This window comes from Blautia sp. DFI.6.71 (assembly GCF_020593585.1).
GTDB classification, from domain to species: domain Bacteria; phylum Bacillota; class Clostridia; order Lachnospirales; family Lachnospiraceae; genus Blautia_A; species Blautia_A wexlerae.
This window is the reverse complement of the sequence record NZ_JAJDMJ010000003.1, coordinates 1-57,671: the sequence shown is the minus strand read 5'-3', so window position 1 is coordinate 57,671 and position 57,671 is coordinate 1. Positions and strand designations below refer to the sequence as shown.

Sequence of the window (57,671 nt, the reverse complement as noted above, 5' to 3'; positions counted from 1 at the left end):
ATACTGAAAAATGCAGTTCCGATGGAATCAGAGTTTGTATCAGATCTTCATCTGTTTCAGATTCAGGCAGAAATTATCCGTGATCTTGCCATGACACAATCCTGCATAATTGTTGGAAAATGTGCGGATCATGTCCTGAGAAATTTCAATAATGTGATCAGTGTTTACATTGAAGCACCACGTCATGCCTGTGTGGACAGAATTTGTAAAAGACTGAATGTAACTCCGAAACGAGCAGAAGAACTGATCAAAAAAACAGATAAATACAGGTATGAATATTATAAATGCTATGCAGGTGGGGACTGGAGAAATCCAATCAATTATGACTTTACATTAAACAGTGACAGAATTGGATGGGAGCGTTGTGTAGAGCTGATCAAGCAGTATGTAACTATCCGTTTTGGCATAGATACAGAACATTCTGAAGATGAGAGTGAAGAGTAAAATCAGTAAATAATAAGTAAAAAAGTATATTATTAAAGAATATAAGATGTTTATAAGAAATAACAAAATAATGATAAAATTATAAAAAAGTGCTTGACAATAAAAAACACTTGTGATAATTTATCATCAATAAAAAAATTGAATACGGCAAATATTTAAGGTCTCCGTGATTAATTTATAAATTGGAATAAATTGATTGTACATCCTGTCCTGCGTGAAGGGAGTGACACCGGTGTGTCAGAATTCACATAGAATATGGCATGTGCTTTTTTTGTACAATTTTTGATTAAAACAAGGGCGTTTTGATAGAAATGAATATCAAAACGCCCTTCTTTTTTTGCACAGAGTTTGCCGGGAATCTGAAGAAAAGCAAAGATATCGAGGAGGAAGAACAATGAACATCAAGAAAATTTTGAAACCTGTATTGTCGATTGTGCTTGCTCTGGTGCTTGGGGCAGTCGTGATCGCATTGGTAGGAGAGAATCCGCTGAGCGTTTACAAATCTATGCTGCTTGGAGCATTTGGAAGCAAAAATGCGACAGCAGGAACTTTTGTGAAAACGACGACCATGATTTTTGTAGGTCTGAGTTATGGATTTGCTTATAAGTGCGGGCTGATCAATATTGGAATTGAAGGTCAGCTTTATATGGGCGGACTGTTCAGCGCCATAGCCGGTATTTATCTGAAACTTCCTATGGCACTTCACATTCTGGTCTGTCTGGCAGCAGGATTTATCGGCGGAGCATTCTGGGGTGGGATCGTAGGATGGCTCAAGAACAGATTTAAGGCCAGTGAGATGATCACAACCGTTATGATGAACTACATCGCAATCTATATTGTACAGTACATGGTAAATGGTCCGATCAAAGAAGAGAAAGGTACTTATCCACAGAGCGAAAACATTCTGGAAAGTGCACAGCTTCCACTTCTGGTTCCAAAGACACAGCTTACCATTGGAATCCTGATCGCTGTTGCAGCAATTATCTTCTACATTATTTACTGGAAAAGAACTTCCGCGGGATTTGAAATGTCTGTAGTCGGAGCCAACGAACAGGTTGCAGCATATGCAGGAATGCCGGTGAAAAAAATGGTTATGGTGGCAATGCTTGTGTCCGGTGGCCTTGGAGGACTTGCAGGAAGCATGGAAGTTCTTGGTGTACAGCATAAGATTATGGATGGTCTGTCAGCAGGATACGGATTTGATGGAATTGCCGTTTTCTTACTTGGAAATAATAGTGGAATCGGAATTTTCTTTTCCTCCCTGTTATTCGGAGCTTTGAGAGCCGGTGGAAATGCGATCCAGATGTTTACCAGCCTTCCGATCGCAGTTATCTATATTCTTCAGGCACTTGTTATTTTGTTTGTAGTCGTTGACTTCTTCAGACTGGAAAGGAAGTGATCCCGGATGGGCAGTATCATTAGTTTTGGAACAGTTTTATTAAATTCATCTACCTCGATTTTATTTGCATCACTTGGAGTCCTGCTTATGCACCTGTCAGGCGTTATGAATATCGGTGCAGAAGGAATGATGCTCATCGGAGCATTTTCCGGAGTGGCAGGTTCGGCAATGACCGGCAATGTATGGCTGGGAGCTTTGTTTGCAATGGTTATGACCGGAATCAGCGGTCTGGTCTATGCATACTGCACAGTAACTATGAAAGCCAATCAGGTTGTCGTCGGTATCGCGCTTAATATATTTGCAGATGGAATTACCACAACACTTTATCGAATGATTTTTGGCATGGGTTCCAGTTCTACAAAGGTAGATTCTTTTACAAAAATGGGACCACTGAATGTACCTGTTTATATTGGAATCCTGTTGGTTATTCTGCTGACTGTATTCCTGTATAAAACCAAATATGGTCTTCAGGTCAGGGGCGCAGGTGAGTATCCGCTGGCAATTGATTCAGCAGGAATGAGCGTAAATAAGATCCGTTATATCAGTGTAATTGCAGGCTCTATGATCATAGGACTTGGAGGTGCGTATCTCTCACTTGGAGAACTTTCTTTCTTTACTGAAGATATGGTGACAGGGCGAGGATACATTGCACTGGCGGCAGTTATATTCGGAAGATATACACCGGTAGGAACATGGCTTGCAGTTCTTGTTTTCGGAGCTGGAGAAGTTATGGTTTACCGTCTTCAGGCAGCAAGCGTGGGCATTCCTACACAGTTGATCCTTATGATCCCATATCTGCTGACAGTGATTGTAGTAGCAGTATTCGGACAGAAAGGAAGCGGACCTGCAGCACTTGGAATTCCATTTTCCAAGAACCAGAAGCAGTGATAACAACAGGAAACAGTAAACAAAGCATATAAAAAGGAGAAAACGATTATGAAAAACAGAGTAATGAAAACAATGATGGCACTGACAATGACAGCAGCATTAACCGTTTCCATGGCAGCAGGTGCTGTAAGCGTAATGGCAGCAGACGAAAAAGATCCCAAAGATGTAAAAGTTGCTCTGGTACTTCCGGGCAGTGCAAATGACAAAGGATGGAATCAAGAAGCATATGACGGACTGGAAAAGATCAAAGATCTGGGATGCGAGACAGCATATTCCGAGAACGTACAGGCTTCTGATTATGAAACAATCTTCCGTGGATACGCAGATCAGGGATTCAATGTTGTATTCGGACATGGAACAGAATTTGAAGATGCAGCAGAAAAAGTTGCAGAGGATTATCCGGACACAATTTTCTGTATCACAAGCTCCGATATTTCCCAGGACCCGAATGTATGCTCCCTTCAGAATCTGAACAATGAGCAGGGCTTTATCGCAGGCGTGGTAGCTGCCCTTGCGACAGAAAGCAAAAAAGTCGCAGCCATCGGTGGTATGGAAATCCCGTCCATTCAGAGTTACATCATGGGATTTGAACAGGGTGTCGAGTATGTAGATAACGGAACAGAAGCACTTACTGCATATACCGGTGATTTCAGCGATGCTACAAAAGTAAAAGAACAGGCAAATGCATTTATCGAACAGGGTGCAGATATTGTTTCCCAGGATGCTGATGAAGCAGGTCTTGGATTATTTGAAGCGATCAAAGATGCACCGGATGGAGTGTATGCGATTGGTGCAGTTAAAGACCAGTATGATGAATGCCCGGGCAAAGTTCTTACAAGTGCGACCAACCAGATCAGTGATGGAATGAAAGTTGCAATCGAGGATTATATCAAAGAAGGTCTGGAAGCAAAATGCTATAAATTTGGTATTAAAGAAGGCGTTATCGGACTGGCAGATTATCATGACTGTGCAGATGTTCTTACAGATGATGAGAAACAGTTTGTGACAGATACCATGGACAAAATTGCCAATGGTGAGATTGAAGTTAAAAGTGCTCAGAACTGACAGATGAGTCAGGCAGATAAATGTCTGATCTGATGAAAGGTCAGTTACTATAAAGGGTTTGAAAACAGCGGGCTGTCTGCACTGACAGCCCGGCTGAAGATAGGAGATTTTTATGGCGAACATGTTGGAGTTAAGAAATATATCAAAAATATACGGCAGATCCTATGCCAACAAAAACATTAATCTGAATGTGGAAGCAGGAAAAGTCTACTGTCTTCTTGGTGAAAACGGAGCAGGAAAAAGCACATTGATGAATGTTTTGTATGGTCTGACACAGCCGGACGGCGGTGAGATTTATATAGATGGAAAAGAAGTATCTGTTTCCTCTCCGAAAGATGCGATTTCTTATGGAATTGGAATGGTGCATCAGCATTTTATGCTGATCCCGGCACTGACAGTTGTTGAAAATATTATCCTTGCAATGGATGAAAAAAAAGGCCTTTTTGTAGATAAAAAAGGTGTTGCAGAGAAAATAAAACAGATTTCTGATAAATATGGATTTCAGATCGATCCCTATGCAAAAGTTTCAGATCTTTCTGTAGGACAGCAGCAGAAAGTTGAGATCGTGAAAGCGATTTACAGAGACTGCAGACTTCTGATTCTGGATGAGCCCACAGCAGTGCTTACCCCGAAAGAAACAGAAGAATTATATGTGATTATTGATCAGTTTAAAAAAGAAAATAAGTCTGTAATTTTTATTTCCCATAAGCTTCATGAAGTTATGCATGTGAGTGATATTATCAGTGTTCTGAGAAACGGGGAAAACGTTGCGACATTAAATAAATGTGATACCAATGAGAATGAGCTTGCTGCTCATATGGTAGGAAAGAAAGTAAATTTCGTGGTAGAAAAAGAACAGGCACATACAGGAGACACTGTTCTTGAGATCAGTGACCTGAAAGTAAAAGGAAAGAAAGGAAATATGGCAGTAGACGGATTGTCCCTGAAAGTCCGGGCAGGTGAGATTTATGGAATTGCAGGCGTAGATGGAAATGGTCAGTCAGAACTGATTGAAGCTATTGCAGGACTGACAAAGAGTCAGGGTGGAAACATCCGGATTCTGGGGCAGGATATGACAAACCAGACCCCGGGAAAGATTTTGAAACAGGGAGTTTCTCATATCCCGGCTGACAGACAGCACATGGGAATCCTGATGCAGCAGAGTCTGTTCAGAAATCTGATCCTGTACGATTACAACGACCCGAAATTTAAAAAGGGAATCTTTATGGACTGGAAAAAAGAATCTGAACATGCGAAAGGAATGGTGGAGAAATACAATGTGAAAACGCCAAGCCTTTCTTTAAATATCGGATATCTTTCCGGTGGTAATCAGCAGAAAGCAGTAGTAGCCAGAGAACTGGAAAAAGAACCGAAACTTCTTCTGGCAGTTCATCCGACAAGAGGAGTGGATATCGGAGCCATTGAATTTATCCATAAAGAAATTGTAAAAGCCAGAGATAAGGGCTGCGCGGTTCTTCTTGTTTCCACAGAGCTTGATGAAGTTATGGCTCTTGGAGACAGAATCGGGGTCATTTATGAAGGAAAAATTCTCGGAGAGATGGAAAGGAAAGATGCTACTGTTGATAAGATTGGCATGTATATGGCAGGAATGTCAGATGCTTCCGAAAAACAGGCAGTCTGAAATGTGAAGAGTATGAAAAAAGCAGATTTATTATTGATGGATGCAGTGATTGTTACCGTAGATAAAGACAGGAGAATTCTCTATCATGGGGCAATGGCAGTGACAGATGGAAGAATTACAGAAGTAGGAAAAACCGGAGAACTGGAAATAAAATATGCAGATGCAAAAGAAAAGATCGATTGTGAAGGCAAGATTATTTTTCCGGGATTTATCAATACCCACAATCATTTATTCCAGACATTGTTAAAAGGTCTGGGAGATGACATGGTCTTAAAGGACTGGCTGGCAACTATGACATTTCCGGCAGCGGGACATCTGGAACCGGAAGATTGTTACTATGGTGCCATGCTTGGAATCCTGGAGGGAATCCACAGCGGAATGACAACAGAAGTGGATTATATGTATCCGCATGCCAGAGAAGGACTGAGTGATGGAGTCCTGAGAGCTTATCAGGATCTGGGAATCCGTGGAATCTTCGGAAGAGGATGCATGAATACAGGTACAGATTTTGGCGTTGTTCCGGAAATCATGCAGACCAGAGACCAGGTTGAAAAAGATCTGATCCGTATTTATGATACTTATCATAATTCAGAAAACGGAAAGATTAAAATCTGGACAGCACCGGCTGCTCTGTGGTCCAACACAGAAGATATGCTTCAGATGCTTTATGAAATTGCTTCTTCTTATAAAGCAGGCATGACCGTACATGTATCAGAAACTCCATTTGACAGAATGGCAACCGAAGCACTTCACGGATGCGCAGGTGTGGATTGTCTGGAGAAGATTCATGCGGCAGCAGATAATGTTCTCATGGTTCATTGTGTATACCTGACAGAATCAGATATTGAAAAAGCGGCACATTATGATCTGAAAGTATCTCACAATCCGGTCAGCAATATGTATCTTGCTTCCGGAGTCGCACCGGTTCCGCAGATGCTGGAAAAAGGAATCACAGTAAGTCTGGGAGTTGACGGAGCTGCAAGTAACAATGGTCAGGATATGATTGAATTGATGAAAACGACTTCTCTTCTTCAGAAAGTAAATACTTTAAATCCTACTGTGATTACAGCAGAAAAAGTTCTGGAAATGGCAACCATTGACGGAGCAAGAGCAATTGGAATGGAAGATGAGATCGGCTCACTGGAAGCAGGAAAAAAAGCAGACTTTGTGATTTTTAATCCACATCTTTCACCGAAGGCAGTTCCTGTACATAATCCGGTTTCCACACTGGTATATTCTTCTTCTATGCAGAATATCGAGAGCGTGGCGGTAGATGGAAAATTCCTGATGAAAGACGGAAAAGTAACCGTGATCCCAAATGAAACAGAAGTCCTGAAAAAAGGACAGCAGATCGCAGAAAGTTTATGTGAAAGAGGAAATATCACAAACCGCAGAGAGGGACATCCATGGAAGAGATAAAGAATGACATAGCAAAGGGAAAAAATTCTCTGTGAAAGACAGAAAAATTACGATAGAAAATTAGAAATCGGAGGTTATTATGCAGGAGGAAAGATTTCAGACGATAGGAAAATCTCAGATTCGTGTGGACGCATTTGATAAAGTTACAGGACGTGCCAGATATGCAGATGATCTTTCCATGCCCCGTATGCTTTATGCCGGGTGCATTCACAGTATACATCCTCATGCAAAAGTAACCATCGACAAAAGTAAGGCGCTGGCATTAAACGGAGTGGCAGCAGTACTGACCAGAGAAGATTTTCCCAAATCGCAGAGCAATCTGGATTTCTATTACTGTACAGATGAACCGAAATTTATCGGGGATGTGATTGCAGTGGCAGCTGCGGATTCACCGGAACTTCTGGAACAGGCAAAGGCGCTTGTAAAGATTACTTATCAGGATCTTCCGGGAGTTTATACAGTGCAGGAAGCACTGAAAGAAGACAGTCCTCAGGTCAGAGAAAAAGGAGTTGGACTGACAGACGGCATTCCGGATGCATCCAGAAAAGGAAATGTATTTCTGGAGTCTTATAAACCTCTTCGCAAAGGAAATCCAGAAGAAGGATTTGCAAAGTCAGAAGTCATTCTGGAGAGAACTTATGATACACAGCTTGTGGAACATGCCTACATAGAACCGGAATCAGTACTCACCTATTATGATGATGTGAATGGACTTCTTACCATTCGTTCCTGTTCCCAGCAGGGGCATATGCCGAGAGAATTTGTGGCAGATGCACTGAAACTTCCGATGAATAAAGTAAGAGCGATTCAATGTACAGTAGGAGGGTCTTTTGGCGGCAAGTTTGAAATGACGGGTCTGATGTGTGCAAGAGCTGCCTTAGTGACATCCAAAACAGGACGTCCCTGCAAAATAACATATTCCAGAGAAGATTCCATTCTGGAAAGTGCCAAGAGACACCCTTTCCACACAACCATCAAGATTGGTGCAGACAAAAGTGGAAAAATCCTTGCCTATCAGTCCTCTCAGGTGGAAAACTGCGGAGCCTATAACAATCAGGCTCCATGGATGAATATCAGAGCTATGGTTCATTCGGCAGGACCATATAAGATTGACAATATCCGAACGGATACTTATGGAGTTTATACCAATAATCCGACTCCATGTGCGTTTCGCGGATACAGTTCACCTCAGGTGATATTTGGAAATGAGATGATCATGGATGAACTTGCCAGAGAACTGGGGATCAGTATCGTAGAATTAAAGAGAAAAAATCTTCTGGAAAAAGGTTCCCGGACAGCAACCGGGCAGACTTTGATCCATGAAACACTTCTGAAAGATATGATGGAAGACATCATAAAAAATACCGATTACTGTAAAAAAGAACAGGAATATAAAAATCAGACAGGTATCTGGAAAAAAGGAATTTCCCTGGTAACCAGTTACCGGGGAGCCGCATTAGGAGGTGAAGGAGTGGATTCCTCAGGTGCCATGCTGACAGCGCTGCCGGATGGAAGTTTCATTCTGAATGCAGCACTGATGGAAATCGGACAGGGACTCAAAACAGTATATGCACAGATCGCAGCAGAAGCAGCAGGAATTGCTTTTGAAGATATCATGGTAGAATCTGTGGACACCAACAGTATCCCGGACAGTGGACTGACTGTTGCATCCAGAGGAACTGCGCAGGGTGGTCAGTCCGTAAGACTGGCAGGAGAGAAGATGAAGGAAATGCTTCTTGAATCCGGAAGAGTTCTTCTGAAAGCAGGAGATAACGAAGAAGTTATTTTACGAAACAGCAAATGTTATATCAAAGAGCATCCGGAAAAATCCATACCAGTAGCTGACATCTGTATTTACCGGAAATATGCAGGACTTCCACTTGCTACCTATCAGTGGTATATTCCAAGACCGCTGGTCAATAATGAAGCAACCGGTCAGGGCGAAGCTTTTACCACTTATGCTTATGGAGTCAGTGTTGCAGAAGTTGCAGTAAATACAGGAACCGGACAGGTAAAAGTGGAGAAGATCAGTGCTTATCATGATGTGGGAAAGGCACTGAATCCGGAGCTGATCCGCGGACAGATCTATGGCGGGATCATGATGGGAATGGGATTTGGTCTCTGGGAAGAAGTCAAAATGAAAAAAGGAAAAACAGCAGATACCAATTTTGATTCTTACCATATTGCAACAGCAATGGATGTGCCGGATATCAACATCCGTATTTATGAATGCAGCGATCCGGAGGGAACATACGGAGCCAAATGTATTGCGGAAGCTGCAACAGAAATGATCGGAACTGCCGTTTCACTGGCAGTACAGCATGCCATCGGAAAAGTAATTCCCAGTCTTCCGGTTACGATGGAAAAAGTGCTAGAAGCTTTACAGAAATAAACAGATATCTGTCCGTCAGGATTCACTTAAATGTTTCAGCAAAAGAAACGAAAAAAGAGAAAAATACAGGAGGTGAAACAGATGCCAAAGAAAATCATTCATATAATCATAAATGGGACAGAAACAGAAACGATTGCAGATACAGGCCAGAGACTTATTGATCTGCTCCGTGATACCCTGGGACTTACCGGGACGAAAGAAGGCTGTGGAATAGGTGCCTGTGGTGCCTGCACAGTGATCATGGACAATAGAGCAGTAAATTCCTGTCTTGTACCTGCGATAGCAGCAGATGGACATGAGATTCTGACCATAGAGGGGATGATGAAGGATGGAAATCTTCATCCGATACAGGAGGCATTTGTGAAACACCATGCGATCCAATGTGGATTCTGTACCCCGGGCCTGGTCATGAGTGCAAGAGCACTTCTGGATCGAAATCCATCTCCTGACAGAGAAGAAATTAAGAAAGCCATAGAAGGAAACCTGTGCAGATGCACCGGATATGAACAAGTCATAGAAGCAATCCAGGATGTGGCGTCCAAAGGAGGAAACCTATGCAGATAAAAGATTATATCAAAGCAGGATCTCTGACGGAGGCTTATCAGGAATACAAAAAAGGTGACCGCATCCTTTTCGCAGGAGGCACAGACCTGATGGTAAAAGCATCCGGAAAAAAATCCTATAAGGATCTGGCTTTTCTGGATATCAGCGGAATTAAAGAGCTGAAAAAAATAAAAAATGAACCGGCGGAAACCGAAAAAGCGAAAAAATCTGGAGAACCGAATCAGACGGAAATGATAAAAATCGGTTCTGCAGTCACTCTGACAGAGCTTCTGGAAGAACCACAGATCCGAAAAAAGCTGCCTCTTTTATGGAACGCCATTTCTCATGTGGCAAATACGCAGGTGAGAAACCGTGCAACACTGGCCGGCAATCTGGCAAATGCCTGTCCTGCTTCGGACTGTATTCCGGCACTGATGATGCTTCAGGCAAAAGTCAGGATTGGAAACGGGACAGAAGCAAGAACAGTCGAAATCCAGGATATGTTTCAGGACTGTAAAGCCTGCCTTCGACATGAAGGAATGCTGGTTCGGACCTGCTTTTATGCAAATCCGTCAGTAAAGAAACTGACTTTGCAGCCTGGGGAAATCATAGAAGAAATAGAAATTCCGGTACAGACTCCCGGTCAGCAGTCATATTTTTTCAAACTGACGCCGAACAGATCCAGCGATATGGCAACTCTGAATCTGGCAATGACAGGAGAACTGGATGAGCAGGGAAGAATAAAAGAAGTTGATTTCTGTATGGGAGGAGCCTTTCCCAGACCGACCTGTCATAAGGATCTGGAAAAGATTCTTCTTGGAAAAGTACCAGATGAGAAAGATTTTTATAAATATGCAGAAGCGGCCGGAAAACTTCTGGAAGGAGAAGAAAAGCTGCTGGCAGATTATTCTTATAAACGTCAGGCAGTGCCGGGACTGATCAGAGAGGGACTGATGACAATGTTTTTACAAGTGTGCTGACAGAAGCGAAAATGCTTCAGGATATTAATCTGACGTCATATCGGAAGGGAGAATGCTATGAAGATCATAAAGACGGGATGGCTGATCTGTTCATGGAATCATGTCATTAAAAATGGAATTCTTGTGATAAAAGAAAATAAAGTACTGGCAGTACTGTCAGAAGATCAGTGGGAAACAGAGAAAGAGAAATGGACATGTGCAGAAGGGACAGAAATTCTGAATAAACGAAACAGCATTGTATTCCCGGGATTTGTGAATGCGCATATGCATCAATATGGAGTACTTTCTCACGGAATTCCGCAGGCAGGGAAAGTTACAGATTTCAAAACCTTTCTGGAAAATTACTGGTGGCCGTTTATCGAAAACAGAATCAGAAAAAAAGAAGTTCTGATCACGGCGAAGTCTACAATGGCAGAAATGATCCGAAGTGGAATTACTTCTTTCTGTGATATTCTGGAAGCTCCATATACAGAAGAAGATACCCTGATCGCGCAGGGAGAAGTGATCCAGAAAGCAGGAATGAGGGCAATCGTTTCACTGGAAAGCTCCCAGAGAGTCAGCGAGGAAAACGGACAGAACTGTCTGAAACAGAACGTGCAGGCAGTCAGGCATTTTCAGAAAGAACCAGGTTTAGTCAGAGGCGCGATATGCACCCATACAACCTTTACCTGTACAGAAAAATTTATAGAAAAAGCAGCAGAATATGCCAGAGAGAATGACGCAATTTTGCAGTTTCATTTAAATGAAAGCAAATATGAGCCAGAATGGTTAAGAGAACATAAAAGAGAACTCCCGGTCAATATTTATAAAAAGGCAGATGCACTGGGAAGAAATACCATTGCTACTCAGTGTGTTAAAATGAAAGAAGAGGAAATAAAATACCTGAAAGAAACAGAGACACAGGTAGTACATATGCCGGTAAGCAACTGCGAAGTTGGTGGAGGAATTGCTCCGGTTCCATATATGATCGAAAAGGGAATGAAACCTGCGCTTGGAACAGACGGATACGTAAACGACTTTTTTCAGGTGATGCGTCAGGCATTTCTGATTCATAAAGCAGCACTGGAATCAACCGAGACCATGCCGGCAGCACTGGTTTTCCGAATGGCTACGGAGTACGGAGCACAGGTCATGGGACTGAATGATTGTGGAACACTGGAACCGGGAAAGATGGCAGATTTTGTGGTTTACGAAGACCGACAGCCAACTCCGGTAACTTTAGGAAACATTTATGATCAGTTAGTTGTATATGGAGACAGCAGAAGCGTTACAGATGTTATGATCGACGGGAAATGGATCATGAAGGATTCCAGGATCCTTACAATGAAAGAAGAAAAAGTCAGAGAAGAAGTCAGACTGTGTGCTGAAGAGTTCTGGCAGACGATCATACAGGAAGAACGACAGGATAGCGGAAAGGAGAACATATCATGAAAACAGATTTTTTCGGAACGCAACTTCAGTCGCCGGTCATTATTGGTTCCGGTCCATTAAGCTACAGTGCAGACGGTATGATCCGGCTTCATCAGGCGGGAGCAGGAGCAGTTGTAACGAAGACTATTACCAGATATGCGGCAGACAATCCTTACAGACACATGGTTCAATGCGATACCAACACATTGATCAATTGCGAAAAATGGTCAGATTATCCTATGGAACAATGGCTTGATACAGAGATTCCCAAAGCAGTACAGGCAGGTGTAAAATGTATTGCAAGTGTGGGACATACAGTACAGGATTCCAGCCTGTGTGTAGAGAAACTGGAAGAGCTGGGATGTACGGCAATTGAGCTGGTTTCCTACAGGGATGAGACTGTTCTTCCAATGCTGGAGGATACAAAAAAGCGTGTAAAGATTCCTGTAATCGTAAAACTTTCTCCCAACTCTTCTGATCTGATGGGACATGCCAGAAGATGTGAAGAGGCAGGTGCAAATGCATTTACAGCCTGTGATTCTATGGGGCCGACTTTGAAAATTGATATAGAGACAGGACATCCTGTTCTTGGCGGAGCAGATGGTTACGGATGGCTTTCCGGTGCAATGATCCGTCCATTTACATTACAGAAGATATGTGAACTGCGGAAACAGACCAGACTTCCGATCATCGGACTTGGCGGCGTTGCCAAATGGCAGGATGCCATAGAAATGATCATGGCAGGAGCCAATTACATAGGTATATGCAGCGCAGTAATTTTGAAAGGATCGGAATTTATTGGGAAACTTGATAAACAGATAGATACTTATCTGGCGGAACATGGTTATCATAGTCTTGAAGAAATTTCCGGAGTTGTACAGAAATTTCTTCCGGGAAAAGATGAGAAGAAACCTTACCAGATGGGATATGATCTGGAGAAATGTAATCACTGCGGCAGATGCATAAAGGTCTGTCCTTATCATGCAAGGACATTCGGTCCGGACAAGACAATGGTGATCGATGAAAAAGAATGCCGTAAATGCGGCTTATGCGTTTCCATTTGCGGAGGTTTGTCCGTCTGAACAGAACTTCACAGCAGATTGCTGAACAGTTATACAAAAAGATACAAAAAACGAGGTGCAGATTATGTTAGAAAAAGAGAAAGAACAGGAAGTTATTTCATTATGTCAGTCAATGATACAGGCACAGAGTTATTCAGGACATGAAGATCAGGCAGCAAAGATTCTGACAGAATATTTTAAATCCCACGGTTACGATGAAGTCATCACAGATGATTATGGAAATGTAATCGGACATATCAGAGGAAAACAGCCAGGACCGAAAGTTCTTTTTGACGGACATATGGATACTGTACCTGTAACAAATGAAGCAGAATGGCCATATCCGCCATTTGGTGCAGAAATCCATGATGGTAAAATCTACGGCAGAGGAACCAGTGACATGAAGGGTGCGCTCTCTGCCATGGCGTGTGCAGGTGCCACTTTTGCAGAAAAAACAGATAAAAATTTTGCAGGAGACATTTATGTGGCAGGCGTGGTTCATGAAGAATGCTTCGAAGGCGTAGCTGCCAGAAGTATCAGTAAACTGGTAAAACCGGATTACGTTATTATCGGAGAGGCTTCCAATCTGAACATCAAGATCGGACAGAGAGGAAGAGCGGAGATCGTAGTGGAAACATTCGGAAAACCTGCACATTCTGCAAACCCGGAAAAGGGAATCAATGCCGTTTACAAAATGGCAAAGGTCATTGAAGAAATCCGTAAACTGGAGCCGACTTTCCATCCTGTACTTGGCAAAGGAATCCTGGAGCTGACAGACATCAAATCCAGTCCTTATCCTGGAGCATCTGTAGTGCCGGAATACTGCCGTGCTACTTATGACAGACGTCTTCTGACCGGTGAAACAAAAGAAAGTGTGTTGAAACCATTACAGGAACTCTGTGAAAGAATGGAAGCAGAAGATCCACAGCTGAAAGTAAAAGTCAGCTATGCAACAGGAAAAGAAACCTGCTATACAGGAAATAAGATCACAGGAGAACGATTCTTCCCTGGATGGTTATATGATGAGAAAGAAAGCTTTGTACAGGATGTTTATCAGGAGCTTACTGCCAACGGATACCAGCCGGAGATCACACAGTATAACTTCTGTACAAATGGAAGCCATTACGCAGGAGAAGCAGGGATCAAAACACTGGGAATCGGACCGTCCAGAGAGAATCTTGCACATACAGTAGGCGAATACATCGAAATCGATCAGCTTACCAAAGTAACAGACTGCTATGGATATGTAATGAAAGCATTATTAAAATAACAATAAAAAGAATGGATGAGAATTATGGAGCAGAAACAGAACTTTACAGTCATAGGCAAAGGAAAGCCCATTGACGATGCACAACTGAAAGTAACAGGAAGAAAGCAGTATGTAGCGGATATGAAGCTGCCGCAGATGCTCTATGGCAAAATTCTGTTCAGCTCCGTGGCTCATGGAAAGATCAAAAGTATCGATACTTCTCAGGCAGAGAAATATCCGGGTGTCCATGCAGTCGCAACTTACCTGAATACCACAGATAAAACCTATAACAGTGCCAAGCGCTTCATCGAGCAGCAGGTATTGTGCAATGAGAAAATCTTCTCAGATACGGTACGTTTTGTAGGTGACAGGATTGCAGCAGTTGCAGCAGAATCAGAAAGTATTGCAGAGGCAGCCCTGAAGCTGATCAAGGTGGAATACGAACCACTTCCGGTGATCACAGATATAGAAAGTGCCATAAAAGAAGATGCTTATCCGATTCATCCCGGAGGAAATATTGCAGCCAGAATGGAAGTCAAATGCGGAGATGTGGAAACAGCATTCGAAAATTCTGATTATGTGATCGAAGGAAAATATACAACTCCGGCAATCCATCATACAGCAATCGAGCCACATGCAGTGATCGCAGACTGGGATGCACAGGATAAACTTACCGTATACAGCTGCAATCAGAACTGCTTTGCATTTCGTGTGATCCTGTCAGATATTTTTGGACTTTCCTATAATAAGATCCGGGTGGTTTCTCCTGCGATAGGCGGTGCTTTTGGAGGAAAGCTGGAAGTTACCATTGAGCCTGTAGCAGCAGTATTAAGTCAGATGTGCGGACGTCCTGTAAAAATAGTGCTGACAAGAAAAGAGACCATGATGGCTACCAGGGTGAGACATGGATCTCTGAACCTTGTAAGAACCGGATTTGATAAAGACGGCAGGATACGTGCCATGGAATTTACGATTTATACCAACACCGGGGCATATGCATCCAGTGCCATGAATGTGGCAGGGGCGCTTACACACAAGGTATTTATGGCATACAAAATTCCGGATATGAAGATCACGGCAATTCCGGTATACACAAACACAGAGATTTCCGGTGCCATGAGAGGTTATGGATCACCGCAGGTTTACTTCGGAATGCAGAGACAGATTAATGAGATCGCAAGGATTTTAAAGAAAGATCCGGCAGAGATTCAGCGATTAAATATGGTAGATCCGGACAGCCTGAATCCGGTATCAAACACACCGCTGGGAAATCCCAGAGCAAAGGACTGTCTGGAAAAAGCTTTGAAACTGGCTTCCTATCCAGAAGCTTTACAGCGACAGCAGGAAAGCAAAAAGCAGAACGGACGTTACGTCAGAGGTGTTGGAATTGCACTTGGGGTACATGGAAATAACTGCTTTGGAGCGCACAGAGACAACACCAGCCCAATGCTGAGAATGAACGAAGACGGTTCCTGCCTGCTGTATACAGGTTCTCATGATATGGGGACAGATACCGTAGGAATGCAGAAACAGATCATTTCAGAAATTCTTGGAATCACCTGGGATAAGATCGGTGTGATCACATCCGATACCGATGCCTGTCTCTGGCACATTGGAGATTACTCCAGCCGAGGTACTTTTGTAGTAGGAGCCGCAGCCAGACTGGTAGCGGAAAAAATGAAAAAAGAACTGCAAAAAGAAGTGGCAGGACTGTTAAATGCAAGTCCGGAAGATATTTCATTTGGAGAGAATCTGGCATGGAGCGAGAAACAACCTGAGCAAAAAGTTTCCCTCAAAGAAGTGATGATCTATTGCCAGAGTGTAAGCCACCGGGAGCTGTGCATTCACGAAACTTATGAGGCTGTCCGTGGAGCCTGCTCTTACGGGGTACATATTGCAGAAATCGAGGCAGATAAAGAGACAGGTCAGGTAAAGATTTTGGAATACACAGCCGTCCATGATGTGGGATTTATCATTAATCCACTGATGATCGAGGCACAGCTTGAAGGTGCAATTCAGATGGGTCTTGGTTATGCCATATCAGAAGAAATGACATGGGATAAAAATGGAAACCCTTTTCCACTGGTCTTGAAAAAATATGGTGTTCTCAGAGCTGACCAGATGCCACCGAAGATCAATACAGGATTTATCGCTGACAAAGGAGGCGAACCGGGAGGACCTTACGGGGCAAAGGCCCTCGGGGAATGTCCGATCGTTCCAGCAGGACCGGCAGTGGTAAACGCCATCTGCAATGCGCTGGATATTGACCTTCGTGATCTTCCGGCAACACCGGACAGAGTACTGGAAGCACTGAAAAATAAACGATGACAGAAAAGAAAGGGGAGAAGATATTATGATCAAAATACTTGGAATCTGCGGAAGCCCCCGCAGAAAATCAGCCTATACAGCATTAAAAACAGCACTGGAGGCAGCAGAAAAATCCGGAGAAGAAGTACAGACAGAACTGGTAGAACTCCGTGGAAAAAAGATGAATTTATGTATTCACTGTAATCAGTGTCTGCGAAAAAAAGCGGATCACTGCACGGTATTTGAAGATGATATGACACCTTTATATGAGAAATTTTATAATGCAGACGGTATCATTATTGCTTCTCCTGTTTATGAAATGAATGTAACAGCACAGACAGCAGTATTTATGGACAGATTCCGCTCTGCCTGGTTAAAAGGCGTGGAATATCCGGAGTTTTTTATCCGCAAAGTAGGCGCCGGAATTACAGTGGGAGGAACCAGAAATGGCGGTCAGGAAATGACAATGAATGCTATTAATAACTTCTTTATTACACAGGGAATGACCCTCTGCCCGGCAGGAAATGGAATGTATACCGGAGCAATGCTGTGGAATCCGGGAGACGGATCTACACCGATGGATGATCCTCACGGGATGGAAAACGCAGCGGTAATTGGAAAAAAAGTGGCAATTATGGCCAGGATTATGAAGGAAGCAAACTTATGGAATCTGTAGAATTAAAAATAAACGGAAGGATATATCCTTTACAGATAGAGAAAAACTGGACTTTACTTTTTGTACTGCGGGAAGTGCTTGGACTTACAGGAACAAAATGCGGATGTGGAACCAATGACTGTGGAGCCTGTCGTGTGATCGTAGACGGTACGGCAAAAAACAGCTGTTGTCTCATAGCGAGAAAACTGGAAGGATGCGAGATAGAAACAATCGAAGGTCTGGCAAGAGGAAATGAACTACACCCGATCCAGAAGGCTTATATTGAAGCGGGTGCTGTACAATGTGGCTTCTGTACTCCGGGAATGATCATGTCTACGAAAGCACTGCTGGATGCAAATCCTGATCCGACAGAAGCAGAGATCCGCGAGGCATTGTCTCATAATCTTTGTCGTTGCACTGGTTATGTAAAAATTGTGGAAGCTGTAAAACTGGCAGCAAAGTGGATGAGAGAGGAGGCATTAAAACAGGTATGACAGAGAAAGAAAATAAAGTACTTGGACATGGAACACCTGTTGCAGATGCTGTGTTGAAAGTGACAGGAAAGCTGCGTTATGTAGGGGATATGAAACTTCCGGGAATGCTGTACGGAAAGATTCTTTTCAGTCCTTATCCTCATGCCCGTATCGTATCCATTGACCTGTCAGAGGCAGAGAAACTTCCGGGTGTTTATGCGGCTGTCTGTTATAAAGATGCACCCGAACAACGCTATAATGGAAACGGAGAAGATTCTGATATCCTCTCAAGTGAGCGTGTTTTTGATAATAAGGTGCGCTATGTGGGAGATAAAGTAGCAGCAGTTGCTGCAATCAGTGAAGAAATTGCTGCAAAGGCATTGAAGCTGATCCATGTGGAATACGAAGAACTGCCTTTTTATCTGGATCCGGAAGAAGCGGCGAAAGAAGAGGCCTGTCCCATTCATGAACATGGAAATATCCTGGAAGAAGTAGACTTAAGCTGTGGAAATCTGGAAGAAGGATTTGCACAGGCAGATGAAATTTATGAAGATGTATTTGAAGTTCCGGCAATTCATCATGCGCCTATGGAACCACATGTATCTTTATGTGATTATGATATGGACGGAAAACTTACTGTCTATACACCATCTCAGGATGTATTTGGACAGAGAAAAAATCTGGCAAAGATTTTTCATATGCCAATGAATAAGGTACGGGTATTAAGTCCTGCAATGGGAGGTGGATTTGGCGGAAAGATTGACCTGGTGACAGAGCCGGTATGCGCGCTCCTTGCTATGAAAACCGGACATCCCGTGAAGATCGTTTATACCAGAAGAGAGGATATCCAGTCAGGAACTACCCGACATGCAGAAAGGATTTATGTCCGGACAGGAGTAAAAAAAGACGGACATATTACAGCCTGTGATTATAAAGTTTATCTCAGTGCAGGGGCACAGACAGGAGCTACCATGAGCGTTGCCTGGGCGGCGGGTGGAAAATTTTTCAAGATATTTTCTATCCCGAATATGCATTATCATGCAATTCCTGTTTACACCAATCGTTCCATTGCGGGAGCTATGAGAGGGTTCGGATCTCCACAGCTCTTTTTTGCGTTAAATAACCAGTTTAACCAGATTGCCAATAGACTTGGAATGGATTTCTGTACATTTGAAAAGATGAATATGCATGATCCAAAGACCTGCGATCAGAATGGAGAAAAGCTTGGAAATCTGCGGATCAAAGACTGTGTGGAAGAAGGAAAACGCCTGTTTGAATGGGAAGAAGCTGTGCAGGAACAGAAAAGATCAGCAAAAGAAAACGGAAGATACCGGATCGGTGTGGGGATGGCAGCAGCTCCTCACGGAAGCAGCCTTTTTGGAATCATGCCGGATACCTGTGGTGTCATGCTGAAAATGAATGAGGACGGTTCCGCTACCATGTTTACCGGAGTCAGCGATATGGGAAACGGCTCCAACACCACTCAGCTTATGCTGGTTTCAGAGATAACAGGAATCTCCATGGACCGCATAGCATGTGTAAAAACAGATACAGAGACCACATTGTTTGACGTAGGTGCCTATGCAAGCCGTGGCACTTATGTAGGTGGAAATGCAGCGTTAAAAGCAGCCGTAGAAATGCAGAAAAAGATCATGACAGAGGCAAAAGAGCTTCTGGAAATTCCGGAGGACAGAATAGAACTGGGTGATAATAAAGCCTGGGAATCAGGAAACGAAGAACATTTTGTAACCATGGAACAGATCGCACAGCATGCTCATGAAAAGGAAAGAGACATAGCAGTTACTTCTGTTTTTGGAACAAAGGCAGCACCAATCTCAGGCGGGGTTCATTTTGCAAAAGTAAGAGTAGATATGGAAACCGGAGAGGTAAAAGTTCTTAACTATACGGCTGTGCATGATGTAGGAGCTGTGCTGAATCCCTTGAGTCTGGAAGGTCAGGTACATGGTGGAATCATGATGGGACTTGGATATGCACTGTCAGAAGGAATTCAGCTGAATGAAAAAGGAGAAGTAAAAGGAAAAAATCTAAGAGACTGTCATCTGTTTCATGCAGACCAGATGCCGGAAATACAGGTAAAATTTCTGGACAGTTATGAGAAAACAGGTCCCTGTGGAGCCAAGAGTGTGGGAGAATGTGCCACAGTTCCAAGTGCAGCAGCTGTGTGCAATGCAGTAAGCAATGCTACAGGAATATATTTTCACAAACTGCCGATAAGAAAGGAAGATATTTTATGTCAGAACAGGCAATTATAAATGCAAAGATCGTAACCCCGGATGAAATATTCCGGGGCTGTGTTATTTATGATGATCATACTGGAAAAATTAAAGCAGTACAGAAAGAACTGCCGTCAGATTTTCCACAGGAAAATGTCACGGACGCCGAAGAGTCCTGGGTAGTTCCGGGAGGGTTTGACGCGCATGTACATTTGGGAGGATTTGGAGAAATCCTGATAGAAGACGATTTTTATACGGGTTCTCTTGGGGCACTTGCAGGAGGAACAACTACAGTTATTGATTTCTGCGAATCAGAGAAAGGTGAATCACCGTCACATTGCATAGAAAAAAGAATGCAGGAAGCTAAAGCTTCGGCAGTGGACTATGCGTTTCATTTTGTGATCACCAGGGACTATGAAAGACAGTTAGAAGAATTACAGAAAATCCTGGATTACGGGATCACAGATTTCAAACTGTTCACAGTATATGACAATACAGACCTTACCATGAAGGAAATAGAGTATGTGATAAAAGAACTATACGGGAAGATTCCGGATAAAAACAAAATCACTTTTCTGGTACATGCAGAAGAAAAAGATATTATAGAGAAGCAGAAGAAACAGGTAAAAAATCCTTCAGATATGTCCATGCTGGCGTTTACCAGACCGGATATTTCTGAAAGAAAAGCAGTAGAACAATTGCAGAAAATTGCAGAGAATACAGGTGTAAATCTTTGCATCGCCCATACATCTGCCGGAGCAACCGTTGCCTTGCAGTCAGAGCAGAGAACAGCCGGTAAACATACGGAAGGATTTCTTCTGGAAACCTGTCCCCATTATCTGGAATTTACAGATGAGAAACTGGAAGGAAAACAGGGGGCATTGTATACAATGACTCCTCCTTTGCGAAAACAGCAGGATGTGGAACAATTGTGGAGAGGAATCCTGAATGGAAAGATAGATATTTTTTCTACAGATCATTGCCCGTATTCAAAATATGACAAATATGGAAAAACCTATGAGACAGTGCCCTGCGGTGTAGATGGAATTCAGACAAGGATGCTGTATCTTTTCTCAGAAGGTGTGAAGAAAAGAGGACTGTCTATGAAGAGATTTGTAGAACTTACATCGGAAAATGCGGCCAGATTTTATCACAGATTTCCGCAGAAGGGATGCATCCAGCCGGGAAGCGATGCAGATCTTGTACTGATCACAGAAAGAGAAAATACGGAAATTCATGTGGAAAACAGAAAAAGTAATCTGGATTATACCATTTATGAAGGGAAACAGCTGGAAGGAAAAATTCAGATGGTAATCAAGTCTGGACAAACAGTATATAAGAATGGTAAGCTGAATGCAGAAAAAGGTTCCGGGAAATATCTTGGATAATATTGATTCTGTGCATCGCGAAGCGTATTACTGAGGTAAACAGTAACAACTATTGTGTTCCTGACAGGGATTATAAGCAGACAAAAGATAAGAGAAAGGAACAGGCGGATAAAATGAATTATTTTGACTGTCATGTAGATACACTGACTGAAATTGTAAAACCAGGAGATACACTGGAAGAGAATTCCTGTGATCTGGACCTGAAGAGAATTGGAGATTTTGTAGAAAATTATACACAGATTTTTGCAATATGGAAGGATGCAGTTAAGCTGGACAAAGAAAATCCTGACAAAGATTTCCTGCGGATTTATAACCTTGCCATGGCTTATCTTGCAGAAGAAAATCGTAAGATTGCCCTTTGTCTGAGCGGAGAGGAAATGGAGAAAGCCTGCAGACAGAGAAAAGCAGCGGCATTTTTGTCGATTGAGGATATATCTATCATGGGTAAGTATGTGGAGAAGATCCGTGAGATGGGATTTCGTTTTGCAATGCTGACCTGGAATTATGAAAATGAATATGCCTGCGGAGCAACCGCAGATCAGACAAAAGGGCTGACATCCAGAGGCAAAAAAATGGTAAAAACCCTGACGGATCAGGAAATTGTCATGGATATTTCCCACCTGTCAGATCAGGGAGTAGAAGATCTGTTTCAACTGACAGACAGATCGGTAATGGCTTCTCACTCTGATATCAGAGAAGTATGGAATGCACCAAGAAATCTGCAAAAAGAACACTTGAAAGAACTGATCCGCAGAAAAGGAATCATAGGAATGAATTTCTTTGCCCCATTTGTAGGAGAGAAACCACAGATTTCTGATCTTATGAAGCATATGGATACAGTATTGGAGATGGGCGGAGAGGACTGCCTTGCTATTGGAAGTGACTTTGATGGATGCGACGGACTTTTCCCGGCAGGAATAGAAGGGGTTCAGTCTATTCCGTTTCTGAGAGAAGAACTTCTGAAACATGGCTTTACAGAAGAACTGACAGAGAAGATTTTCTATGGAAATGCACACAGATTTGTGATGGAAAATGTGAAATAAAATTGGAAAGGAAATAATACAAATGAGATTATTGATCGTACGACATGGAGACCCGGATTATTCTATTGATTCGCTTACTGAGAAGGGATGGAAGGAAGTAGAATATCTGTCAGAAAGACTGTCAAAACTTGACGTCAAAGATTTTTATGTTTCACCTCTTGGAAGAGCAAAGGACACGGCATCCCTTACATTAAAGAAGATGAACCGTACAGCAGTAGAATGTGACTGGCTCCAGGAATTTGATGTTCTGATCAACCGTCCGGACGTTTCTGACAGACAGAAAAGAGTATGGGACTGGCTGCCGCAGGACTGGACACAGGATGAACGTTTCTATCAGTACGATCACTGGTATGAAAATGAAAGATTACAGAAATCAGATGCAAAGGGTTATTATGACTATGTAACAGGAAAGTTTGATAAACTCCTGGCAGAGCATGGATATGTGCGAGAAGGACATTATTACAGAGTGGAGAAACCAAATGAAGATACACTGGTCTTCTTCTGCCATTTTGGTCTGGAATGTGTGCTTCTTGCTCATCTGATCGGTGCTTCTCCGATGGTACTGTGGCATGGATTTTGCGCAGCACCGAGCTCCGTGACAACTGTCAACACAGAGGAGAGAAGAGAGGGAATCGCAAGTTTTCGTATCAGTGCATTTGGTGATATTTCCCATTTATATGTGCATGAGGAACCGCCTGCATTTGCAGCAAGATTCTGCGAAATGTACAGTAATAAGGATGAGCGCCACGATTAACTAACCGGATTGGGTAAGTACCCATGTTTCAATTGCGAAAAGTAATAAGCAGCAGGTGAGGATAGAACGACAGAACTGAAAGGAAATATAGAATATTGATATCAAAGACAATGAAAGCAATTCTGCATGCGCTGTCATATGGAAATATCGAGCTGGAATCCTCCAGAAGAATGGCAGATCTGAAGCAACTGGATGCTATGCGGATTTTTGCAAAAAAGCTGGATGCCAGAGTTTATAATGGAGAACATGAGGTGCCACTCAGGATGTATTTTCCAACAGAAGAGGCAATGCAGGCGGGAATCGTAGAGGGAAATACGTTCCCGATTCTCTTGTTTTTCCATGGAGGTGGCTGGGTAACTGAGAGCGTGGAGAATTATGACCGTGTATGTGCCAGAATGGCACAGGCAACTGCGCATATTGTAGTCTCTGTTGAATACAGACTGGCACCGGAACATAAGTTTCCGATTCCTCTGGAGGATTGTTATGCAGCGGCGAAAGCACTTTATACCAATCAGCTGATCTTAAATACTGATCCGGAGAAAATCACGATCATCGGGGACAGTGCAGGAGGAAATCTGACAGCAGCAGTATGTCTGATGGCAAGAGACAAAGGTGAGTTTACACCACGCCGTCAGATACTGATCTATCCTGCACTTGGAAACTGTTATACAGAGGAATCTCCTTACAGATCCGTGCAGGAGAACGGTAGTGACTATCTTCTTACATCAGTAAAAATGGAAGATTATCTGAATCTTTATCAGAGTTCAGCAGAGGACAGACAGAATCCGTATTTTGCACCGATACTGGAGAAGGATCTGAGAAATTTGCCTGAAACATTAATTCTCACAGCAGAATATGATCCTTTGCGCGATGAGGGAGAAGTATATGGCAGAAAACTTCATGCTGCAGGAAATCATGTGGAGGTACACAGGATTTACGGAGCATTTCATGGATTTTTTGCGCTGGGAATCAAATTTCTGCATGTACAGGAGAGTTTTAAATATATTAACCAGTTTCTGAATAAGAGTTATGAGAAAATTCTACAGTAATCCCCGAGAAGATTGCTACAGGACAAAGAGGTAAGCAGAAACGAAAAAGAAGGCAGGAAAATTATGGATACAGGATACTCAAAATGGAGAAAACTGGATAATGCGGCGCTGGCATTTCCGCTGGTAACAGGAAAGAATGACACCAGAGTGTTTCGTTTCTATTGTCAGTTAAAGGAAGAAGTCAATGGGGAAATCCTTCAGGCAGCACTGGATCAGACAATGGAGAAATATCCATTGTTCCAGGCGGTTCTGAGAAAAGGGCTGTTCTGGTTTTATCTGGAGCACAGAGACATCAGGGCAGTGGTAAAGCCGGAGACGGAACCACCATGCAGCCGCTTATATATTCCGGATAAGAAATCCCTTTTATTTCAGGTGAGTTATGACAAAAACAGAATTAATTTTGAGGTGTTTCATGCATTGACAGATGGCACCGGAGCCATGCATTTCCTGCAGGAACTGGTTCAGGATTATCTGATCCTGGCACATCCACAGGCAGATCTTCCGCAGATTGAGCATGCAGAGGAAATTACACATGGAGATAAAGAAGAGGACAGCTTTTCTCAGTATTATTCTTCAGATATACCGAAAGATAAAGAGAAGAAAAAAGCCGCTGTTAAACTGAAAGGGGAGAAGCTGGTTCACTCAGATATGCATGTTACGGAGGTTGCTCTTTCTGTAAAAGATATCCACCGGAAAGCCCGCTCCTGTGGAGTTTCCATCACTGTTTTACTGACAGCAATGATGTTGTGTTCTATTCGGGAAGAGATTCCAAAGAATCAGCAGAAACGACCGGTAGCATTGATGATTCCGGTGAATCTGAGAAATTATTTTCCGTCTCAGTCTATGACAAATTTCTTTGGATGGATTGAGGTGGGATATATATTTTCTGATGAAACAACTTTTGAAGATGTACTTTTGTCTGTGAAGAAACAGTTCGAAGAAGAACTGGTAAAAGAAAAGATTGCCATGCATATGAGCGGATATGTGCGCATTGAGAAGAATCCTTTTGTACGTGCTGTTCCGTTGGAGATCAAGAAATATTTTCTGATGATCGGAGCCAATCTGGGAAGCAGGAGCATTACGGCAGTTTATTCTAATATCGGCATTATTCGTTTGCCGGAGGAGTATAAAGAATATATTCAGCATTTTGGGATTTTTGCAAGTACCAATTCTTTGCAGATGTGTTCCTGTTCTTATGGGGATGAGATGGTACTGGGATTTACTTCCAAGATACCGGATGACAGTATCCAGAGGAATTTCCAGCGGATGCTCGGCGAGGAGAATGTTTCCCACAGAGAATTAAAGAATGAATTTCCGGGATATGGAGAAAAGCACAGGCTTGAGAAAAAAGAAAATCAGAAGGTTATTCAGACTTTCAGCTTCCTGTGTCTGGCAATTGCGGTAATTTGCGGAATGATTAATTTTATGATGGCAGGTGTACTGAACTGGTTCTGGTTTGCAGGAGCAGGATGTGCCTGTGCATGGCTGGTTGTTATGGTAGCATATTATAAACGCAGGAATATTCTGAAGAATGAAATGTGGCAGCTTTTGCTCATATCAGTAATTGCGATCCTATGGGACCGGTTTACCGGATGGAAGGGCTGGTCTGTGGATTTTGTGATTCCTTTCGGGATATTGGCAGTGCAGTTTTCTGTTCCTGTGATCGCAAAAATAAACCGTCTGGAAAGGGAAGAATATCTGTTTTATCTTGTACAGGCCGGAATTGCAGGACTGATTCCGATGATATTGGTTTGGACTGGAATCGTGCAGTTTGCCGTACCTTCCGTAATCTGTGCCGGAATCAGTTTTCTGACATTGGCTGCACTGTTTATCTTCTGCAAGAAGGATACGATGCGGGAGTTTCATAAGAAACTGAGGATGTAGAAATATGGTCTTGACACACATGGGATAAAAGATTATACTTTATCCATGTAAAGAAAGGGGAGCTTGTGAGTGCAGGCTGAGAGGAAGTCATCAACTTCGACCCATATACCTGATTTGGATAATGCCAACGTAGGAACCTATAAGATATGATTTTAAAGGGAGATGACTGGCATCTCCTTTTTATTTATCTCATGCATTTGAAGAAATTCAGCTGTCCGGTAATCAATCTGTAATAAGTGAGAGAAAACCGGGGGCTTACAGGGAAATTTACATTATAACAGATGAATATGGGGAAAGATGAGAGTGAACAGAGTTCATGAAGGGGTGCACCACCGCGGGTGTATTCTTTTGTGGACTCTTTTTTATGTTGTAGAGGCCGGACCTTCTTTTCCCGGAAAGGAGAAAGTATGCTTATTACTGTTAATGGAAAAACAAAAGAATTGCAGAATACTCTTACAATAGGGCAATATCTGGAGGAAAACAGCTATGTGCCCAGCCAGATCGCAGTAGAATTAAATGAAAGAATTCTGTCAAAAGCCGAGTACAGCACTACTGTTTTACATGAAAATGACATACTGGAAATAGTCAGCTTCATGGGAGGTGGAAGATAAACAGGAATATCCTGATATCACATTATAATATACGAAAGAAGGACTTAAATTATGAGTACAAATAATGAAGACAAACTGATTCTGGGAGGTCATGAATTTACTTCCCGTTTTATTCTGGGATCCGGAAAATTTTCTCTGGATCTGGTGAAAGCATGTATTGAAAAGGCAGATGCGCAGATCATCACTCTGGCTCTGCGTCGTGCCAATGAAGGTGGACTGGCAAATATTCTGGACTATATTCCGAAAAATGTTACTCTTCTTCCCAATACTTCAGGTGCCAGAAATGCAGAAGAAGCAGTTCGTATTGCCAGACTTTCCAGAGAAATCGGATGCGGTGATTTCGTAAAGATCGAAGTGATCCATGATTCAAAATATCTGCTTCCGGATAACTATGAAACTGTTAAAGCTACAGAAATTCTTGCAAAAGAAGGATTTGTAGTAATGCCTTATATGTACCCGGATCTGAATGCAGCCAGAGATCTGGTAAATGCCGGAGCTGCCTGCATCATGCCGCTGGGTTCTCCGATCGGCTCTAATAAAGGTCTGTGCACTAAGGAATTTATCCAGATTTTGATTGACGAAATTGAGCTCCCAATCATTGTAGATGCAGGAATCGGACGTCCTTCTCAGGCGTGTGAAGCCATGGAGATGGGGGCATCTGCAGTTATGGCAAATACTGCGATTGCCACAGCAGGTGATGTGCAGATAATGGCTGAAGCATTTAAAAAAGCTATTGAAGCAGGACGAAGTGCATACCTTGCCGGACTGGGAAGAACCCTGGAAAAAGGTGCAAGCGCATCCTCTCCACTGACTGGTTTTCTTCATGAGTAATAAATAAAAAATCATTCTAAAATGAGATTTTTGATTATAGCAATCCTCGTAAATAATGCATTTAAGACAGTTCAGCAGCGTGCGAAAGACAAGGAAGATATCTGCAGGCGTGCTGACGCACGGCAAAGATATCTGACGCAGGATTTCACACTCTGATGGGCTGGATTAAGATGCATTATTTTAGAGGATTGCTATAACTGCGGAGTAGGTATTAATTTATAGGAAAACGAAAGTTGCCAAATGGTAATAAAGAGGAGAAAACATCAATGGAAACAACAGAAAAAAATATGGAACATGGTGAACACTTCAACGAAAGTATTGTCAATGAAGTGATTCTGGAAGATATGAAAAAGAACAGGATCGATCATATGAAATATCTTCCGGGAATGGAAGTACTGGAAGAATCAGACGTGATGGATCAGGTTATTTCTGCCATGAATGCTTACGATTATGATAAATATACAGAGGCAGATGTACGCAGGGCACTTGCTCATGATAACCGTACACCAGAGGATTTTCAGGCACTGCTGTCTCCGGCTGCATTGCCTCTTCTGGAGGAAATCGCACAGGCTGCGCAGAAAGAAACCAGGAAACATTTTGGGAACAGTGTGTATATGTTTACCCCTATTTATATTGCAAATTACTGTGAGAATTACTGTATTTACTGCGGATTTAACTGCCATAATAAGATCCGCAGAGCAAAGCTGAATGCAGAAGAGATTGATAAGGAAATGGCTGCTATCGCAAAGACAGGACTGCAGGAAATCCTGATTCTTACAGGAGAGAGCAGAGCAAAATCTGATGTAAAATATATCGGAGAAGCATGTAAGATTGCCCGGAAATATTTCAAAGTAATCGGACTTGAAGTTTATCCTATGAATTCAGATGAGTATGCACATCTCCATGAATGCGGAGCTGATTATGTAACGGTATTCCAGGAGACTTATAATTCAGATAAGTATGAAACTCTGCATCTTGCAGGGCACAAGCGTATATTTCCTTATCGTCTGAACGCACAGGAACGTGCTTTAAAGGGTGGTATGCGAGGAGTAGGATTTGCTGCACTTCTGGGACTGGATGATTTCCGTAAGGATGCTTTTGCCACCGGATATCATGCATATCTTTTGCAGAGAAAATATCCTCATGCAGAGATTGCATTTTCCTGTCCGAGACTTCGGCCGATCATCAACAATGACCGTATTAATCCTATGGATGTACATGAACCACAGCTGCTTCAGGTGGTCTGCGCCTATCGTCTGTTCATGCCATTTGCAAGCATTACAGTATCTACCAGAGAGTGTGAGCGTGTCCGCGATAACCTGGTTGGAATTGCTGCGACAAAGATTTCAGCAGGAGTCAGCACAGGAATCGGAAGTCATGTGGAGGATATCGAAGATAAAGGAGATGACCAGTTTGAGATTTCAGACGGAAGGTCTGTAGATGAAGTCTATAAGGCACTTTTGGATCATGATCTTCAGCCGGTTATGAATGATTATGTGTACCTCTAAAATGCAGAAAAATCCTTATGAAAATGTAATTGCAGTGACCAACCGCTCCCTGTGTCAACGTCCCTTTGCAGAACAGATCGAGCGTGTATGCAGCCTTCATCCGAAGGCGGTTATTCTGAGGGAAAAGGATCTGCCGGAGGAAGAATATTCTCGTCTGGCAGAGCAGATACTGGAAATCTGTAAGAGATATCAGGTTCCCTGTATATTACATACCTATGTAAACGTAGCAGAAAAACTGCATCATCCATACATTCATCTGCCAATGTTTCTGTTGGAAAAATATGAGGGAAAGCTTGGAGGTTTCCGGCAGATCGGAAGTTCGGTCCACTCTGTAGAAGATGCATTGAAAGCAGAAAGTCTGGGAGCTGATTATCTTACGGCAGGACATATTTATACAACTGACTGTAAAAAAGGACTTCCACCCAGAGGACTGGAATTTCTGGAGAATGTCTGTAAAGCAGTAAAGATTCCTGTATATGCCATAGGAGGGATACATCCGGGAACAGGACAGTTAAATGAGATTATGGAACATGGTTCAGCCGGTGGATGTATTATGTCAGATATGATGAAGATATAGTAAATAAAAAGCCGTATTTCAACAATCAAACATGTTGAAATACGGCTTTTATAAAAGCATCATTCATCAAAAATAGTAACAATTTCACCATCCAGAATACGGTTTGTATTCTTTACGGCACAGAAGTTTCCGCACATACTGCAGGTGTCTTCTTTCTCAGGTTTGGCCTCTGCGCGGTAGCGTCTTGCTTTCTCAGGATCCATGCTGAGTTTGAACATTTCTTCCCAGTCAAGACGTTTTCTCGCTTCGCTCATCTTATAATCCCATTCTGCGGCACCGGGAACTCCTTTGGCAATATCAGCAGCATGAGCAGCAATTTTGGCAGCAATAATTCCCTCTTTTACATCAGCTGCATTTGGCAGACGAAGATGTTCTGCAGGTGTTACATAGCAGAGGAAAGCAGCACCTGAATAAGCAGCAATCGCACCGCCGATTGCGGAAGTAATGTGGTCATATCCGGGAGCAACATCTGTTACAAGCGGTCCAAGTACATAGAAAGGAGCGCCATGGCAAAGAGTTTTCTGGATCTCCATATTAGCTGCGATCTGGTTCAGCGGCATGTGGCCAGGTCCCTCGATCATAACCTGAACATCCTTTTCCCATGCACGTTTGGTAAGCTCACCGAGAGTGATCAGCTCTTCAATCTGTGCAGTATCAGTTGCATCTGCAATACATCCGGGACGACATGCATCTCCCAGACTTAAAGTGATATCATACTCTCTGCAGATATCAAGAATTTCATCAAAATGTTCATAGAACGGGTTCTCTTTTCCTGTCATTTCCATCCATGCGAACATAATAGAACCACCTCTGGAAACAATGTTCATGAGACGTTTATTCTGTTTGAAACGTGCTGCGGTTGCACGATTCATACCGCAGTGGATAGTCATAAAATCCACGCCGTCTTCTGCATGCATACGTACGATATCAATCCACTCTTCAGAAGTAATCTTGCCAAGTGCTTTGTGATAATATACTACTGCGTCGTAGATCGGAACAGTACCGATCATTGCCGGACATTCGGATGTAAGTTTGCGGCGGAAGCTTCTGGTATCTCCGTAGGAGCTGAGATCCATGATGGCTTCTGCACCCATTTCTACTGCTGAATGTACCTTTTCATATTCCATATCAACGTCTTTCCAGTCTCTGGAAACACCTAAATTTACATTGATCTTGGTGGTCAGCTTTGCACCGACACCGCTCGGACTGATGCTCTTGTGATTTTTGTTGCAGGGAATAATTACCTGTCCTTTTGCAATCAGTTCTCTTAATTCTTCCACGTCAAAGTGTTCTTTTTCTGCTACGATTTCCATCTGTGGTGTGATGATTCCCTGACGTGCCGCGTCCATCTGCGTTGTATACTGTGTCATTTTTTCCTCCTTGCCCTGCACTGTGGGCTCTTAATTGCTGCACATAGTAATAGATAAACAGCAATATTAAATGAACTGCGCCTCCTGCATATAGCAGGGACTTGCACCTGCGCATATTCGTAAGTTTTTAAGTAAACTACTGGTGTGACAGAGAGTGGTGCCCCCGGTCTGTCGTGGCAATATTTTATTGCCTTTCAGGCGTGTGAAATCATTTGCCTGACTATTTATCCGCAATTAAAACAGGGGGGAGATAATATGATATGTCCGTTCAGAGTAAAAGGAAAACTGCAATACGCCAACAAGCATATTGCAGTGTGGAAGAACTATAACTTTCCCTACGTTGGCATTATCCAAATCAGGTAATGGGTTAAAGCGATACAGCTTACTCTCAGCCCGTTTACACAAGCACCCCTTGTCTCAATTACAATCAGTGTATCACTTAGATATGGGAAAGTCAATATAAAATTTTGGCTACGTCATTGATAACGTAGCCGGATTTATGCAATTGCTATGGATAACTATGGTCAGACTAAGGACATATTATAGGCTTTGGAATCAGAATGCCATACTTTGTTTTTCACTTTTTTATTGGCAATTACCTTAATGCCATACTTGGTATTCTTTTTCATTCCGGTGAGTGTAAAGAAATTGGAAGTTGTTGTTTTTACTTTTTTGAAAGAACTGCTTCCCGGATATTTTATGTAAATACTGTAATTGTCTGCACCGGCAGTTCTGTTCCATTTTACGCTCATGGAGCTGTTGGTATTGCCTGCTTTCTGAAGAGTGATGACATTGGAAATATATCTGTCCGTAGAGGTTGAACTTACATACCGTTTATTTCCCAGAACCAGATAAGGGTAAATCTTCACCTGATAAAATGTATTGCCGGATATTGGAATGGTAAAGGAATATCTGGTATTAAAATATTTAGTTATAAGTTTGTGGGCTGCAGAACTCTGGTATACAACCTTATAACCTGTAATGGAGTTTGAAGGGTTTACAGTCTGCATATTGAAGGTATATCTGCCGGTTGATGCATAGGAAGATTTAATCTTTACCTTTGAATAAAGCGTGGTACATCCCACAGTACGGGAAGAAATCGCAATGCCGGATGAATTCAGTGCTGTGATTTTAATAACATAAGCAGTTCCTGCTTTTAGCTTATTGATCTTAGCTTTGTTGTGGGTATTGCCAATATAGCCGAGAAAACGATAGGAAGAGGAACTTAAAGGGCTGATATTGACAGCATATTTGGAAGCATTGGTAACAGGGTTCCACTGAATAGTTACAGAATTCTCGGAAGCTGCTGTCTGTCTGATTCCGGGCTGGGCGGTAAGAGAAGCGCAGGCATTCTGTGCATCGGATGATTCAATGGCAGGTGTGTCAGAATCGTCACTTTGAGCCAGTTCCACAGATTGTTCAGCGGGTGCCAGCTGTGCTGTGGCTGCGAATACAGAGGAAGCGGACGATAACGTGAGAACAGCACTGAGTGCAATACTCACAAAGAATTTTTTAAAACTTCTTGCTTTCATAGTAAAACCTCCTTTTGAAGTGCAAAACGAGAGAAAAAAATCGTTTTGCAGATAGTACACCGAAGTGTGTCTGAGCAGATTTAAATAATAAAAAAGCTCCGTTAATGTTTGATTTATTGTAACATAACGGAGCTGAATTTCTGTAATTTGTCGTTGCGGGTAGTGGTTACTCATCCCATCCGTCATACATACGGATATTGACCTGAATATTTCTTACAATATCTCCCTCCAGCAGATCCAGATCGGATTCATCGGAAATTGCAGGGAGATCCATTTCATCTTCCATTACTTCTGCATAAATCCAGTTATAAGCAGCCTCGTTTGCATTATCGATCGCATCGTCGAGAGTGTCGCCTTCAGCTTCACAACAGGCAAGATCCGGAAAAAATGCTTTATATCTGCCTTCTTCATTTTTGCGGAAAACCGCAGGATATATAAATTTCATTGGTAAGAACCCCTTTCTGCTTTACGTTTATACTTAGAATAGTATATAATACATTCATATATTCATCAAGAAAAAAAAGAGTTATTAGTAACGTTACTGAGAACGGGGTGAACAGTAACATTGGTAACAGAAGGATAAGGGGTTATATAGTATGCTGACAATAGAAATGGATAATTTTGACCTGGGGCAGATCTGCAGATCCGGGCAGTGCTTTCGGATGGATCAGATCGGTGATGACCGTTACCGGGTGATTGCGGGAGATAAATATCTGGAACTGACTCAGGAGAGAGGAATTGTCAATTTCTTTTGTCCGGAAGAAGATTTCATTTTCTTCTGGATCCGGTATTTTGATCTGGATTGTGATTACAGTGAATATATAAACATGATCAATCCAAGGGATAAATATCTGACAGCAGCAGGAGAGATGGGAAGCGGAATCCGCATTCTGCAGCAGGATCTGTGGGAGATGATTATTTCATTCCTGATCTCTCAACAGAATAATATTACAAGAATAAAGAAGTGTATTGAAAATATCAGCCGGGAATTTGGAGTAAGAAAAACAAGCAGCACAGGTGCAGAATATTATGCGTTTCCGACTGCAGAGGCACTGGCTTTGGCAACGGAAGAACAGCTTCGGGAGTGCAATCTGGGATACAGAGCAAAATATGTTCTGGATACAGCCAGAAAAGTCTGTTTCGGAGATATTTCACTTGACAGTCTGCATGATATGACTTATAAAGCTGCACGAAAAGAACTTCTGGGACTGTACGGAGTTGGTGAGAAAGTAGCTGACTGTATCTGTCTTTTCGGATTGCATCAGCTGGATGCATTTCCTGTAGATACTCACATCCGCCAGGCATTGGATGCCCATTATAAACGGGGATTTCCAAACAGACGTTATAAGGGCTGCCGGGGCGTGATGCAGCAGTATATATTTTATTATGAACTGATGAAGTAACAATTCTGCAGATAACGATGGAATAGTTATTTGATGAAGGTCAGAAAACAAAGAGGAGGAATGTTATTATGGAAATCGGAGCAATGTTAGACGAATTAAGAGAAAAAGCGCTGAAAGACCGTAACATCTGGCAGGAACTGATGGACACCAGAAAGGCAGAACAGCCGCTTGCCGCTTTCTGCGCGAAGTGTCGGGAACTGGGATATCAGATTTATGAGATGGATATGATCACAGCCGGAGAAGAATTTTATGCTACCATGCGAAGAAGTACCAACGGTGGAGGTGAAAACTCTCCGAAGCTTGCAGGGGAAGACGATTTCTATGAACTTTTCTTCGCAAGCCTTGAGGAGCACATTTAGGCAAATAAGAAAGTCCTCATCTGCTGAGCTAGAGCATTTTTCAAACACGCTCTGGTTAAAGAAACACAGAGATGGGGATTTTCTTTGGGATAATGTGTATAATGGTATGGATTATTTTGGTTATATGTGTATAAAGTAATTATTCCTGGCTGTCTACACCATTTTTTTCACAGATATCATTCAGACAGCACCTGTCACAGTAAGGTTTAGTGCGTGCTGTACAGACATCGCGGCCATGATTGACCAGGCGGTGACAGAGATCATTGCCTTCTTCGGGCGGAATGATTTTCCATAAAGCCATTTCTACTTTCTTAGGTTCTTTCATATTATCGACCAGACCGATGCGGTTGGAGAGACGGATGCAATGGGTATCTGTCACGATCGCCGGTTTGCCGAATACATCTCCCATAATCAGATTGGCACTCTTTCTTCCAACTCCGGGAAGCTTCAGCAGAGCATCAAAATCCCCGGGAACATTGTCATGATACTGTTCGTGGAGGATTTTCATGCAGGCACTGATATCTCTTGCTTTACTCTTACCCAGACCACAGGGACGTACGATTGCTTCGATATCTGCAACATCTGCATTTGCAAGAGCTTCTACAGTAGGAAACTTTGCATACAGATCCTGTACAACTACATTTACTCTTGCATCTGTACACTGTGCAGCCAGACGCACACTTACCAGTAATTTCCATGCATTATCATAATCCAGAGTGCAGTCTGCATCAGGATATTCCTTTTTTAACCGTTCAATGACCTCGAGAGCCAGTTCCTGTTTTGTCATAAGTGTTCTATCTCCATTCTGCTGATATTTTATATTTGTTTTTCCTCAGGTGTATTTGAAAAATTATTCTCACAAATTGTGACACACATCTTGCGAAAAGCTTTTTTCAAACACGCTCTTTTATTTCAGATGAGTTACTGTTTACTCTGTTCTCAGTAACCATATGACACTATAATAACACAAACAACACCCTCTTGCATTTCCAATTTCCCTATATTAAAATAAAACTAACCATTGTAAACAAGAGGGAAAAGAATGAAGGTACGAATGTATAATGTAGGTTTCGGAGACTGCTTCTGTCTCCGGGACAGAAAGAAGAGTCTGCTGGTAGATTTCGGAACAAATAACAGCAGGATAGAGGGGCGCCCCAGAAGAGAAATATTTGATGTGATCATCTCAGATCTGTCTACGATCAAGAGTAAAAATCTGCTCCTGACACATTTTCATATGGATCATCTGTCAGGGCTTCTTTATATGATGAAGAAAAAAGATATTTCTGTTGACTTTGGGAAAATTTATCTTCCCGATGTTTTTTCAAAAAAAGAAATGAGCAGAACACTGGTGCTGCTGCTTCTGGCAGATTTGTTAAAAGAATCCGGATTGCCAAGCCGTCAGGTCAGCCTGTTTGCACTGGTGGATGCACTTCTGGAGAATAAACAGAACGTGGAACTGTTAAGCAGGGGAAAACTGTTTGAAAACAAATATCAGGCACTCTGGCCGGATACAGATGTAATCCGGAAGGAGACGGACGAAGTCTATAACAGAATCTGTGAAGACGGGAAATTTAAAGAAGTAATGGATGTCCTGCTTGAATTTGCAGAGAAACTGAGACTGATCGTATGGTCTATGACTGCTGAAGGCAATAAACCGGCGGAAACTGTGGAAAAAGAAACAGATTTAACAGCATCTGAGCTGACAGAACAGCCGGAGGTTCGTCAGAAAATTATCCGGGCATATGTGTATGAGCGTGAATTTCGCAGAATCAAAGCACTTCCTGATTTTAAGAAACTGCTGGCATGGCTGAATGAGAATCAGATAAATCTGCGGCAGTTCAAGCATAAGATCAGTATTGTGTTCCAGAATGCCAGAGACGGAGAATTAAATCTTTTGTTTACCGGGGATGCACAGCCTGAGCATCTGAAAATGATCGCAGAGAACTATGATGGAAAATTGCCATTATACGAACATTACTGGTGTATCAAGGTGCCCCATCATGGAACACAGGGACATTATTTTGATTTCTCTCAGTATGAACCTGAAAATATGCTGATCTCTAATGGAATCCATTTTGCCAACAGCAAGAAAGAGTCAAAAGAACTCCGTACTTCACCGCTCTATGGAGGCTTGTTTTATATCCCGGATACTCATATGTACTGTTCAAACTGTGACTGCTGCGACAGTTACGAGAACGGATGTTCCTGTAAGGAGGCGGATGTTATCTCTCCTGCTTATTACAAGGATATATAAAGCGGTATATTTTGCTCGGATTCGGTTGCCGTAGTTATAGTCTGATATGAATTAACACAGTGGGAGATTTTTATGATCTGATAAACATAAAACAGCAGACATTGTATATTCCATCGAATATACAATGTCTGCTGTTTGTTTTTTACAGAATTTATATGATCACAAATTTTATTGGATTATTTTGCCGGTGTCAGGTGCCAGATATCGTTGTTGTACTGTTCGATAGTTCTGTCAGAAGAGAAGAATCCGGCTTTTGCAATATTAACCAGCATCTTCTTTGCCCATGTTTTTCTGTCTGCGTAATCAGCCAGTGCCTGATCTTTCTTCTCAACATAATCGTTGAAGTCAAGCAGTGTCATGAACCAGTCTTTGCTTACCAGTTCGTGGTGCAGTCTTTCGAGATTTTCTTTGTGGCCAAGTGCCAGCATCTTTTCACTTACAATGAAGTCAACACATTCCTTGATGCGTTTGTCATTTTCATAAATATCTCTGGAGCAGTAGTCAGCTTTCTCGTAATGTTCGATAACTTTCTCACTGGATTCACCGAAGATATAGATGTTATCTTCACCAACCAGTTCGCTGATCTCAACATTAGCGCCATCCATAGTTCCCAGAGTAACGGCACCGTTCAGCATGAACTTCATGTTACCTGTACCACTTGCTTCTTTGGAAGCCAGGGAGATCTGCTCAGAAATATCGCATGCAGGGAATAATTTTTCGGCTGCGGATACATTGTAGTTTTCAACCATAACAAGCTTCATGTATGGTGCAACTTCCGAATCATCTTTGATGAGATCCTGAAGTGTGAGCAGAAGATGAATGATATCCTTTGCAATCACATAAGCAGGAGCTGCTTTTGCACCAAAGATAAAGGTTACAGGCTGAGATGGTTTTTTGCCACCCTTAATCTCCAGATATTTGCTGATGATGTACAGAGCATTTAACTGCTGGCGTTTGTACTCATGGAGACGTTTGATCTGGATATCATAGATGCTGTTCTCATTAATTTCAACACCTGTGTTAGAGAGGATAAATTCTTTACAGGTTTTCTTAGCTTCTGTTTTGATCTCAAGAAGCTTGTTCAGAACTGCCTCATCATCCTTATATTTCAGGAGATTTTCCAGAGCAGTTGCATTTGTTTTAAACTCATCACCGATCAGAGAGGTAATATAGTCTGTCAGTGGATGATTGCAGTGCATTAACCAGCGGCGGAATGTGATACCGTTAGTTTTGTTGTTGAATTTCTCCGGATAAATATCATAGAAAGCTTTCAGCTCGCTTGTTTTCAGGATTTCTGTATGCAGGGCAGCAACACCGTTGATGGAGAATCCATAGTGGATATCCATATGTGCCATGTGAACCAGGTTGTTCTTGTCGATGATGGCTACATTTTCCTGAGGATATTTTGCTTTGATCTTTTCATCCAGCTTTTCGATGATTGGTACAAGGTGAGGAACTACATCAAGAAGGTAGTCCATTGGCCATTTTTCCAGAGCCTCTGCAAGGATAGTATGGTTTGTGTAAGCACATACTTTGGATACGATTTCAGCAGCTTCATCAAAGGCGATTCCACGTTCTGTCAGGAGACGGATCAGTTCAGGAATGATCATACTTGGGTGAGTATCGTTGATCTGGATCACTGCGTAGTCTGCAAGGTCATGCAGATTGCAGCCTTTCTTTGTTGCCTCGTCAAGAATGAACTGTGCAGCATTGGATACCATGAAGTACTGCTGGAAGATACGGAGTTTACGTCCGTCATCATCGCTGTCATCCGGATACAGGAACAGTGTCAGGTTGTGAAGGATGTCCTTTTTGTTAAAGGAAATTCCATCGTGAACCATAGATTCGTCTGCCAGATCGATGTCAAATAAGTGCAGATGAATGGATTTGTTATTGTAGCCTGCAACGTCGATATCGTACAGGGAAGATTTTAGTGAGAATCCGCGGAACGGTACAGTATAGGAAACACCTGCAGGTGTGAGCCAGCTGTGTTTTTCAATCCATGGGTTCGGAGTTTCTTTCTGAAGTCTGTTCTCAAAGAGCTGTTTGAAAAGACCCAGATGATAATTCAGACCAATACCTTCGCCCGGAAGACCGAGAGTTGCGATGGAATCCAGGAAGCATGCTGCCAGACGTCCAAGACCACCGTTTCCAAGAGATGGTTCCGGTTCAACTTCTTCGATGTCAGCGATGGCTTTTCCATTCTCTTTTAAGAATGCAGCAACATCATCATAGATTCCCAGATTGATCAGGTTGTTGGATAATAATTTACCGATCAGGAATTCTGCGGAAATGTAATAGATTTTCTTCTTTCCATTCTGATAGCCTTTTTCAAAGAGCTGATTTTTTGTATAGATTAATAATGCGTTGTAAATTTCTTCATTTGTGCACTGGCGTGCATTTTTCTTATACAGGTCATAGATGAGCTTTTCTAAATTTTCCATCGTAATCTCCCTTTCTGAAATAAATATGTGTTTTTTATGAGTTAGATTGCTTATTTTTTTAGGTTTGAATAGTGTATTGTTTTGGGTTATATCAGTAAGAGAAGTTCTCTTGCTGACATCTATAACTATATCAGCAGTCTATTCAAAAAAATACAACAAAATTGCGATTTTATGACAGGTTTCTGCGAAACTTGTGAGGGGACATTCCGGTTGCCTGCTGGAACTTCTTGATGAAATAGCTGGTGTTGTTGAAACCTACTTCCAGTGCGATCTCTGTGACAGAGGAGTCGGAATGCAGAAGCAGAGGCTTTGCTTTTTCAATGCGCAGGTCATTGATGTAGGCAATCAGAGTCTTGCCGGTATATTGCTTAAACAGTTTCATAAAGTAGTATTCGCTGTAATTGGAGAGCGCAGTGAGCTCTGCCGCGGTCAGTGACTGTGAATAATTGAGGTTGATGTAGTCCAGGATCTTTTTAATAGAAGCAAGACTTTTGTTCTCTTCCTTATCTGCGGGAGTGATGTAATTTCCCATGAGCATTTCGTAGAAAAAGCTGAAGAACAAAGCTTTTAATTTTACGAAATAATATGGCTTTTTTTCTTTATGGCAGGCATGGATCCTGTCAAAAAGCTGGCAGATATTTTTATAGTTGCTGTCTGACGGAGAAATAATATGCGTGAATTCCGCCTGATTTTCCATCAGCAGAGAAATGACACGTTCCTGACATAGATCACCTGCAGGACCAGACAGGAAGCTCAGATCAAACACAATACTTCTGAAATAAAGGATATTCTTCATATCTGTTTTTATGCCATGAAGAACTCCGCGGTTTACGATGATTAGATTGCCGGTTTTGACGCGGAGTATTTCTTTATTCAGACGTACCAGACCACTGCCAGATTCAATATAGATCAGTTCCATCTCATCATGCCAGTGGTTATAGAGAGAATGGAAGATCTCGCAGTTGTCGGTGTATGTTTCTATAGGAAGTTCGAATGAGCCGTGAGTGCTTCGCTCTTTCAGGGTGTCGTCGACTTCGATTGGGGGAGTTGGCATGGAAAGAGTCTCCTTTAGTAAAATGTTTAAATAAAAATAGTATTATGATATTATTTAATGAAAAGGTATAGTGTCACAATAAAATTCGTAATTTTTATCAATATTCAAATCACAATGTTTAGTGAAACCAATTCCAATGTCGACATTATATTCTGATATTTCATCAATATCTTTCAGATCTTTTTGTAGACTTTCTATTCTTAAAATTTTTTTTGCCTTATCTTTTATGGCGTATAAATAATCATTTTTTTTAAGTAAACTTCCTTTATTGTTTATACCAATTATATGGTGATCATATACTTCAATGGGCTTTCCGATAAAATATAATTTCCCATGATTATATTTTGTATTGAATAGGGATAAAATCAATATTTCTAATATTGATTTTGATAAATAATGTATATACTCAATATATTCATTATCAATGTCAGAAAAACTTATTCTATTTTCGACCCATCCATGAGCAACATTATTTCGTTCATCAACTATTTTTATATAAATGTTAAATAATTTTTTTGAATTTCTAGCAACTAAATTGGAATAATTTTCCTTGCTATAGTCATTATGTTGCATTTGATAATTTTTAAAAATATAACAATTAGCTATAGATTTTTCAAAATCTGGTATTCCTAAATCATTGGCTAATTCTGAAATTTGTTCAATCTTAAGATTGCCAGAATGAGAAAGAATAAGTTTTTGATTATTGGTAAAACCTGTTTTAGGATTTTCAAAAGCATAAAAGGCATTTTTTATAGCTTGTACATTTGTTAAATCATAGTTCTTATATCTTTGGGGATTAGTAAGAAAATCCCCTAGTTTTTTAATGTGTTTTTCTTTTAATTTATCAGGTAGATTATCATATGTATCGACTATGCTATAAAGTTCATTGCAATAAGTACTAAAAATATTGTCTATATATTGTTCAAAACATCCATATATGCTTATTATGACTGCATTATATTGAATAGGAGAAGCAATTACCTTTTTTATTATGCGGCTATAGTCAATGGTTTTAGGAAAGCTATTTAAAGTTGCTTGGTCGGTAATTTGATTTTCTATCTCACTAATCATATTTTTTTGTAATTCAATACTTTGTATATATGTTTGGATGTATTCTAATTGTTCTTCTAATTTTTGATATTGTAGTTGTAAGTTTATCATGATTGTTGAAGGATTATTTCTTTTAAAAGTTCATGAAAAAGTTCAGTTCTATTTTTTATATCTGATTTACCTTGTTTTTTTCCATCAAATGCATCAGAATATTTACAATAAAATGATTGCAAGTATTCTATATTATTATCAATATTCATTTGTTGTGGACAAGAATCTAATTGGCTTAAAGCTAACATTAGTGGATCATATATCATCTTTTGTGGAGATGTCCATGCATATTTTCCGCGAATAATAGTATATTGGCAAAAGGCTTTTTCTGCAAAGAAATTATCAGCCATTTTAATTGCTTTTTCGAAAGTGTTTGATAATAATTGAAGCTGTTCAGAAGTATACTGGTTTCCTTGTCGTAAACATAAATCCATAAAAAGAGATAGTTTTCCGCTAAAATTATCTATGTGGCGCATTGAAAAATAACGCAAAACTAATTCTACATCATACATTCTTTTATATAGCTTGTTTTTTGCATATGCCAAAGCATCATCATAACTTTCTAAAAATTCATCAGAAACAGATTCTATATCCGGAGTTATGAGCCATAATTTTCTAAAAGAACTATTTTTAGAAAGTGCAAAGCATAAATCATTGAATGGTCCATCATATAATGCATTTCGTATTTCTTGATCTTCTAGTGTAACTCCGCCAGTATTCAATCTCTCGAAAACCATCTTTTTCATGGTTTCCTCTTGGGCGAGGTTTTTGCTAGATTCTTTTAAGAGCGTAATAACAGATAATTGGCGTCGATCAATTCCTTCTTTTATTTTTTGAGGTAATTGGCTATATTTTCTTCCGTTCAATTCTGACCATTCAAGCAATCCTTCAAGTTCATATTTGTCATTATAAAAGTCAATAACTGCAGTAATTCGCTGAAGTCCGTCCATAACTTGATATTGATTAAATTCAGTTTCATAAACGAATACAGGGGGAACAGGTACATTCATAATAAAAGACTCAATTAATTTAGAGCGTTTTTGTGAATCCCAAGTAATTCGTCTTTGATATTTGGGTTTCAGCTGATAATTTGCGGAGTTAAAAACGCCTGTTACAAGGGAAAGCTTAATAGCACCCTGTTCTGTGATGATTCTAGCTTCGCCCTTTTCATACTTCTCATTAATAGCGTCATCAGATAATTTCATAGAGTTTCCTTTTTGAAAGATTAAAATATTTTTTTCAAAATTAAACAATTCCATTGTTTTTATCTCCTCATATTTGCCAGTATATTAATTATTCCATGGTAAAATTGTACCCATAACTTTTCTTGGTTGAGCCTTTATTTGAACATCAAATTTAAGCGATGTTTTACTTATTTTGGAGTCAGCATTATGTAGTCTCATTGATATAATCCACTGATCAAAATAAATTTCAATAGTGGTTTTGCTTTTTGGCTTTATACGTACTTCTACGATTTCTTCAGGCATTGTAATGGTTTGGACAGCGCGGGTATTTTTTATACCATTATATGAAGACATGAGTAAACCATGCATATTATATGGATAAACTTTTGTAGATCTTGAGTGATCTTCTTTTATTATTTTGTAAAAATCTTGTATACCAAACATATACTCAAAGAAAGCCTGTGTAAATTCTTTGGCATTTGCTTGTTCTTCTAAAGTTGAATTTTCATCAGCAATACCAAGTCGTTTAATTTCTTCTACAAATAATTTGATGATTGGATAATAGATGGTGTCCATCTTATCTTCTACATCTGCCCATCTTTGATATTGTTTTGCATATGTATCTATTTTTTTGAAAATTTCATTTATATTTTTTATAAAGGAGTTACTGCATGAAAACTGTCCATTTGTCCATACTTTTGCAAAATCAGGATCTTCGGTTATTCTTGGATGTTTTACAGCTTCATGATTATTTTTGCAACTGATGCCTATACTTGTGATTGAATCAAGAGATTCCGGTTCACTATAAATTTCTAGATTAATATCTCGTACATCGCCTTTAGTTCCTGCATTATCAGGCATAACTCGCAAAAAACCGTAAAGATTTTCACTTGATGATAAGATGGGTTCAACATTTCTTAAATAAACGGCAGCAACCCTTGCAGCGCGGTTATAATCATTTGTCATTGTTTCTAAGCGTATAGTTTCTAACTGGGCATTATCATCTAAGTCTTCATCTGAACCTCGGATAATCTGGTAGGCATTTTCAACATTTTTATAATTTTTATCTTTTATAATTTTTAATGAGTCCGTATCCCAGCCATTCAGAGTTAATTCCCTGTATATTTCAATTAAAGTTGCATATTCAAAAGCTTTTCCGCTTAAAACAGTATTAGTTAGTCGTTTATCTGCTGTTGGTCCATAAATTTCAGCTTCTGGATTTTCGATATTTAAAAAAGGTGTTAAATCATCAGAAGTTAAAATCTTTTTAACTTCATGGGCGATTGATTCAGCAAGTTTCACAGGAACTGCATTCCCAATTTGGCGATATTTACTATCTAAATCTCCACAGAATTCTATTTCTGGAGGGAAAGTTTGAATTGCTGCAGCCTCTTTATAACTTAAACGTCTATATTTTCCGATAAAACGAAACTTATCTACATCTTCAAACTCCATACCATCGGAGTCTGGACTTAAAGGTACCTGCTTAGCCATAGCAGGAATAGTAAAGGATACTTCATCAAAATTTCGTTGTCTATTCCTAGACATGTATCGAGATGAAAATGCAGCTTGACATACATCGCTCATATCTACAGGTGGTAAATCTTTTAGTGCATCTTTAAGGGTCACGATTTTAGGATCTCCAGATGGGAAAATATATGCGCCGCCATGACAAATTTCGTTTTTTATGCCTATAAAAATAACTCGCATCCTATCTTGTGGTACACCATAATTTTTTGCATTGACAGTTGGAGCGGACATAGTATATCCTAATTCTGAAAAATCTTCTATGATTTTATCGAATACTGCACCATTTCCTAAAGTTTTAATCCCGATAACATTCTCAGCAACAATAACTTTTGGTTTTTTTATTCTTACCATTTCTACAAAATGTCTGTATAAAACATTTCGAGAGTCATCTACTTGTCGAGGACCAGCGAGAGAGAAGCCTTGACATGGAAATCCACCTAATACTACATCTGCACTTACGTCCGGAAGCACATTTTCTAAATCTAATTTAGAAACATCACCACATTCAATAATTGTGCAATTTTCAGGTGATTTTCTACTCCCATCAGAATTAAAATTAGCCCATTTATCATACGTGTCACAGGCATCGTTGGAAAAATCGTTTGCCCAAAGTATTTTGAATCCTTTATTATGGAAGCCCATGTCTAGACCACCAGCACCAGAAAACATAGATATAACTGTAAAACTCATTTTAGTGTCCACCTTCCTGTGGTTCCCTTGAACCATTCGATAATTTTTTTATTAAATAGCTTGTTTTCCTACCAATATTTTAATTGAAATATTAGAAAACTTTTTTATGAAGATATCTTTTATTAAATATGCATCGCCGTAGTTTAATTTAGGAAAATAATAAAGTTTTTGTTTAGCTAATATTGCAACGATGCCGCAATGCTTATGTTCTTGTTCTAAGAACCAAAGATTATTTAAGAGCATATCAAGATTTTTATTATATATATCAAAGATAATAAGTTTGTTATTTTGCATTAATTTGAGGTTTTTCTCTGTTTCATTTATATTCCAAGTGTATTTCGTTAAATATTTTTTTGAATTGAATATATGAGTTGTAAAAAAGTTATCATGCATATCATCGTAAGTATACATAAAATTGAGAGAGTTGTTTTGTTGCTTTTGCATAAATAACATATCTACCATTATAAAATCCTCCTTTGGTTATACTCTATAATTTATATTATAGAACAAATGTTCTAATAAATCAATAGAACATTTTGGAGAAAATTGTATTATTAAAAATTTAAAATGTCTAATCTAGTTTAAACGACAGCATTATAGAAATCAAGAATTATATTGTACAAAAAAACTTTCGAAAAAATTACCTTAATAAATATTAAGATAACCTAGTTCATCCTGTAAGGTTACAATCTTATGATAGCCTCAGATGAAAAAAGTTAAGTCAAAAATAAAGCCAACCTAAAACCTAAAAAAGCACAAAAGAAATAAGGAGGACAAGCAAATGGAAATCACAAGACCTGCTGTAGCAGGAACTCTGGAATCCAGTGACTGTCAGGTAATGATCGAAGAAGGAGACGGCAAAGTCGAATTTTCACTGGAAAGTTCTGTGATTAATCAGTATGGAAATCAGATCAGAAAGGTAGCACTGGAAACCCTGAACAACCTGGGCGTAAATAATGCGAAAGTAACAATGATTGACAAAGGTGCGCTGGACTGCACCATCAAAGCAAGAATTGAAGCTGCTGTTTACCGTTCTGTTTTACAGACAGAAGATTTACCATGGGGAGGTGCTATCCGATGAGTAATCCAAACAAAAAAAGATTAAGAAGAACCATGATGTTCCTGAACGCACAGAAACCGGGTCTGATCAAAGATCCTTATATTTATAAACCGGATTCTATTATGCTGGATCTGAAGATGCAGTTGTCGAGAACCAGAAAGATGCAGCAAGATTTTCCGTGTTTCATGTATTAAGAACAATCAATTACAGAGGATGCGAACGAGTAGTCAGAATCAATGGCCTGGATTCCCCTTACTGGAAAGAAGATATCCGCTGTGCAGTTGCAGGTGGCTGTGATTCCATTCGTATCCCGAAAACAGAGAGCGCCAAAGACGTTTACATTGTAGAGAAAGAAGTAATCCAAGCAGAAAAAGATTTCGGACGTCCGGAAGGAAGTGTCCTGATCATGGCTGCTATCGAATCTGCAAGAGGTGTTATGAGGGCTCTGGATATCTGTGAAGCATCTGAGAGACTTTTCGGTATCGCACTTTCCGGCGGTGATTATACAAAAGACCTTCAGACACATATTACAGGTACAGGTCTGGAGCTGATGGGTGCAAGACAGAACCTTGTTATTGCAGCAAGAGCTGCAACATTCCTGATCACAGTACCGGCAATGCTCCCTGTTTATAAGAAACTGAAGATCAGACCGACAACATTTCTTCTGATCTGTGTAACATCCATGGGTGTTATAAACCTTCTTCCAGGGGGTGATCCGACCATGAGAGCTGCAACAGTTCTTGGAATTGAACCAAACCAGCTCTGGCTTCAGATTCTGCCAATGAAGGTTGTAGGCATCATCATTGCACTGGCAACAGCAGTGTTCTGGGGAATTGTAGAGAAGAAACGTGGAGCAGGAGCTGTAACAGATGTAGAAATCACAGCAGGTGGAAACGTAGAAGAGCAGACAGAGGCAAGAGAATATGCAAGACCAAAACTATTCTGGTTTAACCTTATTCTTACACTTGCAGTGATCGTATGCCTGATTTTTGTGAAAGTGCCATCTCACTATGTATTCATGCTTGGATGTGCCATTGCCTTACTGGTGAACTTCCGGGGAGCATCCTTACAGAATAAAATCATCAAATCCCATGCAGGTCCGGCCATCATGATGTCCTCAGCCATCCTCTGCGCAGGTGTATTCCTAGGAGTAATGGAGAAAACCGGAATCATGAACAATATGGCAACTGTACTTGCCGGATTTGTTCCAATGTCCATGGGACGCTTCCTGCCACTGATCATCGGTATTCTTGCAGTACCGCTTACACTGATGTTCGATACAGACTCCTTCTTCTTCGGATTGATGCCGGTTCTTATCGAAATCGCAGGAAACTTCGGTGTACTTCCGGCACATATTGCCATCGTTATGGTAGTCTGCCGTAACTGTGCAACATTTATCAGTCCGGTTGTACCGGCAACCTTCCTTGATATCGGTCTTGCAGATGTAGAGATTAAAGACCATATCAAAAACTGCTTCTTCTGGATCTGAGGTGTCAGCATCGTCTGTCTCCTCGCGGGACTTCTTCTGGGAGTCATCAAGATCTGACAGCAGCAGACTAACTGATTGACCAATGAAAACTCCGATAATGATTGGAGAAAAAACCAATAAGCTATCTTATCAAAATACTATACATATAAAATTCCTTCGGAAAAATCCCTCCTGGTGCTGCCGCAAAATGCGCAGTACTCAGAGGGATTTTTCCATTTGCAGCAAAACAACAGAATCGAAAATATTTCCATGGTCAATCCATTGATAAGACCCATTATATTTCAGGCAGATATCTTCAATAATAGAAAGTCCATATCCATGAGCTCCCGGTTTTGATTTCGTAGTCTTATGTGTAAAAGTCTGCATCGGGTTCTTGGTATTGTGCATATACACAGTCAGAAATCCGTTGGAAATGTTTGCAGACAGCCGGATTTCAGGATCAGGATTGCCGGAAGCGCTACAAGCTTCGATAGCGTTGTCCAGAAGATTAAAAAATATACTGCTCAGGTCAGTCGTATTAATGGAAATCTTTTCCGGTAAAAGGATCTCGTAGGATACCTGGATATGTTTCTGTTCTGCACGAAGCCGTTTCCCTTCCAGGATTGCCTGCAACAGGTTATTCTGACAGTAAGGATGAAAACGATCCTTCTGAAAAGTCTGATTCAGATTTCTGATCGCAGTATCAGCCTGTTCATATTTTCCCTGTTCCAGAAGTATCTGGAAATCCTGAAGTTCCTGTACAGTTTTGGTCTGAAAATCCCGAGTATCCTGTCTGCGGATCTGAAGACTGTAATCCTGTTCCTGTTTTAATTGTTTCTGCTTTTGAAGAAAAGCCAGTTCCATTTCAGTATTGGATTTCTTTAACACATCAGAAAGCACGCAGTATAAAAGAATACAGATCAGGATCATAAACACTGCCAGGATCAGAAAGATATGATCAATTTTTTCTGTATAAATCGTAGACAGAAAATATAACAACTGGAATACAAAGAGGAAGAGAAATAAAGGAATCAATTTAATGTTCTTTTTCATGACTGCAATCCTCCTCTGGTTGTTTTTCTTGTGGTCTGCAATTAAGCCGGGACAGAACAGAAGCGGTATATGTTTCTGCTTCCTCATATTTTTTCATATCCATCAAATACATGACAGACATGATGTGATTCTCAATATCGTGATTCCATTTCCGGAGACTGGCATATTCATTACTTAACTGAACGGAATCATTTATCTGCTTTTTCATCAGCTCAATTTCCATTTTTTTCTGTAAATATTCCCTGTGCTGTTGGGCTAAAGAATGGACTGCACGCAGAAACAACAGATAACTGCCGATGCATATGATCCAGTAAATGATGCTCAGAGCCAGAACTGCTTCGGGCTTTTTCTGAAGGGAAATTATAACATTGAGAAAAACCGGAGCGATCAGTGGCAGTAACAGTTGTAAAAAGGTGAGTATTTTCAAATAATCTATACACTGCCGCAGGATTTCTGATATTTTCCAGAGAAGAAACAGGCCAAGCAGGATGTTGGAGAGTTCGATAACGAAATATTCTGCAGGTGAACAACTGGATATCAGGTTGTGCGGAGTATAGGTATCGGTCGGTATAAAAAGATTATGAAGTGCAATGAAAACACTGGTACATAAAATTTCCGGACAGATTATCAGCAGCTGGAAAATAAAATAAACGGCTAATTTTTTCATAAAAGATGCCTGGAATAAAAAAAGTGTTACAAGAAATGTTGTAAGCTGAAATACGATTGTAATTCCATTATGCTGTGATTCACGTTTGATCCAAAATAACAGTGCCATAAATACTGACAGACACAAAAACAGCGGGAGTGAGATCTTGTGTTTGCTTGGCAGGATCCTGCAGCAAAAGTAAAGCAGTCCAAAACACAGATAAAGGCTGGATAGAATACACAAGAATAGATTGATCATATGACTGCTCATTTACTGCACCTCCCTGTGACCGGCAAGCATCATGAAAGCAAACGCGTCCTTAAACTGCTGGTAATAAGATCTGCTGACAGGGATCTCTGTATTATCAGAAAGTATAATGCCCTTATGACTGTAAGTACGTACAGCATGAAGATTAACGGCAAAGCTGTTATGGCAGAGACAGAAATCTGGTTTCATTCTTTCTGTAAGAGCTGTCAGTCTTTCTTTTGTTGTATATGTTCCTGTTCTGGTATAGATCGTGGTCTGCCTCAGATTTCGTTCCAGATAAAGAATATCGGAGCAGAGCACCTGATAATTGCGTGAATTTCCGGAGAAATACAGATATCGTGTATGCAATTTCTGAAGCTTCTGGCACGCTGCTCTTAGAGCCAGAGGGAGATATTTTTCCATCTGTTGTTTATGGATAAAGTAGGCATGTTCTGTCTCATATACTGCGGTAGCATATTGCAGATACTGGCTGATAAAAATAATCTGAGTGTCCGGGCTGATATGGTTGATCTTTTCTGCAAGTGAGATGCCATTTACAGCGTCAGAACCAAGATCAATATCTGTCAGTACAATGGAATAAGGGCATCCGTTTTCAGCAGCAGCCCGGAGAAATTCATCACCGGATGTGAAATGCGTTATTTCAAAAGCTCCCGGAGGATACTTTTGCAGAATAGTATGTATTATTTCATAATGTGAAGGGTTGTCTTCGCAGATTGCAAGTTTCAAAATTGGATTAAGCTCCTTTGGATTAAAGTGGTTGTAGTTTCTTATGTCAGTGACAATATCTGTCGGATATGCCAGATGGATAAAATGAACTGTATTTCCAATAATCATACTATAAAAAATAACGGGATGCAATTTGTCTGTGAGGAAGATTGGAAAAAATTGGTTAAATATGTAGTGAAATATAGTTGTTTGTGTGAATGCATGCGATTTCGGGAGTCTGTGTGATACAATCAGGATATGGAAACAAAGAAGCGATTTTAAAGATTTTGTACGTGAAAAAAATTATTATTCCTGGTACTTTCAAGCGCTGAATATAGAATATATGTGAAAGCGGTATTGTTTCCATGGGAGAAGAAAAATATTATAAGAATGACTGTCTGAAAATCATTATGGACATATATAAAGTGATTGGAAGTATCAGGAAACTTCTGGTAATAATACAAATGGCGAAGGAATAGACAGAGAGTGGGAATGGGTTAGCTTACAAGAGCTTCCCATTCCTGCTTTTCTTTTTTCGTATAGATAATCGGTAAGATGTTCTCCGTAAAGGACAATCAGCCCCTTTATTATTTCTCAGAGTATTTTTCGATTACACAATTATGTGTTTTTTGCTTCTTATCATAAGAAATTCCAACAAGTAAAATATTGTCAGTATAATTTGCAACAGCCTCAGGGTACTGCCTGTTTTTTATCTGCCGGATTGCGGTTTGGGCATTTTGATTCCATTTTAACTCAACAACAAGTGCAGGGTAATCTCTGGAATATTCTGGCTTTGGAAGGTAGACAAAATCTGCAAAACCTCTGCCTGCAGGAAATTCACGTATAGGTTTAAAATAATACCGCATAGTGCTGAGATAACCGATGGACAGAATGCTGCTGAGGGAGTTTTCGTTGTTGTACTGAATAGCTGAAGCGTATTCATTGTGTATTTTTTCAATGGATCTGGCCACAGTGTCTGTGTCCATGTCCAGAGTGGCATCCAGCAACTCTGAGGATTCCTGCTGGAATGTCAGAAATTCATTCCATTTCTTTCGTTTAACAGCTTTGGCAAGTTCCTGACGGATTTCTTCGTTTGGAACGAATGCAGAATGAGTATCCTGATCATAACCCAGATAACCCAGATGGATCAGGCAGGTAAGAATATCATCTCTGCAGGTAAAGTTCACCATATCATTCTGGAAAGTCGTAGGATCGATTTCTACGGAATTACCGGACAACATTTCTATAATGGCAGTTTTGAGTCCGTCAAAATCCATATTGATCAGAGGCACAATTGCTTCGTAGGTTCCGGTATCCGACCAGTAGCTTTGGAATTTATTCCAGATCATTAATTCTACTACTGCTTTAGGATTGTATACCTGATATTGCTCAAGCAGATAACCGTCATACCAGTGCTTGGTTTTGGAGAAATCCCGGTGGTATTTTTCGCAGAGCATTCGTACTTCTTCCTCCGTAAAGCCAATATATCTGGAAAAGATCCTGGCGTCAGTCATTGTAAACTCCGCAAAATTGTTCAGAGCTGACTGTGTTTTGATTTTTTTGATTGGAAGAATCCCGGTGAGGTAAGCCAGTTGAATATATTTGGTAGGTTCAGAACCTTTGAACATACCGCGGAGAAAGTTGATGTATTCCTCTTGGACTACCAGGTCGGTAGAGACATCTCGGATTAAAACATCCCATTCATCAATAATTACTACGAACTTTTGACCAGTGGCAGTGTTAATGCAGGACAGAGCCTCAGGCAGAGAGCTTATGGAGTCAGGCAGAATTTCAGGGTAATAATTTCTTAATTCCAGAATCGTTTTTTCAGTGATGTAGGAAACTACATTCTCCGGACCGCCGGCTGGTTCCATACACCATTGAATATCCAGATGGATCACATCATATTGATTCAGATATTTCGTGAAACCAGGTGCCTGACCGATTTCCAGAGATGAGAACATTTCTTCGGAACTACAGCCTTTACAGTAATATGCGGTGAGCATATCGGCAGTGATGGATTTCCCGAACCTACGGGGGCGACTGTTGCATATGAATTTCGCAGTGGTGTCCATAACTTTATTCGTATATGCCAGCAAACCGGTTTTATCTACATAGATTTCTGAATTCAGCGCAACCTGAAAAGCACTGTTTCCGGAATTTACAAATCGTCCCATGGAAATGACTCCTTTCTGTTCAGTGATTTTTATCATGTATACTGATTGGTTTCTTTGTTCTATTGTAAAATGCTATATTCAGAATGTCAATGAGGTATGGGAAAGATATCAGACATCTGATACGGGAGCGCAGGAATAAATTTTGTCAATAGAATAATCCCCTGGAAGTACTGATTAACTTCCGGGGGATTATCTTGTGATACAAATATGTACTGTTATATAGTGCGTATATAACGTTTTAATTCCTCGTAAAAATTTTCTCTGGTTCCGGCCATGATAACGATGATTATCAAATCATCAAGCTGTCTCACCCGATATGCCAGTTCATAATTAGTTTTATTATAATAAATGTCATAACCGTACATTCCTGCCAGATCACCTGTCTTTTCTTCGCCGATGGAATAATCTTCACATATCATTTCAATAGCTTCTTTGTACAGAGATTTCAGCTTTTTATCTTTAAGTTTTTTCAGAAATTTTGCTGCAGGTGGAAGGATCTGTACCTGTGTCATTTTTCATCCTCCGTTCCGAAAACATCCTCTAAGGAGTATCCTCCTGATTTAGATTCTGCGACCCGGTCTGCTTCGGCAAGCATTGCTTCAACTGCCGGACGGATTTTTCGCTGTGTCTGTTTAAATTTCTCAAGTAATTCTTCACCGCTATATCCCTGTCTGATCAGATCGGCAAGAATCTGTTCGGCAAATTCACCACTGGTATTTTCTTTAACGGGGCGTAAAACCAGTTCGTTTCCACGCATGATACATTCTGCTTCCGTATTAAAACCCAGAAGCGTAAAAAATTTCTGCGGGATAGTAATCTGGCGTTTAGATGAAATACTGACTTTTTTTGATTCCATGGATGCGCTGCCTTTCAATGGGATTGTTGCTGTTGCCATTCGTGTATGCCTCCTTCCTATTTTATGTTTGTTTATTCTGTAATATACATACTGCTTGGTTTCTTTGTTCTTTGTTATATTGTAAAATATTATGTTTGGGATGTCAATTACAGAGAAGTAAAATCAGTTTCTTTATTGAATAGAAAAATTTTTCTATTTGGCAGAAAATATGATTAGTGATATCATAAAAACATATCTGTAAAATTGTGCAAATGTATCCTGCTTCTGCATTGCGGTAATTCCATGAAACGATGCAATGGATTCTTTTATCAAGTGTGTTAAACAGAATCGGCGAAAGACATTGTACAGAAACAGCAGGAGTTAAGGATGGAAGATATAATGGAAGACAATTTTGAAAAATTAAATCTGCTTCTGGAGCAGGAACTGTGTGAGTTTGTGGATATTCCGGATGGTTTTACCGGACAGACGGAGAGTGGAGAATTACGACTGATCTATCTGATGAATGATGCGGTGGAGAGTTTTCTGGTTCTGAAAAATGCCAGGATGACGGGAAATTATGTCAGGGATTATGAAGGAGAGTTTGAGGGCTCTGTAGAGAAAGCGGACTGGGATTTATGTGAAGCAGAGTATATTCTGGTGATTCATCAGGGGCATAATGTGTTTACTGTATTCTTTGAAGATATTTTGCTGGAAACACAGTTGTATAATTATGGAGAGCTGGGACATTTCTGGGTGAAGGGCTATGAAAATCTCAGGGTAATGGAGTATCAGATTGCCATATTGCGTGATAAATATGAGTATCTGGGAGAAAAATATTGCACTGAGTATGAAGGAAAGCTGGCAATGCTGCGTGATTTCCCACCGTTAAACTATCTTTTTTATCCGGCAGTACCGGAGAAGTATATTGTTCCGGTGGATAACCCATGGGAGGTAACGGCGGAAGCACTGGCAGTTATGCAGGAACTGACAACGGAAGCAGGAGATGAAAAACTGGGAAAAATGCTCAGGCGTTATGAAAAAAATCCGGATATATCAAATGCCAAAAAGATAGCCGGAATGCTTTGCAGGAGCAGTCATTTACCGGTGATTACTCTGCTGGGAGAAAAAATCAGGGAAGCAGCATCGGTCTATCCGGACAGAGATTTTGGCAGAAAACAGAATAAATATCTGCATGAATTGATGGAAAAAGCTGAACGAAGAAAAGAAGAATTGGAAGCAGAGAATGTTCAGACTCTGATCTACAGAGAAGAACCTTTCATTTATGACTGTGATTCCATATCGTTTCAGGTATATCTTATGATTGTGAGAAAAGGTGTATGGAAGCAGAAAATAATGGTTGAGAAAATATAAAGTAGTCCGAACAGGAATAAAGAAGGGATTATAATAATAATGGATGAATTATTAGACTTAACAAGAGACTTTGATGCAGCGAAAGCTGCTTTTGAAGCATATCTGGATGAATATGACAGAGCAGATGATAAGATTCATCTGAAGATCGTACATACTTATGGAGTGGTTGATGCAGCAGAGGACATTGCCCGCCGTATGGGGCTGGGTGAGGAAGATGTACAGCTGGCGAAGGTAATCGGATTGCTCCATGATATTGGAAGATTTGAACAGATTAAACGATTTGACAGCTTTGAACCGGGAACCATGGAGCATGCAGTATATGGTGCACAGCTTCTGTTCGGACCGGAGAAAATGATCCGCAGATTTGTGAAGGATGACAGGTTTGACAGTCTGATCTGCACTGCGATTGAGAAGCACAGTGATTTCAAACTGGAAGGAATTACGGACGAGAGAACCCTGCTTCATGCAAAGTTAATCCGAGATGCAGACAAGCTGGATAATTGCAGGGTAAAGCTGGAAGAGTCAATGGAAACACTTCTGGGAGTGGATGAGAAGGGTGTTGGTGAAGGAGTAATCGCACCAAAGGTATGGGAGTCCTGTATGGCAAAGGAATCTGTATTATCTTCAGACAGAGTTTCAAAAGTGGACTACTGGATTTCCTATATTGCTCAGTATTATGACATCAATTTCCCGGAAACCTATGAGATCATGCGTGAACATGATTATGTGAAAAGAATCATGGACAGGGTTCCTTATGCATTGCCGGAAACACAGGAAAAGATGGATATTCTGGCAGCAGAGATGGAGGAATATATGGATGAGAGAATTCGAAACAAAAAATAATCAGGAGAAATTCACCTGCGGAGAATTGGAATATCAGGTCATAAGAAGTGCCAGAAAAACCATGACTCTGGAGGTTCGCAGGGATGGAAACGTAATCGTTCGCGCACCTCTTCGTACAGGTCTGCCGAGGATCAAAAGATTTGTAAACCAGAAGCAGGAGTGGGTTCTGGGATGTCTGGAACGGACAAAAGAATACCGGGAACAGAAGCCGCTGAGCGCAGATCTGAGCGAATCGAAACGAAATGTCTATATACGAAAAGCAAAAGAAACGATTACCAAAAGAGTTTCTTATTTTGCCAGACTCATGGGCGTTTCTTACCGCAATATCACCATCAGAGAACAGAAAACAAGATGGGGAAGCTGTAGCAGTGAGAAGAATCTGAACTTTAACTGGAAACTGATACTGGCACCTCCGGAAGTGCTGGATTATGTAGTGGTACATGAACTCTGCCATCTGAAGGAAATGAATCATTCGAAGGCATTCTGGGACGAGGTCGGGAAAGTAATGCCGGAGTATGAGACGTACAAGTTGTGGCTGAAAGAAAACGGATGGAAGTTATAAATATATCTTTGGGTGTTGATATTTTATAACTCTTGAAAAGAAATACTTTGATGTGAATTTAAGGGGATAAATGTTAATGAAAATGATAGCTGATCTGCACATTCATTCCAGGTTTTCCATGGCGACAAGCAAAGAGGGCACGCCTGAAAATCTGGATTTCTGGGCGAGAAAGAAAGGAATTTCACTGATTGGAACAGGTGATTTCACGCATCCGGTATGGAGAGAAGAACTGAAGGAGAGACTTGTTTCAGAGGGAAACGGCCTGTATCGTCTCAGAGATGAATACGTAAAAGAAGAAAGCCGGAAGTTCCCGGGAGAAGGAACACGTTTTGTTGTCTCCGGGGAAATCAGTTCTATTTATAAGAAAAATGGAAAGACCAGAAAAGTACACAATGTAATCCTGCTTCCCAGTCTGGAGGCAGCAGATGCCATGGCACAGCGTCTGGAAAAAATCGGAAATATTCACTCAGATGGTCGTCCGATTCTTGGTCTGGACAGTCATGATCTTCTGGAAATGATGCTGGATGTATGCCCGGAAGGAATTCTGGTTCCGGCTCATATCTGGACACCGCATTTCTCTGTATTAGGTGCGAAATCAGGATTTGATTCTGTAGAGGAATGTTTCGAGGAACTGGCACCGTATATACATGCACTGGAAACAGGGCTTTCCTCTGACCCGGCTATGAACTGGAGAATTTCCAAACTGGACCGCTATCAGCTTGTATCCAATTCAGATGCACATTCCCCGTCTAAGCTGGGGCGCGAGGCGAATCTGTTGGATATTGACTGTTCCTATGAAGGACTTTATCGGGCAATCCAGACTGGCGAAGGGCTGGAAGGAACAGTAGAATTTTTTCCTGAAGAGGGGAAATATCATTTCGATGGTCACAGAAAATGCGGTGTATCATTAAGCCCGGTGGAAGCAGAACGGCTTGGAGGAATCTGCCCTGTCTGCGGAAAGAAGCTGACCATGGGTGTAGATCACAGAGTAGAACAGCTTGCAGACAGAGCGGAAGGTTTTGTGAAAAAAGATGGTAAGAAATATGAAAGCCTTGTACCTCTGTCGGAAGTGATCTCTGCATGTATGGGCTATTCCACTGCAAGTAAGAAAGTGCAGGGGTGTTTTGAACAGATGCTACAGACACTGGGAACAGAATTCGACATCCTGCGAAATGTACCTGCAGAAGACATTAAAACCTGCGCAGGAGAACGGCTTGCAGAAGGGATTGAGAATGTAAGAACCGGAAAAGTGAAAAGAATTCCGGGTTATGATGGTGAATATGGAAAAATACAACTGTTTGCAGAGAATGACGGGTAATATATATGAAGAAAATAGGAATTATTTCAGACACTCATGGCTTACTCAGGCCGGAAATTATTGAAATTTTAAAAGACTGCGACTGCATTATCCACGCAGGTGACGTAAACAAACCAGAAATCCTGGATACACTTCGTATGATGGGCTCCATCTATGTAGTCCGCGGAAACAACGATAAAGACTGGGCAGAGGGAATCGCGAAAACCTTATATTTCACCATAGAAGGCGTAAAATTTTTCATGACTCACAATAAAAAAGATGTGGACTGGGACTTAAAAGATACACAGATAGTAATCTTCGGACACACCCATAAATATTTCGAAAAAATAATAGACAACCGCCTATGGCTAAATCCGGGAAGTTGCGGCCCCAGACGCTTTGACCAGGAAATCACCATGACAGTAATGACAGCCGATAATGGAACTTATCAGTGGGAAAAGGTTGCCATGATTCCTGAATAATTGCGCGTCGCATTCTCGTTACTTTAGCCTGATGAGTTAGATGAGTTAGACGCGCAAATTTTTTACTCAAAGAAAGAACGCATGTTTACTTTTAGCACTATATGTGCTAAAATATAACCATAGACTTAAATGAAAAACTAAATTCCGGTTTTGGACCAAATGCAAGAGTAAATTCTAT

At 40.9% G+C, this 57,671-nt stretch carries 50 protein-coding genes, 2 pseudogenes and 2 riboswitches (1 of these 54 running past the window's edge); of the genes and pseudogenes, 36 read left to right on the top strand and 16 right to left on the bottom strand.

Features of this window, described 5'->3' with window-relative positions:
* From LJE12_RS02970 to LJE12_RS02850, 25 genes are all read left to right on the top strand, one after another.
* A protein-coding gene (locus tag LJE12_RS02970) for a cytidylate kinase-like family protein (protein ID WP_227292062.1) crosses the window boundary here: on the top strand, nucleotides 1-444 show its 3' portion. Its footprint begins 213 nt before the window's first position; 444 of the gene's 657 nt are visible here — the last part of the coding sequence; its start codon lies off the left edge, out of view; it ends in the stop codon at nucleotides 442-444.
* 394 nt (nucleotides 445-838) lie between these two features.
* The gene (locus LJE12_RS02965) at nucleotides 839-1,843 is read left to right on the top strand and encodes an ABC transporter permease (protein ID WP_227292061.1); all 1,005 of its coding nucleotides are present in this window, start codon (nucleotides 839-841) and stop codon (nucleotides 1,841-1,843) included.
* Nucleotides 1,844-1,849: 6 nt separating this feature from the next.
* Nucleotides 1,850-2,731 carry an ABC transporter permease gene (locus LJE12_RS02960; RefSeq protein ID WP_227292060.1) on the top strand — a complete coding sequence of 294 codons (882 nt, stop codon included), beginning with the start codon at nucleotides 1,850-1,852 and terminating at the stop codon, nucleotides 2,729-2,731.
* A gap of 48 nt (nucleotides 2,732-2,779) precedes the next feature.
* Nucleotides 2,780-3,796: a BMP family protein gene (locus tag LJE12_RS02955; protein ID WP_227292059.1), complete on the top strand. Its 1,017-nt coding sequence runs from the start codon at nucleotides 2,780-2,782 to the stop codon at nucleotides 3,794-3,796.
* Between the two features lie 112 nt (nucleotides 3,797-3,908).
* Nucleotides 3,909-5,438 carry an ABC transporter ATP-binding protein gene (locus LJE12_RS02950; RefSeq protein ID WP_227292058.1) on the top strand — a complete coding sequence of 510 codons (1,530 nt, stop codon included), beginning with the start codon at nucleotides 3,909-3,911 and terminating at the stop codon, nucleotides 5,436-5,438.
* 12 nt (nucleotides 5,439-5,450) lie between these two features.
* The gene (locus LJE12_RS02945) at nucleotides 5,451-6,857 is read left to right on the top strand and encodes an amidohydrolase family protein (RefSeq protein ID WP_227292083.1); all 1,407 of its coding nucleotides are present in this window, start codon (nucleotides 5,451-5,453) and stop codon (nucleotides 6,855-6,857) included.
* 79 nt (nucleotides 6,858-6,936) lie between these two features.
* Complete coding sequence (locus tag LJE12_RS02940) at nucleotides 6,937-9,249, top strand: xanthine dehydrogenase family protein molybdopterin-binding subunit (protein ID WP_227292057.1); 2,313 nt, start codon at nucleotides 6,937-6,939, stop codon at nucleotides 9,247-9,249.
* 81 nt (nucleotides 9,250-9,330) lie between these two features.
* The gene (locus tag LJE12_RS02935) at nucleotides 9,331-9,813 is read left to right on the top strand and encodes a (2Fe-2S)-binding protein (RefSeq protein ID WP_227292056.1); all 483 of its coding nucleotides are present in this window, start codon (nucleotides 9,331-9,333) and stop codon (nucleotides 9,811-9,813) included.
* Nucleotides 9,804-10,772 (top strand): FAD binding domain-containing protein, encoded by a 969-nt coding sequence (locus tag LJE12_RS02930; RefSeq protein WP_227292054.1) that lies wholly within the window; start codon nucleotides 9,804-9,806, stop codon nucleotides 10,770-10,772. The genes LJE12_RS02935 and LJE12_RS02930 overlap by 10 nt, the downstream gene beginning before the upstream one ends.
* A gap of 57 nt (nucleotides 10,773-10,829) precedes the next feature.
* Nucleotides 10,830-12,203: an amidohydrolase family protein gene (locus tag LJE12_RS02925; RefSeq protein WP_227292052.1), complete on the top strand. Its 1,374-nt coding sequence runs from the start codon at nucleotides 10,830-10,832 to the stop codon at nucleotides 12,201-12,203.
* Nucleotides 12,200-13,264 carry a 4Fe-4S binding protein gene (locus LJE12_RS02920; RefSeq protein ID WP_227292050.1) on the top strand — a complete coding sequence of 355 codons (1,065 nt, stop codon included), beginning with the start codon at nucleotides 12,200-12,202 and terminating at the stop codon, nucleotides 13,262-13,264. The genes LJE12_RS02925 and LJE12_RS02920 overlap by 4 nt, the downstream gene beginning before the upstream one ends.
* A 64-nt stretch (nucleotides 13,265-13,328) precedes the next feature.
* Nucleotides 13,329-14,513, top strand: a complete 1,185-nt coding sequence (locus LJE12_RS02915) for a YgeY family selenium metabolism-linked hydrolase (protein WP_227292049.1) — start codon at nucleotides 13,329-13,331, stop codon at nucleotides 14,511-14,513.
* Nucleotides 14,514-14,537: 24 nt separating this feature from the next.
* Entirely contained in the window at nucleotides 14,538-16,820 is a 2,283-nt protein-coding gene (locus LJE12_RS02910; RefSeq protein WP_227292048.1) for a xanthine dehydrogenase family protein molybdopterin-binding subunit, read from the top strand.
* A gap of 25 nt (nucleotides 16,821-16,845) precedes the next feature.
* Complete coding sequence (locus LJE12_RS02905) at nucleotides 16,846-17,475, top strand: flavodoxin family protein (protein ID WP_227292047.1); 630 nt, start codon at nucleotides 16,846-16,848, stop codon at nucleotides 17,473-17,475.
* On the top strand, nucleotides 17,463-17,948 hold the full coding sequence (locus LJE12_RS02900; RefSeq protein WP_227292046.1) for a (2Fe-2S)-binding protein: 486 nt from the start codon (nucleotides 17,463-17,465) through the stop codon (nucleotides 17,946-17,948). Before LJE12_RS02905 ends, LJE12_RS02900 begins: the two co-directional genes overlap by 13 nt.
* Entirely contained in the window at nucleotides 17,945-20,200 is a 2,256-nt protein-coding gene (locus tag LJE12_RS02895; protein WP_227292045.1) for a xanthine dehydrogenase family protein molybdopterin-binding subunit, read from the top strand. The genes LJE12_RS02900 and LJE12_RS02895 overlap by 4 nt, the downstream gene beginning before the upstream one ends.
* Nucleotides 20,179-21,549 (top strand): amidohydrolase family protein, encoded by a 1,371-nt coding sequence (locus tag LJE12_RS02890; protein ID WP_227292044.1) that lies wholly within the window; start codon nucleotides 20,179-20,181, stop codon nucleotides 21,547-21,549. Before LJE12_RS02895 ends, LJE12_RS02890 begins: the two co-directional genes overlap by 22 nt.
* 2 nt (nucleotides 21,550-21,551) lie before the next feature.
* The gene (locus LJE12_RS02885) at nucleotides 21,552-22,592 is read left to right on the top strand and encodes a dipeptidase (RefSeq protein WP_227292043.1); all 1,041 of its coding nucleotides are present in this window, start codon (nucleotides 21,552-21,554) and stop codon (nucleotides 22,590-22,592) included.
* A gap of 22 nt (nucleotides 22,593-22,614) precedes the next feature.
* Nucleotides 22,615-23,346 carry a histidine phosphatase family protein gene (locus LJE12_RS02880; RefSeq protein WP_227292042.1) on the top strand — a complete coding sequence of 244 codons (732 nt, stop codon included), beginning with the start codon at nucleotides 22,615-22,617 and terminating at the stop codon, nucleotides 23,344-23,346.
* Between the two features lie 110 nt (nucleotides 23,347-23,456).
* Nucleotides 23,457-24,395 carry an alpha/beta hydrolase gene (locus tag LJE12_RS02875; RefSeq protein WP_227292081.1) on the top strand — a complete coding sequence of 313 codons (939 nt, stop codon included), beginning with the start codon at nucleotides 23,457-23,459 and terminating at the stop codon, nucleotides 24,393-24,395.
* Between the two features lie 63 nt (nucleotides 24,396-24,458).
* Complete coding sequence (locus tag LJE12_RS02870; protein ID WP_020993275.1) at nucleotides 24,459-26,279, top strand: DUF6320 domain-containing protein; 1,821 nt, start codon at nucleotides 24,459-24,461, stop codon at nucleotides 26,277-26,279.
* Nucleotides 26,280-26,324: 45 nt separating this feature from the next.
* Nucleotides 26,325-26,433: riboswitch (TPP riboswitch) on the top strand.
* 253 nt (nucleotides 26,434-26,686) lie between these two features.
* Entirely contained in the window at nucleotides 26,687-26,890 is a 204-nt protein-coding gene (gene thiS / locus LJE12_RS02865; RefSeq protein ID WP_008707075.1) for a sulfur carrier protein ThiS, read from the top strand.
* 51 nt (nucleotides 26,891-26,941) lie between these two features.
* On the top strand, nucleotides 26,942-27,721 hold the full coding sequence (locus LJE12_RS02860; RefSeq protein ID WP_008707074.1) for a thiazole synthase: 780 nt from the start codon (nucleotides 26,942-26,944) through the stop codon (nucleotides 27,719-27,721).
* Between the two features lie 266 nt (nucleotides 27,722-27,987).
* Nucleotides 27,988-29,229: a 2-iminoacetate synthase ThiH gene (gene thiH, locus LJE12_RS02855; RefSeq protein WP_008707072.1), complete on the top strand. Its 1,242-nt coding sequence runs from the start codon at nucleotides 27,988-27,990 to the stop codon at nucleotides 29,227-29,229.
* Nucleotides 29,210-29,806, top strand: a complete 597-nt coding sequence (locus LJE12_RS02850; protein ID WP_195981583.1) for a thiamine phosphate synthase — start codon at nucleotides 29,210-29,212, stop codon at nucleotides 29,804-29,806. Before thiH ends, LJE12_RS02850 begins: the two co-directional genes overlap by 20 nt.
* A 59-nt stretch (nucleotides 29,807-29,865) precedes the next feature.
* Here LJE12_RS02850 and thiC read toward each other — a convergent pair whose 3' ends face one another.
* From thiC to LJE12_RS02835, 3 genes are all read right to left on the bottom strand, one after another.
* The gene (thiC, locus tag LJE12_RS02845; protein WP_008707069.1) at nucleotides 29,866-31,176 is read right to left on the bottom strand and encodes a phosphomethylpyrimidine synthase ThiC; all 1,311 of its coding nucleotides are present in this window, start codon (nucleotides 31,174-31,176) and stop codon (nucleotides 29,866-29,868) included.
* 314 nt (nucleotides 31,177-31,490) lie between these two features.
* A riboswitch (TPP riboswitch) is annotated at nucleotides 31,491-31,599 on the bottom strand.
* Nucleotides 31,600-31,700: 101 nt separating this feature from the next.
* Nucleotides 31,701-32,708: a fibronectin type III domain-containing protein gene (locus LJE12_RS02840; RefSeq protein ID WP_182438113.1), complete on the bottom strand. Its 1,008-nt coding sequence runs from the start codon at nucleotides 32,706-32,708 to the stop codon at nucleotides 31,701-31,703.
* 166 nt (nucleotides 32,709-32,874) lie between these two features.
* Nucleotides 32,875-33,153, bottom strand: coding sequence for a type II toxin-antitoxin system HicB family antitoxin (locus tag LJE12_RS02835; RefSeq protein ID WP_008707065.1), 279 nt, complete (start codon nucleotides 33,151-33,153; stop codon nucleotides 32,875-32,877).
* Nucleotides 33,154-33,304: 151 nt separating this feature from the next.
* Here LJE12_RS02835 and LJE12_RS02830 point away from each other — a divergent pair, with 151 nt between their 5' ends.
* Nucleotides 33,305-34,111, top strand: a complete 807-nt coding sequence (locus LJE12_RS02830) for a DNA-3-methyladenine glycosylase family protein (protein WP_025580648.1) — start codon at nucleotides 33,305-33,307, stop codon at nucleotides 34,109-34,111.
* 68 nt (nucleotides 34,112-34,179) lie between these two features.
* Nucleotides 34,180-34,470, top strand: a complete 291-nt coding sequence (locus tag LJE12_RS02825; RefSeq protein WP_008707062.1) for a hypothetical protein — start codon at nucleotides 34,180-34,182, stop codon at nucleotides 34,468-34,470.
* 139 nt (nucleotides 34,471-34,609) lie between these two features.
* Here the strand turns inward: LJE12_RS02825 and LJE12_RS02820 are convergent, their stop codons facing one another.
* On the bottom strand, nucleotides 34,610-35,257 hold the full coding sequence (locus LJE12_RS02820) for an endonuclease III domain-containing protein (protein WP_025579857.1): 648 nt from the start codon (nucleotides 35,255-35,257) through the stop codon (nucleotides 34,610-34,612).
* A 255-nt stretch (nucleotides 35,258-35,512) separates the two neighbouring features.
* Here LJE12_RS02820 and LJE12_RS02815 point away from each other — a divergent pair, with 255 nt between their 5' ends.
* A complete protein-coding gene (locus LJE12_RS02815; RefSeq protein ID WP_008707060.1) occupies nucleotides 35,513-36,724 on the top strand; it encodes an MBL fold metallo-hydrolase in 1,212 nt (403 codons plus the stop codon).
* A gap of 176 nt (nucleotides 36,725-36,900) precedes the next feature.
* On the opposite strand, the gene LJE12_RS02810 is transcribed toward LJE12_RS02815, so the two are convergent.
* From LJE12_RS02810 to LJE12_RS02785, 6 genes are all read right to left on the bottom strand, one after another.
* On the bottom strand, nucleotides 36,901-39,168 hold the full coding sequence (locus LJE12_RS02810; protein WP_227292040.1) for a glycogen/starch/alpha-glucan phosphorylase: 2,268 nt from the start codon (nucleotides 39,166-39,168) through the stop codon (nucleotides 36,901-36,903).
* Nucleotides 39,169-39,337: 169 nt separating this feature from the next.
* Nucleotides 39,338-40,222, bottom strand: a complete 885-nt coding sequence (locus tag LJE12_RS02805; protein ID WP_227292038.1) for an AraC family transcriptional regulator — start codon at nucleotides 40,220-40,222, stop codon at nucleotides 39,338-39,340.
* Between the two features lie 54 nt (nucleotides 40,223-40,276).
* Complete coding sequence (locus LJE12_RS02800) at nucleotides 40,277-41,383, bottom strand: MAE_28990/MAE_18760 family HEPN-like nuclease (RefSeq protein WP_227292037.1); 1,107 nt, start codon at nucleotides 41,381-41,383, stop codon at nucleotides 40,277-40,279.
* Complete coding sequence (locus LJE12_RS02795; RefSeq protein WP_227292034.1) at nucleotides 41,380-42,582, bottom strand: DUF262 domain-containing protein; 1,203 nt, start codon at nucleotides 42,580-42,582, stop codon at nucleotides 41,380-41,382. The genes LJE12_RS02800 and LJE12_RS02795 overlap by 4 nt, the downstream gene beginning before the upstream one ends.
* Before the next feature lie 30 nt (nucleotides 42,583-42,612).
* Nucleotides 42,613-44,727, bottom strand: coding sequence for a HaeIII family restriction endonuclease (locus LJE12_RS02790; protein WP_227292032.1), 2,115 nt, complete (start codon nucleotides 44,725-44,727; stop codon nucleotides 42,613-42,615).
* A gap of 51 nt (nucleotides 44,728-44,778) precedes the next feature.
* On the bottom strand, nucleotides 44,779-45,189 hold the full coding sequence (locus LJE12_RS02785; protein ID WP_227292030.1) for a hypothetical protein: 411 nt from the start codon (nucleotides 45,187-45,189) through the stop codon (nucleotides 44,779-44,781).
* Between the two features lie 319 nt (nucleotides 45,190-45,508).
* Between LJE12_RS02785 and citD the strand changes: the two genes are divergently transcribed.
* From citD to LJE12_RS19975, 3 genes and pseudogenes are all read left to right on the top strand, one after another.
* Nucleotides 45,509-45,808 carry a citrate lyase acyl carrier protein gene (gene citD / locus LJE12_RS02780; RefSeq protein WP_227292028.1) on the top strand — a complete coding sequence of 100 codons (300 nt, stop codon included), beginning with the start codon at nucleotides 45,509-45,511 and terminating at the stop codon, nucleotides 45,806-45,808.
* Nucleotides 45,805-46,379, top strand: a pseudogene (locus LJE12_RS20490) (HpcH/HpaI aldolase/citrate lyase family protein); the annotation flags it as partial. The gene citD and the pseudogene LJE12_RS20490, both read left to right, overlap by 4 nt.
* Nucleotides 46,380-46,403: 24 nt before the next feature.
* A complete protein-coding gene (locus tag LJE12_RS19975; protein WP_255610757.1) occupies nucleotides 46,404-47,276 on the top strand; it encodes an SLC13 family permease in 873 nt (290 codons plus the stop codon).
* 198 nt (nucleotides 47,277-47,474) lie between these two features.
* Here the strand turns inward: LJE12_RS19975 and LJE12_RS02770 are convergent, their stop codons facing one another.
* From LJE12_RS02770 to LJE12_RS02745, 6 genes are all read right to left on the bottom strand, one after another.
* Nucleotides 47,475-48,308, bottom strand: a complete 834-nt coding sequence (locus LJE12_RS02770) for a sensor histidine kinase (RefSeq protein ID WP_227292027.1) — start codon at nucleotides 48,306-48,308, stop codon at nucleotides 47,475-47,477.
* Nucleotides 48,292-49,224, bottom strand: a complete 933-nt coding sequence (locus tag LJE12_RS02765; RefSeq protein ID WP_118569151.1) for a hypothetical protein — start codon at nucleotides 49,222-49,224, stop codon at nucleotides 48,292-48,294. The genes LJE12_RS02770 and LJE12_RS02765 overlap by 17 nt, the downstream gene beginning before the upstream one ends.
* Nucleotides 49,225-49,947 carry a LytR/AlgR family response regulator transcription factor gene (locus tag LJE12_RS02760; RefSeq protein WP_022380935.1) on the bottom strand — a complete coding sequence of 241 codons (723 nt, stop codon included), beginning with the start codon at nucleotides 49,945-49,947 and terminating at the stop codon, nucleotides 49,225-49,227.
* 566 nt (nucleotides 49,948-50,513) lie between these two features.
* Nucleotides 50,514-52,103 carry an AAA family ATPase gene (locus tag LJE12_RS02755; protein ID WP_227292026.1) on the bottom strand — a complete coding sequence of 530 codons (1,590 nt, stop codon included), beginning with the start codon at nucleotides 52,101-52,103 and terminating at the stop codon, nucleotides 50,514-50,516.
* A 215-nt stretch (nucleotides 52,104-52,318) separates the two neighbouring features.
* Nucleotides 52,319-52,615, bottom strand: coding sequence for a type II toxin-antitoxin system RelE/ParE family toxin (locus LJE12_RS02750; protein ID WP_008707048.1), 297 nt, complete (start codon nucleotides 52,613-52,615; stop codon nucleotides 52,319-52,321).
* A complete protein-coding gene (locus LJE12_RS02745) occupies nucleotides 52,612-52,998 on the bottom strand; it encodes an AbrB family transcriptional regulator (RefSeq protein WP_044996646.1) in 387 nt (128 codons plus the stop codon). Before LJE12_RS02745 ends, LJE12_RS02750 begins: the two co-directional genes overlap by 4 nt.
* 327 nt (nucleotides 52,999-53,325) lie before the next feature.
* Between LJE12_RS02745 and LJE12_RS02740 the strand changes: the two genes are divergently transcribed.
* The 5 genes and pseudogenes from LJE12_RS02740 to LJE12_RS02720 all read left to right on the top strand — a co-directional run bounded on the left by LJE12_RS02740 (nucleotide 53,326) and on the right by LJE12_RS02720 (nucleotide 57,493).
* Entirely contained in the window at nucleotides 53,326-54,309 is a 984-nt protein-coding gene (locus LJE12_RS02740) for a DUF3878 family protein (RefSeq protein WP_227226667.1), read from the top strand.
* Nucleotides 54,310-54,348: 39 nt separating this feature from the next.
* Nucleotides 54,349-55,152 (top strand): HD domain-containing protein, encoded by an 804-nt coding sequence (locus LJE12_RS02735; RefSeq protein ID WP_227226666.1) that lies wholly within the window; start codon nucleotides 54,349-54,351, stop codon nucleotides 55,150-55,152.
* Nucleotides 55,127-55,714, top strand: coding sequence for a M48 family metallopeptidase (locus LJE12_RS02730; protein ID WP_227226665.1), 588 nt, complete (start codon nucleotides 55,127-55,129; stop codon nucleotides 55,712-55,714). Before LJE12_RS02735 ends, LJE12_RS02730 begins: the two co-directional genes overlap by 26 nt.
* Nucleotides 55,715-55,790: 76 nt before the next feature.
* Nucleotides 55,791-57,026: pseudogene (locus LJE12_RS02725) on the top strand (endonuclease Q family protein); the annotation flags it as partial.
* Nucleotides 57,027-57,037: 11 nt separating this feature from the next.
* Nucleotides 57,038-57,493 (top strand): metallophosphoesterase family protein, encoded by a 456-nt coding sequence (locus LJE12_RS02720; RefSeq protein WP_173698436.1) that lies wholly within the window; start codon nucleotides 57,038-57,040, stop codon nucleotides 57,491-57,493.
* The last annotated feature ends 178 nt before the right edge of the window (nucleotides 57,494-57,671 follow it).

Excerpts from the sequence above, each read along its gene's own strand:
- LJE12_RS02880 (WP_227292042.1), top strand. The coding sequence starts at position 22,615 with ATGAGATTATTGATCGTACGACATGGAGACCCGGATTATTCTATTGAT.
- LJE12_RS02730 (WP_227226665.1), top strand. The coding sequence starts at position 55,127 with ATGAGAGAATTCGAAACAAAAAATAATCAGGAGAAATTCACCTGCGGA.
- LJE12_RS02790 (WP_227292032.1), bottom strand. The coding sequence starts at position 44,727 with ATGAGTTTTACAGTTATATCTATGTTTTCTGGTGCTGGTGGTCTAGAC.
- LJE12_RS02755 (WP_227292026.1), bottom strand. The coding sequence starts at position 52,103 with ATGGGACGATTTGTAAATTCCGGAAACAGTGCTTTTCAGGTTGCGCTG.
- LJE12_RS02910 (WP_227292048.1), top strand. The coding sequence starts at position 14,538 with ATGGAGCAGAAACAGAACTTTACAGTCATAGGCAAAGGAAAGCCCATT.
- LJE12_RS02945 (WP_227292083.1), top strand. The coding sequence starts at position 5,451 with ATGAAAAAAGCAGATTTATTATTGATGGATGCAGTGATTGTTACCGTA.
- LJE12_RS02895 (WP_227292045.1), top strand. The coding sequence starts at position 17,945 with ATGACAGAGAAAGAAAATAAAGTACTTGGACATGGAACACCTGTTGCA.
- LJE12_RS19975 (WP_255610757.1), top strand. The coding sequence starts at position 46,404 with ATGCTCCCTGTTTATAAGAAACTGAAGATCAGACCGACAACATTTCTT.
- LJE12_RS02960 (WP_227292060.1), top strand. The coding sequence starts at position 1,850 with ATGGGCAGTATCATTAGTTTTGGAACAGTTTTATTAAATTCATCTACC.
- LJE12_RS02875 (WP_227292081.1), top strand. The coding sequence starts at position 23,457 with ATGAAAGCAATTCTGCATGCGCTGTCATATGGAAATATCGAGCTGGAA.
- LJE12_RS02955 (WP_227292059.1), top strand. The coding sequence starts at position 2,780 with ATGAAAAACAGAGTAATGAAAACAATGATGGCACTGACAATGACAGCA.
- LJE12_RS02720 (WP_173698436.1), top strand. The coding sequence starts at position 57,038 with ATGAAGAAAATAGGAATTATTTCAGACACTCATGGCTTACTCAGGCCG.
- LJE12_RS02870 (WP_020993275.1), top strand. The coding sequence starts at position 24,459 with ATGGATACAGGATACTCAAAATGGAGAAAACTGGATAATGCGGCGCTG.
- LJE12_RS02915 (WP_227292049.1), top strand. The coding sequence starts at position 13,329 with ATGTTAGAAAAAGAGAAAGAACAGGAAGTTATTTCATTATGTCAGTCA.
- thiH (WP_008707072.1), top strand. The coding sequence starts at position 27,988 with ATGGAAACAACAGAAAAAAATATGGAACATGGTGAACACTTCAACGAA.
- LJE12_RS02815 (WP_008707060.1), top strand. The coding sequence starts at position 35,513 with ATGAAGGTACGAATGTATAATGTAGGTTTCGGAGACTGCTTCTGTCTC.
- LJE12_RS02920 (WP_227292050.1), top strand. The coding sequence starts at position 12,200 with ATGAAAACAGATTTTTTCGGAACGCAACTTCAGTCGCCGGTCATTATT.
- LJE12_RS02825 (WP_008707062.1), top strand. The coding sequence starts at position 34,180 with ATGGAAATCGGAGCAATGTTAGACGAATTAAGAGAAAAAGCGCTGAAA.
- LJE12_RS02965 (WP_227292061.1), top strand. The coding sequence starts at position 839 with ATGAACATCAAGAAAATTTTGAAACCTGTATTGTCGATTGTGCTTGCT.
- LJE12_RS02935 (WP_227292056.1), top strand. The coding sequence starts at position 9,331 with ATGCCAAAGAAAATCATTCATATAATCATAAATGGGACAGAAACAGAA.
- LJE12_RS02930 (WP_227292054.1), top strand. The coding sequence starts at position 9,804 with ATGCAGATAAAAGATTATATCAAAGCAGGATCTCTGACGGAGGCTTAT.
- thiS (WP_008707075.1), top strand. The coding sequence starts at position 26,687 with ATGCTTATTACTGTTAATGGAAAAACAAAAGAATTGCAGAATACTCTT.
- LJE12_RS02765 (WP_118569151.1), bottom strand. The coding sequence starts at position 49,224 with ATGAGCAGTCATATGATCAATCTATTCTTGTGTATTCTATCCAGCCTT.
- LJE12_RS02810 (WP_227292040.1), bottom strand. The coding sequence starts at position 39,168 with ATGGAAAATTTAGAAAAGCTCATCTATGACCTGTATAAGAAAAATGCA.
- LJE12_RS02785 (WP_227292030.1), bottom strand. The coding sequence starts at position 45,189 with ATGGTAGATATGTTATTTATGCAAAAGCAACAAAACAACTCTCTCAAT.
- LJE12_RS02835 (WP_008707065.1), bottom strand. The coding sequence starts at position 33,153 with ATGAAATTTATATATCCTGCGGTTTTCCGCAAAAATGAAGAAGGCAGA.
- LJE12_RS02740 (WP_227226667.1), top strand. The coding sequence starts at position 53,326 with ATGGAAGATATAATGGAAGACAATTTTGAAAAATTAAATCTGCTTCTG.
- LJE12_RS02925 (WP_227292052.1), top strand. The coding sequence starts at position 10,830 with ATGAAGATCATAAAGACGGGATGGCTGATCTGTTCATGGAATCATGTC.
- thiC (WP_008707069.1), bottom strand. The coding sequence starts at position 31,176 with ATGACACAGTATACAACGCAGATGGACGCGGCACGTCAGGGAATCATC.
- LJE12_RS02795 (WP_227292034.1), bottom strand. The coding sequence starts at position 42,582 with ATGGAATTGTTTAATTTTGAAAAAAATATTTTAATCTTTCAAAAAGGA.
- LJE12_RS02805 (WP_227292038.1), bottom strand. The coding sequence starts at position 40,222 with ATGCCAACTCCCCCAATCGAAGTCGACGACACCCTGAAAGAGCGAAGC.
- LJE12_RS02850 (WP_195981583.1), top strand. The coding sequence starts at position 29,210 with ATGATTATGTGTACCTCTAAAATGCAGAAAAATCCTTATGAAAATGTA.
- LJE12_RS02890 (WP_227292044.1), top strand. The coding sequence starts at position 20,179 with ATGTCAGAACAGGCAATTATAAATGCAAAGATCGTAACCCCGGATGAA.
- LJE12_RS02735 (WP_227226666.1), top strand. The coding sequence starts at position 54,349 with ATGGATGAATTATTAGACTTAACAAGAGACTTTGATGCAGCGAAAGCT.
- LJE12_RS02905 (WP_227292047.1), top strand. The coding sequence starts at position 16,846 with ATGATCAAAATACTTGGAATCTGCGGAAGCCCCCGCAGAAAATCAGCC.
- LJE12_RS02745 (WP_044996646.1), bottom strand. The coding sequence starts at position 52,998 with ATGGCAACAGCAACAATCCCATTGAAAGGCAGCGCATCCATGGAATCA.
- LJE12_RS02900 (WP_227292046.1), top strand. The coding sequence starts at position 17,463 with ATGGAATCTGTAGAATTAAAAATAAACGGAAGGATATATCCTTTACAG.
- LJE12_RS02800 (WP_227292037.1), bottom strand. The coding sequence starts at position 41,383 with ATGATAAACTTACAACTACAATATCAAAAATTAGAAGAACAATTAGAA.
- LJE12_RS02840 (WP_182438113.1), bottom strand. The coding sequence starts at position 32,708 with ATGAAAGCAAGAAGTTTTAAAAAATTCTTTGTGAGTATTGCACTCAGT.
- LJE12_RS02860 (WP_008707074.1), top strand. The coding sequence starts at position 26,942 with ATGAGTACAAATAATGAAGACAAACTGATTCTGGGAGGTCATGAATTT.
- LJE12_RS02820 (WP_025579857.1), bottom strand. The coding sequence starts at position 35,257 with ATGACAAAACAGGAACTGGCTCTCGAGGTCATTGAACGGTTAAAAAAG.
- LJE12_RS02750 (WP_008707048.1), bottom strand. The coding sequence starts at position 52,615 with ATGACACAGGTACAGATCCTTCCACCTGCAGCAAAATTTCTGAAAAAA.
- LJE12_RS02940 (WP_227292057.1), top strand. The coding sequence starts at position 6,937 with ATGCAGGAGGAAAGATTTCAGACGATAGGAAAATCTCAGATTCGTGTG.
- citD (WP_227292028.1), top strand. The coding sequence starts at position 45,509 with ATGGAAATCACAAGACCTGCTGTAGCAGGAACTCTGGAATCCAGTGAC.
- LJE12_RS02830 (WP_025580648.1), top strand. The coding sequence starts at position 33,305 with ATGCTGACAATAGAAATGGATAATTTTGACCTGGGGCAGATCTGCAGA.
- LJE12_RS02950 (WP_227292058.1), top strand. The coding sequence starts at position 3,909 with ATGGCGAACATGTTGGAGTTAAGAAATATATCAAAAATATACGGCAGA.
- LJE12_RS02770 (WP_227292027.1), bottom strand. The coding sequence starts at position 48,308 with ATGAAAAAGAACATTAAATTGATTCCTTTATTTCTCTTCCTCTTTGTA.